The 55,140-nt window shown below is 69.8% G+C and carries 52 protein-coding genes (2 of these 52 only partly in view); 24 read left to right on the plus strand and 28 right to left on the minus strand.

The features are described from left to right. Nucleotides 1–309, minus strand: the 5' end (the start) of a protein-coding gene (locus CBM2586_RS02915; RefSeq protein ID WP_115686771.1) for a glycosyltransferase. Its footprint begins 963 nt before the window's first position; only the first 309 of its 1,272 coding nucleotides appear in the window; it begins with the start codon at nucleotides 307–309; its stop codon lies beyond the left edge, outside the window. Between the two features lie 389 nt (nucleotides 310–698). On the opposite strand from CBM2586_RS02915, the gene CBM2586_RS02920 reads away from it, so the two are divergent. The 8 genes from CBM2586_RS02920 to CBM2586_RS02955 all read left to right on the plus strand — a co-directional run bounded on the left by CBM2586_RS02920 (nucleotide 699) and on the right by CBM2586_RS02955 (nucleotide 8,816). Beyond that, nucleotides 699–1,211 carry a hypothetical protein gene (locus tag CBM2586_RS02920; RefSeq protein ID WP_115688606.1) on the plus strand — a complete coding sequence of 171 codons (513 nt, stop codon included), beginning with the start codon at nucleotides 699–701 and terminating at the stop codon, nucleotides 1,209–1,211. Nucleotides 1,212–1,415: 204 nt separating this feature from the next. Further along, entirely contained in the window at nucleotides 1,416–2,180 is a 765-nt protein-coding gene (locus tag CBM2586_RS02925) for an SDR family oxidoreductase (RefSeq protein ID WP_231942515.1), read from the plus strand. Next, the gene (locus CBM2586_RS02930; protein WP_115686772.1) at nucleotides 2,177–2,818 is read left to right on the plus strand and encodes a D-glycero-alpha-D-manno-heptose-1,7-bisphosphate 7-phosphatase; all 642 of its coding nucleotides are present in this window, start codon (nucleotides 2,177–2,179) and stop codon (nucleotides 2,816–2,818) included. The genes CBM2586_RS02925 and CBM2586_RS02930 overlap by 4 nt, the downstream gene beginning before the upstream one ends. After that, nucleotides 2,815–4,059 carry a glycosyltransferase family 9 protein gene (locus tag CBM2586_RS02935; RefSeq protein ID WP_115662908.1) on the plus strand — a complete coding sequence of 415 codons (1,245 nt, stop codon included), beginning with the start codon at nucleotides 2,815–2,817 and terminating at the stop codon, nucleotides 4,057–4,059. Before CBM2586_RS02930 ends, CBM2586_RS02935 begins: the two co-directional genes overlap by 4 nt. Continuing rightward, complete coding sequence (locus CBM2586_RS02940) at nucleotides 4,040–5,797, plus strand: carbamoyltransferase family protein (RefSeq protein WP_115686773.1); 1,758 nt, start codon at nucleotides 4,040–4,042, stop codon at nucleotides 5,795–5,797. Before CBM2586_RS02935 ends, CBM2586_RS02940 begins: the two co-directional genes overlap by 20 nt. After that, nucleotides 5,784–6,770 (plus strand): glycosyltransferase family 2 protein, encoded by a 987-nt coding sequence (locus CBM2586_RS02945; protein WP_115686774.1) that lies wholly within the window; start codon nucleotides 5,784–5,786, stop codon nucleotides 6,768–6,770. The genes CBM2586_RS02940 and CBM2586_RS02945 overlap by 14 nt, the downstream gene beginning before the upstream one ends. Continuing rightward, nucleotides 6,767–7,876 carry a glycosyltransferase family 9 protein gene (locus CBM2586_RS02950; protein ID WP_373424192.1) on the plus strand — a complete coding sequence of 370 codons (1,110 nt, stop codon included), beginning with the start codon at nucleotides 6,767–6,769 and terminating at the stop codon, nucleotides 7,874–7,876. Before CBM2586_RS02945 ends, CBM2586_RS02950 begins: the two co-directional genes overlap by 4 nt. Further along, on the plus strand, nucleotides 7,869–8,816 hold the full coding sequence (locus tag CBM2586_RS02955) for a glycosyltransferase family 4 protein (protein WP_115662905.1): 948 nt from the start codon (nucleotides 7,869–7,871) through the stop codon (nucleotides 8,814–8,816). The genes CBM2586_RS02950 and CBM2586_RS02955 overlap by 8 nt, the downstream gene beginning before the upstream one ends. A 16-nt stretch (nucleotides 8,817–8,832) precedes the next feature. Here CBM2586_RS02955 and CBM2586_RS02960 read toward each other — a convergent pair whose 3' ends face one another. Next, nucleotides 8,833–9,291, minus strand: coding sequence for a hypothetical protein (locus tag CBM2586_RS02960; RefSeq protein ID WP_231942514.1), 459 nt, complete (start codon nucleotides 9,289–9,291; stop codon nucleotides 8,833–8,835). A gap of 46 nt (nucleotides 9,292–9,337) precedes the next feature. After that, on the minus strand, nucleotides 9,338–9,985 hold the full coding sequence (locus tag CBM2586_RS02965; RefSeq protein ID WP_115662904.1) for a recombinase family protein: 648 nt from the start codon (nucleotides 9,983–9,985) through the stop codon (nucleotides 9,338–9,340). Nucleotides 9,986–10,346: 361 nt separating this feature from the next. Here CBM2586_RS02965 and CBM2586_RS02970 point away from each other — a divergent pair, with 361 nt between their 5' ends. Both CBM2586_RS02970 and fdxA read left to right on the plus strand, forming a co-directional pair. Further along, complete coding sequence (locus tag CBM2586_RS02970) at nucleotides 10,347–10,814, plus strand: hemerythrin domain-containing protein (protein ID WP_115662903.1); 468 nt, start codon at nucleotides 10,347–10,349, stop codon at nucleotides 10,812–10,814. 150 nt (nucleotides 10,815–10,964) lie between these two features. Next, nucleotides 10,965–11,294: a ferredoxin FdxA gene (gene fdxA / locus CBM2586_RS02975; RefSeq protein WP_115662902.1), complete on the plus strand. Its 330-nt coding sequence runs from the start codon at nucleotides 10,965–10,967 to the stop codon at nucleotides 11,292–11,294. Here fdxA and CBM2586_RS02980 read toward each other — a convergent pair. Next, the gene (locus tag CBM2586_RS02980) at nucleotides 11,291–12,403 is read right to left on the minus strand and encodes a substrate-binding domain-containing protein (protein ID WP_115686775.1); all 1,113 of its coding nucleotides are present in this window, start codon (nucleotides 12,401–12,403) and stop codon (nucleotides 11,291–11,293) included. The two genes, fdxA and CBM2586_RS02980, sit on opposite strands and share 4 nt — an antisense overlap. 160 nt (nucleotides 12,404–12,563) lie before the next feature. On the opposite strand from CBM2586_RS02980, the gene CBM2586_RS02985 reads away from it, so the two are divergent. The 5 genes from CBM2586_RS02985 to CBM2586_RS03005 are packed head-to-tail and all read left to right on the plus strand — an operon-like array spanning nucleotide 12,564 to nucleotide 18,701. After that, the gene (locus CBM2586_RS02985) at nucleotides 12,564–13,103 is read left to right on the plus strand and encodes a formate dehydrogenase subunit gamma (protein ID WP_115686776.1); all 540 of its coding nucleotides are present in this window, start codon (nucleotides 12,564–12,566) and stop codon (nucleotides 13,101–13,103) included. After that, a complete protein-coding gene (locus tag CBM2586_RS02990) occupies nucleotides 13,100–14,662 on the plus strand; it encodes a formate dehydrogenase beta subunit (protein ID WP_115662899.1) in 1,563 nt (520 codons plus the stop codon). The genes CBM2586_RS02985 and CBM2586_RS02990 overlap by 4 nt, the downstream gene beginning before the upstream one ends. A gap of 35 nt (nucleotides 14,663–14,697) precedes the next feature. Next, on the plus strand, nucleotides 14,698–17,586 hold the full coding sequence (gene fdhF, locus CBM2586_RS02995) for a formate dehydrogenase subunit alpha (RefSeq protein ID WP_115662898.1): 2,889 nt from the start codon (nucleotides 14,698–14,700) through the stop codon (nucleotides 17,584–17,586). Between the two features lie 15 nt (nucleotides 17,587–17,601). Next, nucleotides 17,602–18,480, plus strand: a complete 879-nt coding sequence (gene fdhD, locus CBM2586_RS03000) for a formate dehydrogenase accessory sulfurtransferase FdhD (RefSeq protein ID WP_115662897.1) — start codon at nucleotides 17,602–17,604, stop codon at nucleotides 18,478–18,480. Beyond that, nucleotides 18,477–18,701 (plus strand): formate dehydrogenase subunit delta, encoded by a 225-nt coding sequence (locus CBM2586_RS03005; protein WP_115662896.1) that lies wholly within the window; start codon nucleotides 18,477–18,479, stop codon nucleotides 18,699–18,701. The genes fdhD and CBM2586_RS03005 overlap by 4 nt, the downstream gene beginning before the upstream one ends. Nucleotides 18,702–18,740: 39 nt before the next feature. On the opposite strand, the gene CBM2586_RS03010 is transcribed toward CBM2586_RS03005, so the two are convergent. The 3 genes from CBM2586_RS03010 to CBM2586_RS03020 form a co-directional block, all read right to left on the minus strand. After that, on the minus strand, nucleotides 18,741–19,457 hold the full coding sequence (locus CBM2586_RS03010; protein WP_115662895.1) for a DUF899 family protein: 717 nt from the start codon (nucleotides 19,455–19,457) through the stop codon (nucleotides 18,741–18,743). 145 nt (nucleotides 19,458–19,602) lie between these two features. Further along, complete coding sequence (locus tag CBM2586_RS03015) at nucleotides 19,603–20,298, minus strand: transglycosylase domain-containing protein (protein ID WP_115662894.1); 696 nt, start codon at nucleotides 20,296–20,298, stop codon at nucleotides 19,603–19,605. A gap of 51 nt (nucleotides 20,299–20,349) precedes the next feature. Further along, on the minus strand, nucleotides 20,350–21,873 hold the full coding sequence (locus CBM2586_RS03020; protein WP_115662893.1) for a DASS family sodium-coupled anion symporter: 1,524 nt from the start codon (nucleotides 21,871–21,873) through the stop codon (nucleotides 20,350–20,352). A 264-nt stretch (nucleotides 21,874–22,137) separates the two neighbouring features. Here CBM2586_RS03020 and CBM2586_RS03025 point away from each other — a divergent pair, with 264 nt between their 5' ends. The 5 genes from CBM2586_RS03025 to CBM2586_RS03045 all read left to right on the plus strand — a co-directional run bounded on the left by CBM2586_RS03025 (nucleotide 22,138) and on the right by CBM2586_RS03045 (nucleotide 25,360). Continuing rightward, complete coding sequence (locus tag CBM2586_RS03025; protein WP_115663821.1) at nucleotides 22,138–22,383, plus strand: RNA-binding protein; 246 nt, start codon at nucleotides 22,138–22,140, stop codon at nucleotides 22,381–22,383. Between the two features lie 51 nt (nucleotides 22,384–22,434). Continuing rightward, the gene (locus tag CBM2586_RS03030; protein ID WP_115686777.1) at nucleotides 22,435–23,259 is read left to right on the plus strand and encodes a tyrosine-protein phosphatase; all 825 of its coding nucleotides are present in this window, start codon (nucleotides 22,435–22,437) and stop codon (nucleotides 23,257–23,259) included. 102 nt (nucleotides 23,260–23,361) lie between these two features. After that, complete coding sequence (locus CBM2586_RS03035; RefSeq protein ID WP_115686778.1) at nucleotides 23,362–24,156, plus strand: TOBE domain-containing protein; 795 nt, start codon at nucleotides 23,362–23,364, stop codon at nucleotides 24,154–24,156. 49 nt (nucleotides 24,157–24,205) lie between these two features. Next, the gene (locus CBM2586_RS03040; RefSeq protein WP_115686779.1) at nucleotides 24,206–24,805 is read left to right on the plus strand and encodes a LysE/ArgO family amino acid transporter; all 600 of its coding nucleotides are present in this window, start codon (nucleotides 24,206–24,208) and stop codon (nucleotides 24,803–24,805) included. A 15-nt stretch (nucleotides 24,806–24,820) separates the two neighbouring features. Then, entirely contained in the window at nucleotides 24,821–25,360 is a 540-nt protein-coding gene (locus CBM2586_RS03045; protein ID WP_115662889.1) for a class IV adenylate cyclase, read from the plus strand. Here the strand turns inward: CBM2586_RS03045 and CBM2586_RS03050 are convergent. The 5 genes from CBM2586_RS03050 to CBM2586_RS03070 all read right to left on the minus strand — a co-directional run bounded on the left by CBM2586_RS03050 (nucleotide 25,330) and on the right by CBM2586_RS03070 (nucleotide 29,004). After that, nucleotides 25,330–26,052, minus strand: a complete 723-nt coding sequence (locus tag CBM2586_RS03050; RefSeq protein ID WP_115662888.1) for an ATP-binding cassette domain-containing protein — start codon at nucleotides 26,050–26,052, stop codon at nucleotides 25,330–25,332. The two genes, CBM2586_RS03045 and CBM2586_RS03050, sit on opposite strands and share 31 nt — an antisense overlap. Nucleotides 26,053–26,074: 22 nt before the next feature. After that, entirely contained in the window at nucleotides 26,075–26,785 is a 711-nt protein-coding gene (modB, locus tag CBM2586_RS03055) for a molybdate ABC transporter permease subunit (RefSeq protein WP_115686780.1), read from the minus strand. An 18-nt stretch (nucleotides 26,786–26,803) separates the two neighbouring features. Beyond that, on the minus strand, nucleotides 26,804–27,574 hold the full coding sequence (gene modA / locus CBM2586_RS03060) for a molybdate ABC transporter substrate-binding protein (RefSeq protein ID WP_115662886.1): 771 nt from the start codon (nucleotides 27,572–27,574) through the stop codon (nucleotides 26,804–26,806). Between the two features lie 222 nt (nucleotides 27,575–27,796). Beyond that, nucleotides 27,797–27,991 (minus strand): DUF1059 domain-containing protein, encoded by a 195-nt coding sequence (locus tag CBM2586_RS03065; RefSeq protein ID WP_115686781.1) that lies wholly within the window; start codon nucleotides 27,989–27,991, stop codon nucleotides 27,797–27,799. Nucleotides 27,992–28,062: 71 nt separating this feature from the next. Beyond that, entirely contained in the window at nucleotides 28,063–29,004 is a 942-nt protein-coding gene (locus CBM2586_RS03070) for a 2-hydroxyacid dehydrogenase (protein ID WP_115686782.1), read from the minus strand. A gap of 186 nt (nucleotides 29,005–29,190) precedes the next feature. Between CBM2586_RS03070 and CBM2586_RS03075 the strand changes: the two genes are divergently transcribed. Beyond that, nucleotides 29,191–29,697 carry a nucleoside 2-deoxyribosyltransferase gene (locus CBM2586_RS03075; protein WP_115662883.1) on the plus strand — a complete coding sequence of 169 codons (507 nt, stop codon included), beginning with the start codon at nucleotides 29,191–29,193 and terminating at the stop codon, nucleotides 29,695–29,697. Here CBM2586_RS03075 and CBM2586_RS03080 read toward each other — a convergent pair. From CBM2586_RS03080 to CBM2586_RS03105, 6 genes are all read right to left on the minus strand, one after another. Then, complete coding sequence (locus tag CBM2586_RS03080; protein WP_115662882.1) at nucleotides 29,694–30,314, minus strand: PqiC family protein; 621 nt, start codon at nucleotides 30,312–30,314, stop codon at nucleotides 29,694–29,696. The genes CBM2586_RS03075 and CBM2586_RS03080 overlap by 4 nt on opposite strands. Continuing rightward, nucleotides 30,311–31,990: an intermembrane transport protein PqiB gene (locus tag CBM2586_RS03085; RefSeq protein WP_115686783.1), complete on the minus strand. Its 1,680-nt coding sequence runs from the start codon at nucleotides 31,988–31,990 to the stop codon at nucleotides 30,311–30,313. Before CBM2586_RS03085 ends, CBM2586_RS03080 begins: the two co-directional genes overlap by 4 nt. Further along, the gene (locus CBM2586_RS03090) at nucleotides 31,977–32,711 is read right to left on the minus strand and encodes a paraquat-inducible protein A (protein ID WP_115686784.1); all 735 of its coding nucleotides are present in this window, start codon (nucleotides 32,709–32,711) and stop codon (nucleotides 31,977–31,979) included. Before CBM2586_RS03090 ends, CBM2586_RS03085 begins: the two co-directional genes overlap by 14 nt. Continuing rightward, nucleotides 32,708–33,406, minus strand: a complete 699-nt coding sequence (locus tag CBM2586_RS03095) for a paraquat-inducible protein A (RefSeq protein WP_115662879.1) — start codon at nucleotides 33,404–33,406, stop codon at nucleotides 32,708–32,710. The genes CBM2586_RS03090 and CBM2586_RS03095 overlap by 4 nt, the downstream gene beginning before the upstream one ends. Then, nucleotides 33,406–34,578 (minus strand): AI-2E family transporter, encoded by a 1,173-nt coding sequence (locus CBM2586_RS03100; RefSeq protein ID WP_115686785.1) that lies wholly within the window; start codon nucleotides 34,576–34,578, stop codon nucleotides 33,406–33,408. The genes CBM2586_RS03095 and CBM2586_RS03100 overlap by 1 nt, the downstream gene beginning before the upstream one ends. A gap of 1,115 nt (nucleotides 34,579–35,693) precedes the next feature. Continuing rightward, nucleotides 35,694–36,830, minus strand: a complete 1,137-nt coding sequence (locus CBM2586_RS03105) for an HPP family protein (RefSeq protein ID WP_115662875.1) — start codon at nucleotides 36,828–36,830, stop codon at nucleotides 35,694–35,696. 138 nt (nucleotides 36,831–36,968) lie between these two features. Here CBM2586_RS03105 and CBM2586_RS03110 point away from each other — a divergent pair, with 138 nt between their 5' ends. Beyond that, entirely contained in the window at nucleotides 36,969–38,726 is a 1,758-nt protein-coding gene (locus tag CBM2586_RS03110; protein WP_115662874.1) for a chloride channel protein, read from the plus strand. 7 nt (nucleotides 38,727–38,733) lie between these two features. Here CBM2586_RS03110 and CBM2586_RS03115 read toward each other — a convergent pair whose 3' ends face one another. After that, the gene (locus tag CBM2586_RS03115) at nucleotides 38,734–39,153 is read right to left on the minus strand and encodes an Lrp/AsnC family transcriptional regulator (RefSeq protein WP_115662873.1); all 420 of its coding nucleotides are present in this window, start codon (nucleotides 39,151–39,153) and stop codon (nucleotides 38,734–38,736) included. Between the two features lie 180 nt (nucleotides 39,154–39,333). On the opposite strand from CBM2586_RS03115, the gene CBM2586_RS03120 reads away from it, so the two are divergent. Together CBM2586_RS03120 and CBM2586_RS03125 are read left to right on the plus strand one after the other, a co-directional pair. Then, nucleotides 39,334–40,212, plus strand: coding sequence for a dimethylarginine dimethylaminohydrolase family protein (locus CBM2586_RS03120; RefSeq protein WP_115686786.1), 879 nt, complete (start codon nucleotides 39,334–39,336; stop codon nucleotides 40,210–40,212). 30 nt (nucleotides 40,213–40,242) lie between these two features. Continuing rightward, nucleotides 40,243–41,328, plus strand: coding sequence for an ornithine cyclodeaminase (locus CBM2586_RS03125; RefSeq protein WP_115662871.1), 1,086 nt, complete (start codon nucleotides 40,243–40,245; stop codon nucleotides 41,326–41,328). 4 nt (nucleotides 41,329–41,332) lie between these two features. On the opposite strand, the gene CBM2586_RS03130 is transcribed toward CBM2586_RS03125, so the two are convergent. The 9 genes from CBM2586_RS03130 to CBM2586_RS03170 form a co-directional block, all read right to left on the minus strand. Further along, nucleotides 41,333–41,929, minus strand: a complete 597-nt coding sequence (locus CBM2586_RS03130) for a helix-turn-helix domain-containing protein (protein ID WP_115662870.1) — start codon at nucleotides 41,927–41,929, stop codon at nucleotides 41,333–41,335. Nucleotides 41,930–42,344: 415 nt separating this feature from the next. After that, nucleotides 42,345–43,664 (minus strand): sigma-54-dependent transcriptional regulator, encoded by a 1,320-nt coding sequence (locus CBM2586_RS03135; RefSeq protein WP_115662869.1) that lies wholly within the window; start codon nucleotides 43,662–43,664, stop codon nucleotides 42,345–42,347. Further along, a complete protein-coding gene (locus CBM2586_RS03140; protein ID WP_115662868.1) occupies nucleotides 43,654–45,645 on the minus strand; it encodes a sensor histidine kinase in 1,992 nt (663 codons plus the stop codon). Before CBM2586_RS03140 ends, CBM2586_RS03135 begins: the two co-directional genes overlap by 11 nt. Nucleotides 45,646–45,810: 165 nt before the next feature. Next, complete coding sequence (locus CBM2586_RS03145) at nucleotides 45,811–47,121, minus strand: dicarboxylate/amino acid:cation symporter (RefSeq protein WP_115662867.1); 1,311 nt, start codon at nucleotides 47,119–47,121, stop codon at nucleotides 45,811–45,813. Nucleotides 47,122–47,924: 803 nt separating this feature from the next. Continuing rightward, the gene (gene hutG / locus CBM2586_RS03150; protein WP_115686787.1) at nucleotides 47,925–48,884 is read right to left on the minus strand and encodes a formimidoylglutamase; all 960 of its coding nucleotides are present in this window, start codon (nucleotides 48,882–48,884) and stop codon (nucleotides 47,925–47,927) included. Further along, on the minus strand, nucleotides 48,881–50,200 hold the full coding sequence (locus CBM2586_RS03155; protein ID WP_115686788.1) for an MFS transporter: 1,320 nt from the start codon (nucleotides 50,198–50,200) through the stop codon (nucleotides 48,881–48,883). Before CBM2586_RS03155 ends, hutG begins: the two co-directional genes overlap by 4 nt. Nucleotides 50,201–50,384: 184 nt before the next feature. After that, nucleotides 50,385–52,070, minus strand: a complete 1,686-nt coding sequence (gene hutU / locus CBM2586_RS03160) for a urocanate hydratase (RefSeq protein WP_115662864.1) — start codon at nucleotides 52,068–52,070, stop codon at nucleotides 50,385–50,387. Between the two features lie 169 nt (nucleotides 52,071–52,239). Continuing rightward, a complete protein-coding gene (hutC, locus tag CBM2586_RS03165) occupies nucleotides 52,240–52,941 on the minus strand; it encodes a histidine utilization repressor (protein WP_172587084.1) in 702 nt (233 codons plus the stop codon). 101 nt (nucleotides 52,942–53,042) lie between these two features. Then, nucleotides 53,043–55,140, minus strand: the 3' portion of a protein-coding gene (locus tag CBM2586_RS03170) for a diguanylate cyclase (protein WP_115688609.1). Its footprint extends 1,286 nt past the window's final position; the window shows 2,098 of its 3,384 coding nt (coding positions 1,287–3,384); the start codon falls outside the window, past its right edge; the stop codon is at nucleotides 53,043–53,045.

Genomic DNA, 55,140 nt, shown 5'->3' on the forward strand with positions numbered 1-55,140 from the left:
GCCAGCGGCATCGCGGCGCAGGAACTCCGTCAGGAACGTGCCGAAGTCCTCCATATAGGGCAGCAACTGTTCCTTCGGGATCTGCACCGGCGGCCCGGCGGTGACGTGGATCACGCGCACGTTGGGCGCGAACGCCACCACCTCGGGCAACAGCGCCTTGTCGCGCCGGGTGAAGACATCGACCTGGTAGCCGCGGCTGCCAAGCTGCCTTGCAAGATGCGCCACATAGATGTTCTGGCCGCCACAGTCGGTGCTGCCGACACTGGCGAGTGGCGAGGCATGTTCGCTGATCAGCGCGATCTTGCGCATGGTGGGCTCCGGTGTTTGCAGCCGTGCCCGCGAACGCGGGCGTGGATGGGAGGTGGTGCCCCTTGCAGCTAGCGTGCCATCGGCGCCGGCAGAACACGGTTAAAAAAAACGCCGGGCGAGGGAACCGATGGAGAAGCGATATAGCGGTTCTCCGTGGGCTGCGGGGTACCGCATTGCGTAGAAGACGCACGGCCCGGCGCAAGACCCGGTTTGGTCATTCTTACGCCGCCCGTTTGTAATTTGCGCTTACCGATCTTTCGTTTGCCGACGCGCGGTGCGCAGCGTTGCAACCGGCCCGATGCTTGCTGCGTCGATGGCCCATGCAGGTCTCGCTGCACGCGCTGCCGCGACGGCCTGCCGTTCAACCATCGATGGAGTCGCCCATGCCCATGATCCCAGATGCGGGCCAGCCGTCCCGTGCTTCCCATGCCGGCGCCAGCCGCTTCAGCGATCCCGCCGCGGCGCGGCGCGCGATCGAGCTGGCGTTGCCGATGCTGCTGCACTCGCTGCGCGACAAGGCCGTCGGCGAGAGCGGCTGCATGCACGTGGTCGTGATGGATCCGACGCTGCAGCCGGGCGATTGCGCCTTCGAGGAAGCGATCCTCTATGAGCATTCGCTGCCATCGCGCGAGGCGTGGGATGCCGACTACAGCCGCTATGCGCGCGCCAAGGCCAGCCTCAGCTGGCGCACCGGCATGGCCAGCGCGCAGGTGGTCCACTGCAGCCCGCACCGGCTGCGCAGCGACGACAGCATGCTCGGCGGCGCCGTCGTGGTGGATGGCATCGTAGTCGCCGTCAGCGGTGCCAATGCATGGTACGACGAGGCCTTTGCCGGCTGCGTGGCGATGCTGCTGCGGGCCGTGGCGCAGGGGTCTTGCGTGCGCGCCCGGCCGGCCGGCTGACGGCGGCGCACGCGTGTTCGCCTGACTGTTGGCACACATTTCGCACCGGCAGCAAGCCTGCGCACCATGGGATGCCTGTCCGGGACGCAGCATGCCGATGCCGCCAGGGCACGGTAGTCGATGTCCGATTCGATGTCCGATTCGTTGTCGGTTAGTCGCCCGAATCGCCGTCCAACACCACCAGCCGACTGACAAGGAACCACCATGCAAACTTCGCCACGCGCAGCCGCGCACACCGAGACTGCCATGCCGCTGCAGGACCGCACCTACCTCGTCAGCGGCGCGGGCCGCGGGCTCGGCGCCGCCATCTGCCGCACGCTGGGCACGTCCGGCGCGGCCGTGATCGTCGCCGATATCGACGACCGGCTCGCGCGCGACAGCGCCGGCGCGCTGGCCGAGGCCGGCGCGCAGGCGTGGCCCCTGCACCTGGATGTCTCGGATCCGGCTTCCGTGCGCGCCGCCTTCGACTCGCTGCGCGCGCGTGGCGGGCGCCTCGACGGCATCGTCAACAACGCCGCCATCGACATCACGCTGCCGGTGGACGAGGTCGATGCCGAGACCTGGCGCAAGGTGCTGATGGTCAACCTGTACGGCCCCTACCTGATGGCGCATGCCGCGGTGCCGGTGCTGAAGGCGCAGGGCGGGGGGCATATCGTCAACATTGCCTCGACCGCGTCCAAGCGCGCGTGGCCCAATGCCTCGGCCTACCACGCCACCAAGTGGGGGCTGCTGGGCTTCTCGCACGCACTGCACGCGGAACTGCGGCCGCACGGGATCAAGGTGTCGGCAATCGTCGCGGGCGGCATGCGCACGCCGTTCCTGCTCGACCGCTTTCCCGACATCGACCAGGGCAACCTGCAGGATCCGGCCAATGTCGCCAACGCGGTGCGCTTCGTGCTGACACAGCCGGAAGAAACCGTGATCCCCGAGGTGATGGTGCTGCCCATGAAGGAGACCTCGTGGCCATGAGCCCCGCACCCCCGCTGCGCGCTGCCGTGCTGCTGGACAAGGACGGCACGGTCTTGCACGACGTGCCCTATAACGTCGACCCGGCGTGCATGCGGCTTGCGCCAGGCGCCGCCGCCGCGTTGCGGCTGCTGGGCGGCCTAGGCCTGCCGCTGGTGGTGGTGACCAACCAGGCCGGGGTGGCGCGTGGCCTGCACAGCGAGGCCGCGCTGGAGCCGGTGCGCGCACGGCTGGCGGCGCTGTTTGCCGAGCATGGCGCCACGCTGGCCGGCTTCTGGTATTGCCCGCATCATCCCGAAGGACAGGTCGCGCCCTACGCGCGCGCGTGCCTGTGCCGCAAGCCGATGCCGGGGCTGCTGCTGCAGGCGGCCGCGGCATTGCGGCTCGACCTGGCGCGGTCCTGGATGATCGGCGACATCCTCAATGACGTCGAGGCCGGCAACCGCGCGGGCTGCACCACCGTGCTGGTCGACTGCGGCAACGAGACCGAATGGCAGCTGTCGCCCGCGCGCCAGGCCGACTACGTGGTGCCCACGCTGGACGCCGCCGCGCGCCTGGTGGTTGCGCGCACCCGGGCCGCGCGGGAGGTCGCCGCTGCTGCATCGCCGGCCGCGTCACCATGCCATGCGGAGGCGCCATGAGCTGGCAATCCGCTCGCAGCGTGCTGTGCGTGCGCCTCGACAATATGGGCGACGTGCTGATGAGCACGCCGGCGCTGCAGGCGCTGGCCGATGCGCTGCCGGCCCGCCGGCTGACGCTGCTGACTTCGCACAGCGCGGCGGCACTGGCGCCGCACCTGCCGATGGTCAGCCGCGTGCTGGCCTGGGACGCGCCCTGGGCGAAGCACCCGGAGGCCCGGTCGGCGCCGGCGCCCGGACCGGAGATTGCCGCCTGCGCGCGCTGGCTGGCACGTTTCCGCTTCGACGCGGCGGTGATCTTTACCGTCTACAGCCAGAGTCCCTTGCCCGCCGCGGTGCTGTGCGCGCTGGCGGGCATTCCGCTGCGGCTGGCCTGCTGCCGCGAGAACCCCTACGCCTTGCTGAGCGACTGGGTCCCCGACGCCGAGCCGGGCACGCAGCCGGGCCAGCGTCCGCGCCACGAGGCGCAGCGCCAGCTCGACCTGGTGGCGCAGGTTGGGGCGATCCCGCGCGATACGCACCTGCGTTTTCGCGTGCTGGCGTCGGACCGCACCGCGGTCGCGGGGCGCCTGGCCGCCATTCGCGGCGGGCGCAGCGGGCCGGTGGTGGTGGTGCATCCCGGCGCCAGCGCGCCGTCGCGGCGCTGGCCGCCGGCGCGCTTTGCGCAGGTGGCGCACGCGCTGGCGGTGCAGGCGGGCGCGCACGTGCTGGTGACCGGCGATGCCGCCGAGCACGACATCGTGCGCGCGGTCTGCGCCGCGGCCGGCCACGCGCGCGTGGTGCCGCTCGCCGGCGCCTTGCGCCTGGGCGAAATGGGCGCATTGCTGGAAGCCGCCGACCTGCTGGTGTCGAACAACACCGGCCCGGTCCACCTGGCCGCTGCGCTGGGCACGCCGGTGGTGGACCTGTACGCGCTGACCAACCCGCAGCACACCCCCTGGCAGGTGCCGCACCGCACGCTGTTTGCCGATGTGCCGTGCCGCTATTGCTACAAGAGCATGTGCCCGCAGGGACATCATCGCTGCCTGGAAGACGTGCCGGCCGCGCACGCGGTGCAGGCCGCGCTGGCGCTGCTGGGCGGCCATCCCGACAGCATGCCCGCGGTCGAACTGCCGTGGCCCGGCGCGCTCGCCGGCGCGGCGGCACCGCCGGCCGGGTCCGACGCCTTGAAGTCCATGCCGGACGACAGTGCAACCCGCCATATCCCCCATGACGAGGCCGACCATGTACACCCTTGGCATTAACGCCGCCTACCATGATTCCGCCGCCTGCCTGGTGCGCGATGGCGAGGTCGTCGCCGCCGCGGAGGACGAGCGCTTCACGCATATCAAGCATGGCAAGCGCCCGGTGCCGTTCACGGCGTGGGAACTGCCGTTCCACGCCATCGACTATTGCCTGGGCGAGGCCGGCATCGCGCTGCGCGAGGTTGACCATGTTGCCTACGCGTTCGACCCCGCGCTGATGCTGGGCGCGCGCCGGCATGACGCCACCGTGACGCTGCCGCTGGAACCGTCGGCGCAGGGCGCGCCCGGCGGGCACGAGTCGCCGTGGGACCCGCTGTTCCTGTCGTACGTGGTCAATGCGCCGCGGCAACTGGCCGGCGGCGCACCGCACCACCTGGCCGCGCGCTTCGCCGGCGTGCGCCACGACGGGCCGTTTCGCTGGCATTTCGTCGAGCACCACATGGGGCACGAGGCCAGCGCCTTCCTGGCGGCGCCGTTCGCGCGCTGCGCGGTGCTGACCATGGACGGCCGCGGCGAACGCGCCACCACCAGCTACGGCGTGTTCGACGGCAAGGAGTACCGGCGCATCAAGCAGATCGACCTGCCGGACTCGCTCGGCCTGCTGTACGAACGCGTCACGCGCCACCTGGGCTTCCTGCATTCGTCGGACGAGTACAAGGTGATGGCGCTCGCCTCCTACGGCAAGCCCGCGCACCTTGGCGTGTTCCGCGACATGGTCCGGCGCGATGCCGAAGGTGGCTACCACGTGGCCCAGCCCGACCTGGAAACCTTGCTGGGACCGCCGCGCCAGCGCGGCGAGGCCTTCGGCGCCGCGCATTTCGACATCGCGCGCTCGCTGCAGGAGGTGCTGGAGGAAACCGTGGTCGGCATGACCACCTGGCTGGCCCAGGCCACCGGCGAACGGCAGCTGGCCATGGCCGGCGGCGTGGCGCTGAACTGCGTGATGAACGCGCGCGTGCGCGACCAGAGCCCGTTCGACGAGGTCTGGGTCCAGCCGGCCGCCGGGGACGCCGGCACCGCGCTGGGCGCGGCGCTGTGGATCGACTTCGTGCAACGCGGACGTCCGGCGCGGCAATGGTCGATGGAGCACGCCTACCTGGGGCCGGCGTATGGCGAGGACGAGATCGCGGCCTTCCTCGACTGGGCCAGGCTGTCCTACCGCCGGCTCGACGACCTCGCCGGGCAGACCGCCGAGCTGCTGGCGCAGAACAAGATCATCGGCTGGTTCCAGGGCCGCATGGAGTTTGGTCCGCGCGCGCTGGGGGCCCGCTCGATCCTGGCGTCGCCGATCGATCCCGGCATGCAGCAGCGGCTGAACCAGATCAAGGACCGCGAGGACTTCCGCCCGGTGGCGCCGGTGGTGATGCAGGAGCGCGCGCCGGACTGGTTCAGCGCGGCCAAGCCCGGGCGCGGCGAAGCGCCGTTCATGCTGTTTATCTACGACGTGCGCCCCGAGCAGGCGGCGCGCATTCCCGCGGTCTGCCACGTCGACGGCACCGCGCGCGTGCAGACCGTGCGGCGCGAGCAGAACCCGGCCTACTACGACCTGCTGGCCGCGTTCGAGCGCCGCACCGGCGTGCCGATCCTGGTCAACACCTCGTTCAACACGCGCGGCGAGCCCATCGTGTGCACGCCGCGCGATGCGGTAGAGTGTTTCTGGACCTCGCCGCTGGACGCGCTGGTGATCGGCCCGTTCCTGCTGGAAAAACCTGCCGGAGGCGCCCGTGGACAGGCCTGAGCCACGGGTCGCGGTGGTGGTGCCCACCTGGCGCCGCCCGGCGCTGCTGGCGCGCTGCCTGCAGGCGCTGTGTGCGCAGCGCCTGCCGCCGCAGGCGTACGAGATCATCGTTGCCGACGATGGCTGCGAGGCCCGCATCGAACGGCTGGTGGCGCTGATGGCCGCGCAGCATCCGCACCATGCGCTGCGCTATGTGCCGGTGCCGGGCACGCAGGGGCCGTCGGGCGCGCGCAATGCGGGCTGGCGCCGCGCGCGCGCGTCGGTGATCGCGTTTACCGACGACGACACCGTGCCGGAACCGGGCTGGCTCGAAGCGGGCTGCGCCGCGCTCGCGGACCAGCCGGAGTGCTGCGCGGTGGCCGGCACCGTGCACGTGCCGCTGCCGGCGCGGCCGACCGACCACGAGCGCGATACCGGCGGCCTTGCGCACGCCGAGTTCGTCACCGCCAATTGCTTCGTCCGTCGCGACGCGCTGCTGCGCATCGGCGGCTTCGACGAGCGCTTCACGCGCGCATGGCGCGAGGATTCGGACCTGCAGTTTCGCCTGATCGAGCAGGTCTGCCCGGTGGGGCGCGCGCCCGCGGCCGTGGTGGCGCATCCGGTGCGGCCGGCCGCATGGGGCAGCAGCGTGGCGGCGCAGGCCAAGGTGTACTTCGACGCGCTGCTGTACAAGAAGCATCCGCGCCTGTACCGGCAGCGCATCCGGCGCGTGCCGCCCTGGCACTACTACGTGACCGTGCTGGCGCTGCTGGCCGCGCCGATCGCGTGGCTGGCGGGCGCGCCTGCCGTGGCCGCGGCGTCGGGCCTGCTGTGGCTGGGATTGACCGCGGCATTCTGCGCGCGGCGCCTGCGCGGCGCGGCGCTGACGCCGGCCCATGTGGCCGAGATGGCGTTCACTTCCATGCTGATACCGCCGCTGTCGCTGTACTGGCGGCTGCGCGGTGCGCTGGCGTTCCGGGTGGTGTTCCTATGAGCGCATGCCTCGAGCCGGTCAAGGCCCCGTCCCGCGCACGGCGTCCGCAGCATCCGGCGCGGGTGCGGCGCATCGCGGTGTTCCGCGCGCTGCAGCTCGGCGACATGCTCTGCGCGGTGCCGGCGCTGCGTGCGCTGCGCGCGGGCGAGCCCGAGGCCCGCATCACGCTGATCGGCCTGCCGTGGGCGCAGGAGTTCGTGTCCCGCTTCAGTGCGCTGGTGGATGACCTGATGGTGTTTCCCGGCGCGGCGGGGATGCCGGAACAACCCTGCGCCGAGGCCGCTGCGGGCCCGTTCTACGCGGCCGCGCAGGCGGCGCGCTTCGACCTGGCGATCCAGCTGCACGGCAGCGGCGCGCTGACCAACGCCGTGGTCCGGCGCCTCGGCGCCCGGCGCATGGCCGGCTTCTGCCCGGATCCCGCCGCGGCGCGCTGCAGCCGCACCGGCGTGCTGGTGCCGTGGCCGCAGGGCAACGAGGTCCAGCGGCTGCTGGCGCTGATGCAGGCGCTGGGCTATCCGTGCGCGGACCGCAGCCTGGCGTTTCCGCTGCGCCCGCTCGACCATGCCAGCTGGCGGCTGCTGGCCGCCGAGCACGGGCTGGTTGCCGGTGAATACGTCTGCCTGCACGCGGGCGCGCGCATGCTGTCGCGGCGCTGGCCGGTGGAGCGCTTTGCCGAGGCAGGGCGCGCGCTGCGGCGCCACTGGAAGGTGGTGCTGACCGGCAGCCGCGACGAAGCCGGGCTGGTGGCGCAGCTGGCGCGGCGCCTGGGCAAGCCGGTGGTCAACCTGTGCGGACAGACCGCGCTGGGCACGCTCGCGGCGCTGATCCGCGACGCGCGCCTGCTGCTGTGCAATGACACCGGCGCCTCGCATATCGCCGCGGCGGTGGGCACACCCAGCGTGGTGGTGTCGTGCGGCAGCGACAGCGCGCGCTGGGCGCCGCTCGACACCACGCTGCACCGCGTGCTGGCCGACCAGCCGCCATGCCGTCCGTGCATGCACCAGTGCTGCCCGCTCGCCGGACACCCGTGCGCGTCGAATGTCAGCGTGGCAAGCGTGGTGGAGGCCGCGCTGGCGCTGGCGGCCCGGGAGCGCAAACATGGCTAGGCGGCTGCGCATCCTGACCTGGCACGTGCACGGGAACTACCTGTATTACCTGTCGCAGATCCCGCACGAGCTGTACCTGGTCACGCGCGATGACGGCACGCCCGGCTATGCCGGCGCCGGCGGCGCCTTGCCGTGGGGCGCCAACGTGCACGAGGTGCCGTACGACGCCGTCCCGGCCGGCCGCTTCGACTGCGTGCTGTACCAGCACCGGCATCATTACGAGCATGACCGCGTAGCGCTGCTCAGCGCCGCGCAGCGCGCGCTGCCGGCGCTCTACCTGGAACACGATCCGCCGCAGGAACACCCGACCAACACGCGCCACCCGGTGCAGGATCCGTCGATGCTGCTGGTGCATGTGACCCCGTTCAACGCGCTGATGTGGGACAGCGGCGTCACCCCGTGCCGGGTGATCGAGCACGGCGTGCTGGTCGACCAGGCGGTGCGCTACAGCGGTGAACTGGCGCGCGGCATCAGCGTGGTCAACCACCTGTCCCGGCGCGGCCGCCGGCTCGGCGCCGACCTGTTCGCACGCGTGCGCGAGCAGGTGCCGCTGGACCTGGTCGGCATGGCGGCGCAGGAGGCGGGCGGACTGGGCGAGGTCGCCAACCCGGACCTGGCGGCGTTGGTCGCGCGCTACCGCTTCTTCTTCAATCCGATCCGCTACACCAGCCTGGGGCTGGCGGTGGTGGAGGCGATGATGCTGGGGGTGCCGGTGGTCGGGCTGGCCACCACCGAGCTGGCCACGGTGATCCAGAGCGGCAACAACGGCTATGTCGATACCCGCGTCGAGGTGCTGGTCAGCGTGATGCGCGAACTGCTGGACGATCCGGAACTGGCGCGAGCCTGGGGCGAGCGCGGCTGCCGCCTGGCGCGCGAGCGCTTCGGCATCGGCCGCTTCGTGGCGGAGTGGGACGAGACCCTGCGTGCGCTGTGCGCGTGACCACCACACGCGCCTGCTAGCCGGGCCTGCCGCCGTTGCCGCCGATCCGGCCGCCGCCGTGGCCGCCATGGAGCCGCGCGCGGCTGCCCGACGATGCCGTGCAGCACACCAGGTAGTAGGCGCGCTTGAACTGCAGCGCCGCTTCCAGCCTGCGTCCGGCAGCCGCTTCGGCAAACGCCGCGTGCAGGCAGCGTTCGATGCTGTCGGCGGTGCCGTCCTGCTCGAACAGTCCCGGCGCGCGCTGCTCCCATAGCCGCATCAGCACGGCGCGGCGCTGCGCCAGCGTATGCGGGGGCCAGCCGTGGTCGCGGCTGAGCAATTCCAGCCGCGTCGCCAGCAGCGTTTCGAGCAGCAGGGTAGGCCTGGCAAAGCGCGCGGTCACGGGCGTGGCCTCGCGCGAGCCGGTGGCCTCGGCCAGTGCCACAGGCAGCTCGGTGGCGTCGGGCGGGCGGTCGATCATGGCAGCCAGCGACATGTGGCGGGGCGCGACACAGCCGCGCCGCGCGGGGTGGCGGCGGGTTTCATTCCGTCGCCGTTTCGGTGGCGGATTCCTCGGCGTCGGCCAGGGCGAGCGCCGCCGCGCGCTGGGCCAGCGGCTCGGCGGCGCGGATGCGCAGCACGGTCTGGCGCGACGTGCTGAAGCGCCGCGCGGTCTCGCTGACCGAATAGCCCGCGGCCAGCGCGCTCAGGATGGCGTGGCGCTGTTCGGGCGTGTGCTTGGGCGGACGGCCCACCTGGCGCCCCATGGCCTTGGCCGCGGCCAGGCTCTCGCGCACGCGCACGCTGCGGGTGGCGCCTTCGAGCGCGGCGACCGCGCGCAATACTTCGACCGCATCGGGCGACGTCGCGCTGGCCAGGTCATCGCGCGACAGCTGCACGCAGTACAGCGCCACACCAAGCAGGCGGAAGCGCCGGACCGTCGCCAGCACTTCGGGCACGCTCCAGCCCAGGCTGCACAGGCGCAGCGCCACCACCGCGTCGCCAGGCTGCACCTGGTGCTGCAGCGCGCGCAGGCGCGGGCGCTGCAACGCCGGCACCGAGGCGGGGGCGGCCTCCCAGAACACGTGTTGCGGATCGACGCCATAGCCGGCGGCGCTGGCGGCCTCCAGTTCGTCCTGGACCGCCGACGCTGCATCGGCGCAATTGGAGTAGAGGAAGGTGGTCGGCATGATGGTGTCGGACGGCGCGGGCGCCGCGCGCTGGTGAGGGCGGTCCGGACAGAGGATTCTGTTCGGCTGGTTGCGGGCTAACGCAACGATTGCCCTAGCTGCCGCAACTTTCATGCCGCGCTTCCCGCCGCCCGGCAACCTGGCGCAACGTTATAACCGGCGCGCAAAGGCGATGCGGGCACGCCATGCGCGGACCCACGCGCCGCCGCGGGCACAATTACAAGGCTTCGCGCAGGAATTGCAATGACATGCAGGTCGGCCCGCCATGCGCGCGCCATGGCGCCCGCTGCGGCGTGGGCACGGAACCTGCCTGCCTTGCGGGGCGAAGCCGGAGTGCCGGCTCCCCACTCAGGAGAGAATCGTGGACAAGTCGAAGATCCCCGCAGACCAGGCCGAGGCACTCGGTGCCTTGATGGACGACCACCGCGCAGTCAAGAAGCAGTTCAAGGCGTTCAAGGACACCGAGGACCGCGACGAGAAGGAATCGATCGCGCTCGACGTGTGCCATCAGCTCACGGTGCACGCCACCATCGAGGAAGAAATCTTCTATCCGGCATTGCGGGGCGTCAGCGAGGAAATCGATGACATGCTGGACGAGGCCCAGGTCGAGCACCAGGTCGCCAAGGACCTGATCGCCGCAATCGAGGAAGATCCCGCCGGCGACATGCTCGAGGCCAACTTCACGGTGCTGTCGGAATATGTCTCCCACCACGTCGAGGAAGAGGAAGGCGAGCTGTTCAAGAACGTGATCAAGGAAAAGGTCGAGCTGCGCGATGCGGCGCAGGCCATGGCCGCGCGCAAGGAAGAGCTGATGCGCGAGACCGCCTGAGGCGGCAGTGCCTGACGGGGCGCCGCCGGGCGTGCGCGGCGCCCCGCCGCTTCAGCGGATTTGAAGGACTCGCACAAGCCGGGGCCACCCACGCGCCCCGGCGGGCGGTTACCATCACGCACCGATTTCCTGCCGTGCCGCAACTGCCCCATGACCTTTGTCGTGACGGATGCCTGCATCCAGTGCCGCCATACCGATTGCGTCGACGTCTGCCCGATGTCGTGCTTCCACGAAGGGCCGAACTTCCTGGCCATCGATCCCGACCAATGCATCGACTGCTCGATGTGCGTGCCGTTATGCCCCGTGGGCGCGATCTATTCCGAGCATGACCTGCCCGCGGACCAGCGCCATTTCCTCGCGCTCAACGCCGAGCTGTCGCGGCGGCCGGACTGGCTGCCGCTGATGCAGGCGAAAGGACCGCTGCCGGACCACGCGCAGTGGGCCGGCCATCCCGACCGCCTGTCGTTGCTGCGGCGCTAGTGCCGCGGCGTGCCGCGGTCGTCGTCACGGTAGTCCGGGAAGGCTTCCGGCAAGGTCTGCACGGTGCCGGTCAGGGTGCCGTCATAGCCGGGCAGCGCATTGACGCGCAGGCGGAAGGCCTCGCTGGTCAGCGCCCCGACCGCGCCGGCCAGCGCCGCGCTGCGCAGCTTGGCGCGCTCGATCGCAAAGAAGTAGCGTTCCTTGAGCACCGGCACGAAAGCCAGCCCGAAGCGCCGCGCCGCGGTTTCGACGCCGAAGCCCACGTCAGCCATGCCGCTGCCGATGTAAGCGGCCACCGCGGCGTGGGTGAATTCCCCGTTGCTGTAGCCCTCGATGCGCGCGCCGTCGATGCCGCGCGCCGCCAGCATCAGGTCCAGCAGCAGCCGCGTGCCTGAGCCCACCTGGCGGTTGACGAAGCGCACGTCGCGCCGGGTCAGGTCCTCGAGCGTATGGATGCCAAGCGGGTTGCCCGGCCGCACGAACAGCCCCTGGCTGCGCACCGCCAGGTGCACCAGGCAGTGGGTCTCGGGCTTGAGCCAGGTGGTGAAGTGGCGCCACATGCCGTGCTCGAACTCGCCCACCGGCACATGGAAGCCGGCGATGTCGCAGGCGCCTTCGGCCAGCGCCGCCACGGCCTCGACGCTGCCGCAGTACTTCAGGTCGTGCCGCACCTGCTGCTCGTCGAGGAAGTCGCGCAGCGCCGCCACCGCGAAGCCGTGGCTGGCATGCAGCCGCGCCGTCGCCTCGGGCTGCGCCATCAGCTTCTTCAGCTCGATCTCCAGCTCGGACGCGAGGCTGTCCAGCGTCGGCGACAGCCGCGCGCCGATACGCTTGCTGGCCCACACCAGTTGCTGCGCCAGCGGCGTCAGCGCGCTGCCGCGTCCGCGCGTCTTGTCGATCAGCGGTCCGCCGAACAGCGCCTCGGCATCGCGCAGGATGCCCCAGGCATAGCGGTACGACAGCGACACCGCCTGGGCCGACTGGCTGATGCTGCCGGATTCGCCGATATCGCCGAGCAGGGCCACCAGCCGCGACACGTCCAGCGGCGCGCCACCCGGCAGGGCGTCGTCCCGGATTTGCAGGTGGGGTTGGATCGAGATGCGGATCATATGTAGAAAATAGCTTATTGAAGGGCCGCTGTCACTCCAATATAGTCCGCCTAACGGGCGAAACGGCGAACGGGTAGCCCGGAAATAGGAAAAAAATAGCATATAAGCGGGATCCGGCAGGCACTTCGGCCGGTCCTGGCGAGCCCTCACAGGAGACGCCATGCCAGACATCGCCACCCACGCACCCCGTGCTTCCGGTGCCCCGGCATCCCCCGATGCCGCGCACATCGCCGCCATTGTCGCGGCCCGCCAGCACATGCCGGGCGCCTTGCTGCCGATCCTGCACGAGATCCAGGCCACCCAGGGCTTTATTCCCGACACCGCCGTGCCGGTGATCGCGCGCGCGCTGAACCTGTCGCGCGCCGAGGTGCACGGCGTGATCACCTTCTACCATCACTTCCGCCAGCAGCCCGCCGGCCGCCATGTGGTGCAGGTGTGCCGCGCCGAAGCGTGCCAGGCCGTCGGCGCCGAGGCGCTGGCCGCGCACGCGCAGCGCGCGCTCGGCTGCGGCTTCCACGAAACCAGCGCGGACGGGCAGGTGACGCTGGAGCCGGTCTATTGCCTGGGCCAGTGCGCCTGCGGCCCGGCGGTGATGGTCGGCGAGCAGCTGCACGGCCATGTCGATGCCGCACGCTTCGACGCACTGGTGCGCGCGCTGCGCGCGCCGTCCACCCCGGCACAAGCGGAGGCCCAGGCATGAGCACCGTCACCACCCTGTTCGTGCCGCGCGACTCCACCGCGCTGGCGCTGGGCGCCGACGAGGTCGCGCGCACGATCGCCAGCGCAGCCGCTGCGCGCGGCGAGTCGGTGCGCATCGTGCGCAACGGTTCGCGCGGCATGTTCTGGCTCGAGCCGCTGGTGGAGGTGCAGACCCCCGCCGGCCGCGTGGCCTACGGCCCGGTCAGCGCGGCCGACGTGCCGGGCCTGTTCGATGCCGGCCTGCTGCGGGGCGGCGCGCACACGCTGGCGCAAGGCCTGACCGAAGAGATCCCGTTCCTGAAGCAGCAGGAGCGCCTGACCTTTGCCCGCATCGGCATCACCGACCCGCTGTCGCTGGACGACTACCGCGCGCACGAGGGCTTCGCCGGCCTGGAGCGGGCCCTGTCGATGGCGCCCGCCGAAATCGTTCAGGAAGTCACCGACTCCGGCCTGCGCGGCCGCGGCGGCGCCGCCTTCCCGACCGGCATCAAGTGGAAGACCGTGCTCGGCGCACAGTCCGCCGTCAAGTACATCGTCTGCAATGCCGACGAGGGCGACTCGGGCACCTTCTCCGACCGCATGGTGATGGAAGACGACCCCTTCATGCTGATCGAAGGCATGACCATCGCCGGCCTGGCAGTGGGCGCCGAACAGGGCTACATCTACTGCCGCTCCGAATACCCGCACGCGATCGCCGTGCTGGAAAGCGCGATCGGCATCGCCAGCGCCGCAGGCTGGCTCGGCGACGACATCCGCGGCAGCGGCAAGCGCTTCCGTCTCGAGGTGCGCAAGGGCGCCGGCGCCTATGTCTGCGGCGAGGAAACCGCGCTGCTGGAAAGCCTGGAAGGCCGGCGCGGCGTGGTGCGCGCCAAGCCGCCGCTGCCCGCGCTCAAGGGGCTGTTCGGCCAGCCCACGGTGATCAACAACGTGATCTCGCTGGCCACGGTGCCGGTGATCCTGGCGCGCGGCGCGCAGTTCTACCGCGATTTCGGCATGGGCCGCTCGCGCGGCACGCTGCCGTTCCAGCTGGCCGGCAACATCCGGCGCGGGGGGCTGGTGGAGAAGGCGTTCGGCGTCACGCTGCGCGAACTGCTGATCGATTACGGCGGCGGCACCCGCAGCGGCCGCGCCATCCGCGCGGTGCAGGTGGGCGGGCCGCTGGGCGCCTACCTGCCCGAATCGCGCTTCGACGTGCCGCTCGACTACGAAGCCTATGCCGCGTTCGGCGGCGTGGTTGGCCACGGCGGCATCGTGGTGTTCGACGAGACCGTCGACATGGCCAGGCAGGCGCGCTACGCGATGGAGTTCTGCGCGATCGAATCGTGCGGCAAATGCACCCCGTGCCGGATCGGCTCGACCCGCGGCGTCGAGGTGATGGACCGCATCATTGCCGGCGAGCAGCCGGTCAGGCACGTCAAGCTGGTGCGCGACCTGTGCGACACCATGCTCAACGGCTCGCTGTGCGCGATGGGCGGCATGACGCCTTACCCGGTGCTGTCCGCGCTGAACGAATTCCCCGAGGACTTCGGCCTCGCATCCAATCCGGCCAGGGCCGCCTGAGCCAGGTCCGCCAGAGACACGGGAGACAAACCGCCATGAACGCCCGCAACGAGATTGATTTCGGCACGCCCGCCAGCCCCTCGACCGACATGGTCACCCTGGAGGTCGACGGCGTCAGCGTCACCGTGCCGGCCGGCACCTCGGTGATGCGCGCCGCGATGGAGGCGCAGATCGCCGTGCCCAAGCTGTGCGCCACCGACAGCCTGGAAGCGTTCGGCTCATGCCGGCTGTGCCTGGTCGAGATCGAGGGACGGCGCGGCTATCCGGCCTCGTGCACCACGCCGGTGGAAGCCGGCATGAAGGTGAAGACCCAGAGCGACAAGCTCGCCGACCTGCGCCGCGGCGTGATGGAGCTGTATATCTCCGACCACCCGCTCGATTGCCTGACCTGCCCCACCAACGGCAACTGCGAGCTGCAGGACATGGCCGGCGTGGTCGGCCTGCGCGAAGTGCGCTACCACGACGGCGGCCCGCAAGCCGCCTCGAGCGTGCCGACCGCCACGCACACGCGGATGGAGAAGGACGAGTCCAATCCCTACTTCACCTACGACCCTTCCAAGTGCATCGTCTGCAACCGCTGCGTGCGCGCCTGCGAGGAAACCCAGGGCACCTTCGCGCTGACCATCAGCGGCCGCGGCTTCGAGTCGCGCGTATCGCCCGGCACCAGCCAGCCGTTCATGGAGTCGGACTGCGTCTCGTGCGGCGCCTGCGTGCAGGCCTGCCCGACCGCGACGCTGACCGAAACGTCCATCATCAAGCTGGGCCAGCCTTCGCACAGCACCGTGACCACCTGCGCCTATTGCGGCGTGGGCTGTTCGTTCAAGGCCGAGATGAAGGGCAATGAAGTGGTGCGCATGGTGCCGTACAAGGACGGCAAGGCCAACGAGGGCCACGCCTGCGTCAAGGGCCGCTTTGCCTGGGGCTACGCCACCCACAAGGACCGCATCCTCAAGCCGATGATCCGGGCGAAGATCACCGACCCGTGGCGCGAGGTGTCGTGGGAAGAGGCGATCGACTATGCCGCGTCGGAGTTCAAGCGCATCCAGGCACAGCACGGCAAGGACTCGATCGGCGGCATCGTCTCGTCGCGCTGCACCAACGAAGAGGGTTACCTGGTGCAGAAGCTGGTGCGCGCCGCGTTCGGCAACAACAACGTCGACACCTGCGCGCGCGTGTGTCATTCGCCGACCGGCTACGGGCTGAAGCAGACCCTGGGCGAATCGGCCGGCACGCAGACCTTCAAGTCGGTCGAGAAGGCCGACGTGATCATGGTGATCGGCGCCAACCCGACCGACGGCCACCCCGTGTTCGCCTCGCGCATGAAGAAGCGCCTGCGCGCCGGCGCAAAGCTGATCGTGGTCGACCCGCGCCGCATCGACCTGGTCGATTCGCCGCATATCCGCGCCGACTTCCACCTGCAGCTGCGCCCGGGCACCAACGTCGCCCTGGTGACCTCGCTGGCGCACGTGATCGTCACCGAAGGCCTGCTCAACGAAGCCTTTATCGCGGAGCGCTGCGAGGACCGCGCGTTCGGACAGTGGCGCGACTTTGTCGCGCTGCCGGAGAACTCGCCCGAGGCCATGGAGAGCGTCACCGGCATCCCCGCCGACCAGCTGCGCGGCGCGGCGCGCCTGTACGCCACCGGCGGCAACGCGGCGATCTACTACGGCCTGGGCGTGACCGAGCACGCGCAAGGCTCGACCACCGTGATGGGCATCGCCAACCTCGCCATGGCCACCGGCAATATCGGCCGGGAGGGCGTGGGCGTGAACCCGCTGCGCGGGCAGAACAACGTGCAGGGCTCGTGCGATATCGGCTCGTTCCCGCATGAGCTGCCGGGCTATCGCCATGTGTCGGACTCGACCGTGCGCGGCCTGTTCGAGGATGCCTGGAATGTCGAGATCAGCCCCGAGCCGGGCCTGCGCATCCCCAACATGTTCGAGGCGGCGCTGGCGGGCAGCTTCAAGGGCCTGTACTGCCAGGGCGAGGACATCGTGCAGTCGGACCCGAACACGCAGCACGTGTCCGAGGCGCTGTCGTCGATGGAATGCATCGTGGTGCAGGACATCTTCCTGAACGAGACCGCCAAGTACGCGCACGTGTTCCTGCCGGGCTCGTCGTTCCTGGAGAAGGACGGCACCTTCACCAACGCCGAGCGCCGCATCTCGCGCGTGCGCAAGGTGATGCCGCCCAAGGCGCGCTATGCCGACTGGGAGGCCACCATGCTGCTGGCCAACGCGCTCGGCTACCCGATGGACTACCAGCATCCGTCGGAGATCATGGACGAGATCGCGCGGCTGACGCCGACCTTCGCCGGCGTCAGCTACCAGCGCCTGGAACAGCTGGGCAGCATCCAGTGGCCGTGCAATGCCGACGCGCCGGAAGGCACGCCGACCATGCATATCGATGCCTTCGTGCGCGGCAAGGGCAAGTTCATCATCACCAGGTACGTGCCCACCACCGAGAAGATCACGCGCGCCTTCCCGCTGATCCTGACCACCGGGCGCATCCTGTCGCAGTACAACGTCGGCGCGCAGACGCGGCGCACCGATAACGTCCACTGGCATGCCGAGGACCGGCTCGAGATCCACCCGCACGATGCCGAAGAGCGCGGCATCAAGGACGGCGACTGGGTCGGGGTGCAGAGCCGCGCCGGCGACACCGTGCTGCGCGCCATCGTCAGCGAGCGCATGCAGCCGGGCGTGGTCTACACCACCTTCCACTTTCCCGAGTCCGGCGCCAACGTGATCACCACCGACAACTCCGACTGGGCCACCAATTGCCCGGAGTACAAGGTCACCGCGGTGCAGGTGCTGCCGGTGGCGCAGCCGTCGGCATGGCAGCGCCAGTACCAGGACTTCAACGCCACGCAGCTGCGGCTGCTGGAGGCGGCCAGCGCCGATCCGGCGCAGGCCGCGGGCTGAGCGGAGGGCCATGCGATGATGCGCTGCATGCAGTCGCCGGAGCGCGATCCGGCCGCGGCGGAGGACGCCGCAACCCCCACCCACAGCACCTTCGCGGTCAACCGCTGGCGCGGTGGCGAGCTGATGCTGGGACCCGACGAGGTGGCCGAGGAGGTGCCGGTGGCGCTGGAGTACAACGGCATCTCGCATGCGGTGATGCTGGCGACGCCGGCCGACCTGGAAGATTTCGCGCTCGGCTTCAGCCTCAGCGAGGGCATCGTCGGCGGCGCGCGCGAAGTCTACGATATCGAGACCGACACCCGCGCGCACGGCATCGCCGTGCGGCTGGAGATCGCCTCGGCCGCCTTCATGCGGCTCAAGGACCGGCGCCGCACGCTGGCCGGCCGCACCGGCTGCGGGCTATGCGGCACCGAATCGCTGGAACAGGTGATGCGGGCCCCCGCGCCGGTGCAGAGCACGGCGAGCTTCCACACCGACGTGATCCAGGCCGCCTTCGTCCAGTTGCAGCTGCGCCAGGCCCTGCAGCGCCATACCGGCGCGACCCACGCCGCCGCCTGGCTGCGCGCCGACGGCCATGTCTCGCTGGTGCGCGAGGACGTGGGCCGCCACAACGCGCTCGACAAGCTGGCCGGCGCGCTCGCGCGCAGCGGCGAGGACATCGCCACTGGCGCGGTGCTGGTCACCAGCCGGGCCAGCTACGAAATGGTGCTGAAGACCGCCGCCATCGGCGCCGGCGTGCTGGCGGCAGTGTCGGCGCCGACGGCGCTGGCGGTGCGGCTGGCCGGGCAAAGCAATGTCACGCTGGCCGGGTTCGTGCGCGCCGGCGCGCACGTGGTCTATGCCCATCCACAACGCCTGCAGCACGGCCTGCAGCACGAAGCGAGCCTCGCATGAACGTCGAGAACCTGATCACCATGGCCAACCAGATCGGCAGCTTCTTCGAGGCGATGCCCGATCGCGACGAGGCGGTCTCCGATATCGCCGGGCATATCAAGCGCTTCTGGGAGCCGCGCATGCGCAGGGCGTTGCTGGGGCATGTCGACAGCGAATCCGGCATCGGGCTGGATGCGATCGTGCAGGAGGCGCTGGCGCGGCACCGGAGCGTGCTGGAATAGCGAGGCCTGGCAGCGACCGACAACCGCCAGCGCCGGGCGTCAGCTGTTGCCGCTGCTGCCGTATTCCAGCTGCGGATACCAGTCGCCACCGCGGCCTTCCGGAGTGGTATCCAGCAGCGTCCAGAGCGGGTCGAGGTCCGGCGCGCCGCGCGGGTCCTGTCCGGGGTCCGACGTGAGGGCGTACATCTCGCCGCTCCAGAAGTGCCGGATCTTGCCGTCGCGGCGCGTGAAGACCGAGTAGCCGGGCACGTCGGCGTCTTCCGGGCTGACATAGTCGCGCGTGAAGGCGCCGTCGACGTCGGCATAGACCTTGAGCTTCGTCCAGCCGCGCTCTTGCTTCGCCTGCAGCAAGCGCTCGACCGGCGAGCGGGCGATCATCGCCAGCGCCACGCGCTGCTCGATATCCGGCACCTTGTGGTCCCACGATGCCATCACCGAGGTGCACATCGGGCAAGGCCGTTCGCGCTGCGGCCCGAACATGTAGCTGTAGACGACCAGGGTGTCCTTGTCGCCGAACAGGTCTTCCAGCGTCACGGGACCGTGTTCGCCCTGGAAGGTATAGCGCCTGGTGACTTCGCCGCCGGGCGGCAACTGGCGGCGTTGCGCGGCGACGCGTTCGATATGCCGCCGCAGTTCGATCTCTTCGGCCAGCAGCGCATTGCGGGCCTTGCGGTACTCGGCACTTTCGTTGGGGAAATGAACCGGATTGCGTTGCGCCAGTTCCGTAGCCGGGGTGAGTGTTGACGTGGCTTCCATGTCGGCCCTCCTTGTCAGGCTAGCTCTCGGAATCGCCATGCCAGGTGCGCTGCCCGCCACCAGGCGTGGCCCACGGATGGCATGGCCCGTCATGGTTGGTGCCCGCCCGGCAGGGAATCGTTCCCGCGCGCGAGGTCCCGGGGCGTCACTTCAGGCGCAAAGGCTCCAGCAGGGCGCCGTCATACTCGCCGCGCGAGATCCGCCCCAGCTCCAGCATGCGTTGCAGGATATACACCTGCCGCTGGCGCGCGCGCCGGGGATTGGCCACCGGGTTGTTCGCCGAGGGCGCCTTGGGCAGGCCCGCCAGCATCGCGCACTCGGCCAGCGTCAGCTGGTCCAGCCGCTTGCCGAAGTAAGTCTGGGCGGCATCGGCAAAGCCATAGGCGCCCTGTCCCAGGTAGATCTTGTTCAGGTACAGCTCGAGGATCTCGTCCTTGCCGAGGGCCTTTTCGATCCGATAGGACAGCAGCACCTCGTACAGCTTGCGCGTGTAGGTCTTCTCGCGCGACAGGTAGAAATTGCGCGCCACCTGCATGGTGATGGTCGACGCCCCCTGCGACAGCTCATCCGACAGGTTGGCGACGCCCGCGCGGATGACGCCGACGTAGTCGATGCCGTCATGCAGGTAGAAGCGTTCGTCCTCGATCGCCACCACCGCTTCGGTCAGCGGACGCGGCATCTTGCCGATGGGCACGTAGTCCGGCGTGTCGCGGAAGGCGGTAAGCGCGTCGAGCGACGGCAGCTGCCGGTTGGCGGCGAGGATGGCGATGGCGGCCAGCAGCGCGCCGCCGATCGCGGCGAGCAGCAGCAGCTTGAGCAGGGGGGAGCAGAGGCGTTTCATGGCGCGTATTGTGCCAGCCGCCGCGCCGCCGGCGCGAGCCTGCGGGTTTGCTTACACCCAGCCCAGCCAGCGCCAGTAGGTCGCGGCGAACAGCAGCATCATGGCGTAGCCGATGATCGTGACCGGGATGCCGATGCGCGCGAACTGGCGCCCGTTGAAGGTCTCGGTGCCCAGGCACACCATGTTCTGCGGCGCGTTGATCGGCAGGATAAAGCCGAAGCTGACGGTAAAGCCGAGCAGCATGGTGATGCCGACGCGGTTGATATCGCCGGGCAGGGTCTGCAGCACCGAGATCAGGATCGGCAGCAGCGCCGCGGTCAGCGCGGTGGCGCTGGCGAAGCCCAGGTGGATCAGGATCAGGAAGGCCGCCAGGATCGCGAACGCCAGCAGCGCGCCATGCGCCGCCAGGCCCGAATGCGCAACCACGAACTGGCCCAGCCACTGCCCGGCCTGGGTCGACAGCAGCGCGGTGCCCAGGCTGATGCCGACCCCGAACACGATCAGCGTGCCCCACGGCGTGCGCTGCTGCATGGTCTTCCAGTCCATCACGCCGATGCGCGGCAGCATCAGGATCACCAGCCCGACGAAGGTCACGGTGGCGGTGTCAAAGCTGTGCAGCTTGCCTTCGGTGGCCCAGCACAGCAGCAGGCCCAGCGACACCGCCGCCAGCCGCTTCTGCGGGCCGCTCATCGGGCCGAGCGCGGACAGTTCGCGCTGCACCGCCTCCTTGCCGCCGGGAACGGCCTCGGTCTCGGCCGGCAGCAGCCAGCGCACCAGGACATAGAGCACCACCGACATCGCCACTGCCCAGGGCGCGCCCGCGATCAGCCATTGCAGCCAGGTGATGCGCTCGCCCAGCAGCTTGTCCATGAAGCCGACCGTCAACAGGTTCTGCGCGGCGGCGGTCTGGATGCCGACGTTCCAGATGCTGGTGGCCTGCGCCACCGTGATCATGATGCCGGCGGCGATATTGGATTTCTTGTCGACCCCGAACGCGGCGATCACGCCCATCATGATCGGCACCACGCAGGCGCTGCGCGCGGTGGCGCTCGGCACCACCAGGCTCAGCGCGATGGTGACCGCGATGGTGCCAATCAGGATGCGGCGCGTGCTGGTGCCGATCGCCGACAGCGTCACCAGGGCGATGCGCCGGTCGAGCCCGGTGACGGTCATCGCCGCGGAAATGAACAGCGCCGCCGCGACCAGCGCCAGCGCGGTATTGGAGAATCCAGCCAGCGCCATGCCCAGCGCCTTCGAGGTGCCGTACTGCACCGAGGGGTCGTTCACGGTCGGGGCAAAGCCGATCAGCCCGGCCATCAGCGAGGTGATCATGATGGCGCTGGCTTCGTACGACACCGCCTCGGTGATCCACACCACGATGGCGAACGCCAGGATCGCCAGCATGCGCTGGCCGGCAATGGTGAGCCCGTCGGGCTGCGGCATCGCCAGCACCGCGATCAGCGCGGCGGCGGCCGCGAACAGGCCCCAGTGCAGGGTCAGCCTGGGTGCGGCCGCGGGTGTGGCCGCGGCCGGGGCGGCGGGGGCGGGCGGCTGGGAGGCGGGAAGTTCTGGCATTGCCGACATTCCTTGTAGTTCGACCTGCCTGAAATTTTCCGGCGCGCGGCGGGCGATGTCGAGGACCGGGCCGGGATAGTTACGCCCGTCATGCCCAAGATCAAGGCGAGGGCAGATCGCTGGATTCTCTGGCCACCGCATGCGTCATACCAGTGACAGGCTCGTGATACAAGGCGTGGGCGGCAGTTCGCATGATCCGACACCGCGCCGCGCCGGGGCGCGTGATGCACGAGCCGGAGTGATCTGAAATAATTGGAGCTGACCATGAAGGTTTTGGTACGCGGTCTCAAGGCCGGGCTGGACCCGGCGGCGCTGCGCAAGGCGCTGGCACGGTATGCGAAGATCCGTTCGGTGGAGCTGGTCGAGGCAGGCGACCCCAGGCATCCCTGGGCCTGGGTCGATATCGATGCCAGCCCGCTGGCGGTATGGAAGCTGGTGGCGCGGCTGGACCGGCGCTATATCGCCGGCTGCCACCTGCACTGGCATGTGCCGGCGTACCGCGCGCGCTGAAACGCCCGCACCGGTACCGGCGCGCCTGGCAACGACAATCTGGAACGAACAATGCTCAAGTGGCTTCAACGCGCGGCCTGTCCGCATGCCCTCGCGGCCATGCCGCCAACCCCGGCGGCGACCGGCGCCGCGCCGGACCTGCAAGACCTGGTGTTCGAGCGCATCAGCAACGCGCGCGACCTGGGCGGACTGGTGGGCGCGGAAGGGCGCCGCGTGCGCTGCGGCCGCCTCTACCGCAGCGGCAATCCGGCGCTGGCAAGCGCCGCCGACCTGCAGCGGCTGCAGGCGCTCGGCCTCGACATGGTGGTGGATTTCCGCTCGCCCGGCGAGAAGTCGCCGGGCGAAGCGGCCTTCGGCCAGCGCTTCCGCTGGCAGGCGGTGCCGGTGCTGGAAGGCAGCATGGCGATGGATGTGCTGATGCCGCGCCTGCGCGCCAGCACGCCGGCGCAGATGGATGCCTTCATGCTCGAGGTGTACCGCGATTTCCCGGTGCGCTACCGCGCCGCCTTCGGTGGCTTCATGCAGACCGTGCAGGGCGGCCAGACCCTGCTGTTCCACTGCACCGCGGGCAAGGACCGCACCGGCTTTGCCGCGCTGCTGTTGCTGGCCGCGCTGGGCGTCGGCCAGGACGACATCCTGGCCAACTACCTGGAATCGAACCAGCGCAACGCGCAGTTCAATGCGGCCGCGCTGGCGCAGATGGCCGGGCTTGGCATCGATGCCGCGGTGATGATGCCGCTGCTGGAAGTCCGCGCCAGCTATCTCGACGCGTCGATGCAGGCCATCGACGCGGGCTGGGGCAGCGTCGGCAACTACCTGCGCGATGCGCTGCAGGTCGATGTCGCGCAGCTGCGCGCGCACTACCTGGCCGGCTGAGCCGCGGACTCACAGGCGGTGGCGCGCGCGATCCCGCAATCGGATTACCATAACCCCGTTTCAGACCTTATTGAGGTGCCGGCCAGCGGCGCCCGACCGCCAATGCTTGAACTCCAGGGAGCCATCTGGTTCCGCTCCGGCTCGCAGGACTGGGGCGGCAAGGACCGCATCGCGCTGCTCGCCGCCATCGGCGAGCACGGCTCGATCACGGCCGCCGCGCGCGCCGTCGGCATCAGCTACAAGGCGGCGTGGGACGCCATCGATGCGATGAACAACAGTGCCGGCGAGGCGCTGGTGGTGCGCGCCGCCGGCGGCAAGGGCGGCGGCGGCACGCGCCTCACCGCGCGCGGCGAACAGCTGATCCGCACCTATCGCGCGCTCGAAGACGAGCACCGGCGCTTTGTCGCGCAGCTGTCGCGGCTGGGCGAGGGCGTGGCCGACGATATCCACCTGATGAGGCGAATGATGATCAAGACCAGTGCGCGCAACAAGCTGTTCGGACGAGTGGCCAGCGTCAAGGGCGGCGCGGTCAACGACGAGGTGGTGCTGGAGCTGGCCGGCGGGCAGCGCATCGTCGCCACCATCACGCACGAGAGTGTCGAGACGCTGGAACTGGCCGAGGGCGTGGAGGCGTTTGCGCTGATCAAGGCGTCGTCGGTGCTGGTGGGGCTGCCGGAACCGGGCATGCGGCTGTCGGCGCGCAACCAGCTGGCGGGCGTGGTGGCGCGCGTGATGCCCGGCGCGGTGAACGCCGAGGTGGTGATCGAACTCGACGGCGGCGGCACGGTGGCGGCCATCGTCACCAACGGCAGCGTCGAGGCGCTGGGGCTGCAGGCCGGCGTGGCCGCGGTGGCGGTGTTCAAGGCCTCGAGCGTGATCCTCGGCGTGGTGGGGTAGACCCTGCGTGCAATAATAGCCGCCCCAAAAGCATGTCGTTCCTCCCGCAATGCACGCCGCGCTGGCTGGCTTTTCCCTCGGTCTCTCCCTGATTCTTGCCATCGGTTCCCAGAATGCTTTCGTGCTGCGGCAAGGCCTGCGGCGGGAGCATGTGTTCTGGGTCTGCCTGGTGTGCGCGCTGTCGGACGCGCTGCTGATCCTGCTGGGCGTGTCCGGCTTCGCCGTGATGATCCGCACGCTGCCGTGGCTGGGCGCGGCGATGCGCTATGGCGGCGCGGCCTTCCTGGTCTGGTATGGCGCGCGCAGCTTCATCGTGGCGTGGCGCTCGAACGCGGTGCTGGACCCGAGCGATGCCGCATCGCGGCCGCTGGCGCAGACGCTGGCCGTATGCCTGGCCTTCACCTGGCTGAATCCGCATGTGTACCTCGACACGGTGATGCTGATCGGTTCGGTGTCGACCCAGTTCGCGGGCAACACGCGTGAATTCGCCGCGGGTGCCATGACCGCGTCGTTCCTGTTCTTTTTTGCGCTGGGCTATGGCGCGGCGCTGCTGCGGCCGGTGTTTGCGCGGCCGCGGGCGTGGCAGGTGCTGGAGGTGGTGATCGGCATCACCATGTGGGTGATTGCCGCGCGTTTGCTGATGGGTTGAACCGAAGGAGCACGGATGCCGAGGAACGTCGAGATCAAGGCCCGCATCGACAGCGTCGAGGCGCTGTTGCCGCGCGCCGCCGCGCTGGCCGACCACGGCCCGGAGTACATCCGCCAGGACGATACCTTCTTCCGCTGCGCCAACGGGCGGCTCAAGCTGCGCGAGTTCGCGCCGGACCACGGCGAACTGATCTTCTATGCGCGCGCCGACCAGGCCGGCCCGAAAGAGAGCTTCTACATCCTGTCGCCGACGCCGTCGCCCGGCACCCTGCGCGCCGCGCTGGCCGCCGCGCACGGCGAGGGCGGGCGGGTGCGCAAGCTGCGCACGCTGTACCTGGCCGGACGCACGCGCGTGCACCTGGACCGGGTCGAGGCGCTCGGCGATTTCCTCGAGCTGGAAGTGGTGCTGGCCGACGCGGAAAGCGTGGCGGACGGGGTCGCCGAGGCCCACGCCTTGCTGGCCCGCCTGGGCGTTCCCGCGTCGGCCCTGATCGAAGGCGCGTATGTCGACCTGCTGCGCGCGGCTCAGGCCACGCGCGCCGGCACCGGCGCGTAGACCGGCGGGTGGTGGCGGCTGGTGCCGCTGCCGAAGATGCGGCCTTCGCGGATTTCCAGCACGTGGTCGCCCAGCGCCTCGACATCGGCGGGATCGTGCGAGATCACCAGCATCGGCACGTCGAGGCTGGCCTGCAGGGTGCGCAGCTCCGCCCGCATGCGCGCGCGCAGCGCGGGGTCCAGCGCCGAAAACGGTTCATCGAGCAGGACGATGTCGGGCTGCGCCACCAGCGCGCGCGCCAGTGCCACGCGCTGCTTCTGGCCGCCGGAGATCTCGGCCGGATAGTTGCCGGTGATGTCGGCCAGGCCGAAGGCATCGATCCAGCGTTGCGCCTGCGCGGGCACCGCGCCGCGGCGCGGATTGCGCCAGCCGCGCGCAAGGCCGAAGGCGATGTTCTGGCCCACGGTCAGGTGCGGGAACAGCGCATATTCCTGGAACAGGTAGGCCACGCGGCGCTGCTGGGGACGCACGTCGATGCCGGCGTCGGCGTCGAACAGGGTGCGCCCGTTCAGCACGATGCGGCCGCTGTCCGGCGCCAGCAGCCCGGCGATGGCGCGCAGCGTCAGGCTCTTGCCGGCGCCCGAGGGGCCGAACAGCGCAATGCGCCGGCTGGCCGAGTCGAAGTCGATATCCAGCGCGAAGTGGCGGTCGGCCGAGACCATCTGCTTGCGGATGCTGACGTGCATGCTCATGGCGATAGACGGGGCCCGGGCGTTAGCGGACGCGCGGGCGCAAGCGCCGGCGTTCGTAGAGTTCGGCGGGATTGCGCGCGGCCGCCGGCACCAGGCGTGCGGCAATCACCAGCAGCAGCACGCAGGTGACGGAAGTCACCAGCACCAGCAGGTTGGCGGTGTTGTCGTCGCCGGCCTGGACTGCCTCGTAGATGGCCACCGACAGCGTCTGCGTGCGTCCGGGCAGGTTACCGGCGATCATCAGCGTGGCGCCGAATTCGCCCAGCGCGCGCGCAAACGCCAGCAGCACGCCGGCGATGATGCCGCGCGCCGCCAGCGGCAGCGTGACACGGAAAAAGATGCCGGCCTCGGGCACGCCCAGCACGCGCGCGGCATTTTCGAGCTGGTGGTCGACGCCTTCAAAGGCGGCGCGCGCGGACTTCAGCACCAGCGGGAAGGCGACGATGGTCGAGGCCAGCACTGCGCCCTGCCAGGTGAAGACCAGCTCGATGCCCAGGCGCGCCAGCCACTCGCCGAACACGCCGCGGCGTCCCACCAGCACCAGCAGGTAATAGCCCAGCACCGTGGGCGGTAGCACCAGCGGCAGCGTCAGCACCGCATCGACCACGTCGCGCAGCGGCGAGCGCCAGCGCGCCAGCGCCCAGGCCGCGCCGACGCCGAGCACGGCGTTCAGCGCGGTGGCCCAGCCAGCGACCTTCAGCGACAGCAGCAGCGGTACCCAGACGGCATCCATGGCGTGCGCGGCGCGGCCTCAGGGCTTGTGGAAGCCGAAGCGCGACAGGATCGCCTGGCCTTCCGGCGAGGCGACATGGTCGAGGAACTGCGCCGCTGCCTGCGGCTGGCGCGCCTGGCTGGTGATGGCGATGGGGTAGGTCACCGGCGTGCGGCTGGGCACGCGCAGCGCCACTTTGACCTTGTCCGGCATCACGGTGGCGTCGGTGGCAAAGACGAAGCCGGCCTCGACCTCGCCGCGCGCGACGTAGTCCAGGCTCTGGCGCACGTTCTGCGCCGGCACGCCCTTGGCGGCGACCGCGTCCCACAGCCCGGCGGCTTCCAGCGCGCCGCGGGTGTAGCGGCCCACCGGCACCGAGGCCGGGTTGCCGTAGGCGATGCGCCGGACTTCCGGGCGCGTCAGGTCCTGCAGCGAGGCGATCGGCAGCTTGCTGTCGGCCGGCACGATAAGCACCACCTGGTTGGCGGCGAAGTTGCGGCGCGAGGCCGGCGCGATCACCTTTTCGGCCTCGGCCTTGTTCATTGCCTCCTGGTCGGCCGAGGCGAACACATCGGCTGGCGCACCCTTGATGATCTGCTGCATCAGCACGTCGGAGGCGCCAAAGTTCAGTACCACGTGCGTGCCGGGGTGGGCGCGCTGGTAGGACTCGGCCAGCGCCTTGAAGGCGTTGGTCAGGCTGGCTGCGGCGGACACCACCAGGTCGGCGGCGAAGGCGGGCGCCGCGGCTAGCGCCAGCATCGCGGCGGCGGCCAGCAGCAACCCGCGGCGGCGGGCAGGGAAGGCGGGCATCGGCATCCTCGGGAAGCGGCCGCCGGCATGCAGGGCACGCGCGGCAAGGCCGGAGCGGGTGGACTGTCAGGCGCAATATACGTCTGTATATAGCGAGGCGTCAATGATGCGCCAGGACGCGCGTCAGGGGTATTCCAACCGGCATAAGTGCTGTATCAGGGGCCGCGAATGTGCCCCGGGGCGGGAACGGCTGGCGCCTGCGCGGCGCCAGCCCTGCCGGCTTCAGGCCGGCGGCGTGCCTTCCTTGAACATCGATTTCAACTGGCTGCGCAGCTCAGGCGTGTCCTGATGCTGATGCACCGCCACCGCGTGCTGGACCGCGGCCTCGAGCAGTTCGTCTTCGCTGTCGGCGCTCAATGCGACGGTGCAGTGGGTGTCGCTCGGGAACTCGCGGCAATCGATAAACTTGCGTGCCATGATGCCTCCTGACCCCGGCCCGCAGCATGGGCTGGAGCCGGTGCTTCCAGTATAGGCAGGCCGGCCGGCCGCTACAGCACCGGCGTCAGCACCTTGCCGCCGGCCAGGAACGCGTCCAGGTTCTGCAGCGTCAGCGCGGTCATGGCGGCGCGCGTTTCGTGCGTGCCGCTGGCCACGTGCGGCGCCAGCACGACATGGTCCATCGCCATCAGCGCCGGCGGCACGTTGGGCTCGTCCTGGAACACATCGAGGCCCGCGCCGCCCAGCCTGCCTTGCGCCAGCGCCTCGACCAGCGCCGCCTCGTCGACCACGCTGCCGCGCGAGACGTTGACCAGGATGCCGCGCGGGCCGAGCGCATCGAGGACCTCGCGCGAGACCAGCCCCGCGGTCGAGGGCCCGCCGACGGTGGCCACCACCAGGAAGTCCGCCCACGTTGCCAGCGCCTTCAGGTCTGCTTCGAAGCGCCACGGCGCGCCCTCGCGCTGGCGGCGGTTGTGGTAGGCGATCTCCATGTCGAAGCCCTGCGCGCGCCGCGCCACGATCTCGCCGATGCGACCCAGCCCGACGATGCCGAGCTTCTTGCCGCAGACGCGCGTGGTCAGCGGGAAGCCGCCCTGCGGCCAGCGCCCGGCGCGCACGAAGCGGTCGCCATGGGCGATGCCGCGTGCCGCGTCCAGCAGCAGCCCGAAGGCGAGGTCGGCGACGCAGTCGTTGAGCACGTCGGGGGTGTTGCTGACCTGGATGCCGCGCGCGCGGGCCGCGTCCAGCGCGATCGCGTCGTAGCCCACGCCGAAGCTGACGATCGCTTCCAGGCGCGGCAGCGCATCGATCAGCGCGGCACTGCAGCCGTGGCGCGCCGAGGTCACCACCACGCGCACCTGCTGCCCCTCGCCGCGCGCCCAGGCCAGCGCATCGGCCTGCTGCCACAGCGCCGCGGCGCCGTACTGTTGTTGCAGGGTGGCATTGGTCTGCGGCGCGAGCGGGCCGACCTGGAGGATCTGGGGAGCGGGCATGGGAATGAGGGGTCGAGGCGTGAGCGGCAATGTTAGCGCAAGGGCTGGCGCCGCGCCGGCACGCGGCCCGGCGCGTGCGCGCAAGCTGTGCGATGTTCGGGCAGCGGTCACGCACCACCGGCGCGGGCCGCGGGTTATGCTGCCATCCTCGCGGCCTGGCGCCGCGCCCCGCTGCTTCTACGCGCCATGACTACCATCTACCTCGCCGGCTTTGACGTGTTTCGCAAGGACGCGCGCGCCTGGGGCGAGCACCTCAAGGCGCTGTGCGCGGCGCATGGCTTCACCGGCCTGTATCCGCTCGACCAGTCCGCGCCCGCAGGCCGCTCCGGACCCGATACCGCGCGCTGGATCTATGACGCAAACCTCGCGCTGCTGCGCCGTGCCGACCTGGTGATGGCCAACCTGGATGACTTCCGCGGCCCCGGCGAAGCGGATTCCGGCACGGCGTTCGAAGTCGGCTTTGCGGTAGCGCTGGGCAAGCCGGTGTGGGCCTACAGCGCCGATGCCGGCACGCTGCGCGAGCGCGTCACGGCAGCCACCGATGCCGACGGCACGCCGCTGGATGCGCGCGGCTTCACCGTCGAGGACTTCGGGCTGGGCAAGAACCTGATGCTGGCGTGCTCGGTGCGGATGGTGCAGGGCGGGGCTGCCGAATGCCTGGCGGCAATGGCCGCCGCCCGGCGCGACGCCTAGCGCCGCAGCGACTGCACGCCGGCCGCGATATCGTTGGCGGTACTGGCGACGATCTCGCGATACGCCGCCACCACGCCGTCGATCGCGCCGGGCGCCGGCAGCTCGGCCTGGGTCCTGCCGCTGACAACCTTGCCGTCGGGCAGCCGCCGCACGGTCCAGTTGATGGTGGCGCCGGCACGCTGGCCCACGTCGGCGTCCAGGCGCAGCACTTCGGTGGTGATGCGGTACAGCGGCTGCACGTCGGACAGCCCCTGCTGGTAGGTGTCGACCGCCCCCAGCGTGGCCTGCAGGCGCTGCGACAGCGCATCGCGCAGCTCGTCCGGCAGCGGCGAGGACCAGCGCGACAGGTCCAGCAGGCGCACCCCGGCATCGCCGCCGCTACCGTCCTGGCCATCGCGCACCACCAGCTGCGGACGGTTGAGGCGCTCGGGCACGCGCACCGGCGCGACTTCTAGCCACAGCGGGTCGGCTGACGGCGCCGCTGCCGGCGCCGGCGCGGCAACCGCCGTCGGCCCCTGCGCCAGCGTGTAGTAGCGCGGCTCGGGCGAGGCGCAGCCTGCCAGCACCGCCGCGGCGGCACCGGCGCAGAGCAGGGTGAGCGGAAGGCGCTTCATCATTCTTTCTCCGGCTTGCCGCGCAACAGCGCTTCAGGGTGGCGTTCAAGGTAGTCGGTCAGCGTGCGCAGCGACGTGGCGGTGCGCTTCAGTTCCTGCAGCATGCGGCGCTTGTCCTGTTGCAGCGGCGCATCCGACGCCAGCGTGCCGTTGGCCGCGGTCAGGGTCTTGCGCGCGTCCTGCAGCGCGGCCAGCACCTGCGGCGCGACATCGCCGTTGAGCTGCTGCACCAGCTTGTCGGCGGTGGCCAGGGTCTTGTTCAGGCTGGCCACGGTGGTGCGCAGGTCCTGGCCGATCTGGTCGAACGGCACCTTGTCGATGCGGTTGACGATGTCGCCCACCTGCGCCTGCAACTGGTCGAACGCGCCCGGCGTGGTGGCGAACTCAGGAATCGGCGCGTCCAGGTCGACCTTGGCCGGCGCCGCCTTGGGGAAGAAGTCGAGCGCCACGTAGAGCTGGCCGGTGAGCAGGTTGCCGGTACGCAGCTGCGCGCGCATGCCACGCTGCAGCAGGCCCTGGATGATCTTGCGCGCGCGTTCGCGGTCCTCGATGTCGCGCTCGCGGAAGCCCATGCGCGACGGATACAGCTCGACCACCACCGGCATGCGGAAGGCGCGCTTCTCGCGCTGGAACTCGATGCCGATCGAACGCACCTGGCCCACCACTACGCCGCGGAAGTCCACCGGCGCGCCCGGCGACAGGCCACGCACGGACTGGTCGAAATTGAGCACCGCCAGCGTCGGCGCCAGCTCTTCGGGCTCCTTCATCGCCTCGGTCTGGTCGGCGGCGAGCAGGAACTGGGTGTTCTCGGCCGCGGCGTCGGTGGCGGTGGTGTGGTCGGGCGCCTGGAACGCGACGCCGCCCAGCAGCACCGTCACCAGTGATTGCGTCGACAGCTTGAGCCCGCCGGCATCGAGCTTCAGGTCGACCCCGCTGGCATGCCAGAAGCGCGTGTCGGCGGTGACCAGCTTGTCATAGGGCTTGTTGACGAACACCCGCAGCGTGATGTCGCGCCCGTTGGGGTCGAGCTGGTAGGCCACTACCTGGCCGACCAGCACGCGCCGGTAGTAGACCGGCGAGCCGATATCGAGCGAGCCCAGCTCGGACGCGCGCAGCACGAACTGCTTGCCGGACGCGTCGGTGGTGACCACCGGCGGCACTTCCAGGCCCTTGAAGTCGCGCGCGGATTCGTTCGACTTGCCCGCGTCGACGCCGATATAGGCGCCGGACAGCAGCGTCTCCAGCCCCGACACGCCGCTCGCGGCGAAGCGCGGGCGCACCACCCAGAAGCGGGTGTCGGCCACGGCGAAGTTCTCGGCGTCCTTGGTCAGGTCGATCGACGCCACCACGTGCGAGCGGTCGCGCGCCAGGCGCACCGACTTGACCAGGCCGATGTCGACGTCCTTGTAGCGCACCGCGGTCTTGCCGGGGATGAGGCCTTCGGCGGTGCGGAAGGTGACGTTGATCTCGGGCCCGCGCGACGCCAGCGTGTGCAGCAGCAGCGAGATCCCGACCACCGCGGCGACGATCGGGATCAGCCATACCAGCGAGGGCAGCCAGCGCGCGCGGCGGCGGCGTTCGGGCCGCGGCAGGCCGGACGGGGGCGGGGCTGGCGGGGACTGTGGGGACGGCGGCATGGCGCCCGCCGGCGCCGGGGCTTGGTGGTCAGTGTCGGGCATTGTCAGGTTCCAGCGAATCCCACAGCAGGCGCGGATCGAAGCTGAGCGAGGCCAGCATGGTCAGCACCACGACCGCGCCGAAGGCGAGCGCGCCGCCGCCGGGGATGATGGTGGCCAGCGCCCCCGCCCGCACCAGCGAGGCCAGCAGCGCCACCACGAAAATATCGAGCATCGACCAGCGGCCGATCACCTCCACCAGGCCGTACAGCCGGGTCTGCTGCCGGATCCGCCAGCTCGAGCGGAAATGCACCGACAGCAGCAGGAAGGTCAGGATCACCATCTTCAGCAGCGGCACCACAATGCTGGCGATCAGCACCAGCACGGCCAGCATGTGCGAACCGGACAGCCACAGGTAGATTACGCCCGACAGGATGGTGTCCTGCTGCGTGCCGAGGATGGACTGCGTCACCATCACCGGCAGCATGTTGGCAGGAATATAGAGGATGTAGGCGGCCAGCAGGAAGGCCCAGGTGCGCGCCAGGCTGTCGGGCTTGCGATGGTGCAGGGTGGCGCCGCAGCGCGGGCAGGGCGAGCCTTCCAGCGTGCGCGGGCTGACCAGGTCGCACGCGTGGCAAGACACCAGGCCCAGCCGGCCGGCGGTGGGCACCTGCGGCAGCGGGGTGTTCTCGTCGTCGTCGGTCAGTTCCGCCACCACCTCGCGCGCGAGCTGGCGCGGACGGGCCAGGCGGCCGGCGGGCGGCGGTCGCTGCGGTTGCGTCATCGGCGCTCCCCGTCCGCCGCCGCGGCCTTGTCATCGGGTGTTTCCAGGTGGCGCCACAGGTCGCGCGGATCGAACGACAGCATCGCCGCCAGCACGATCACCAGCGCCGCGAACGACCACAGCGCGATGCCCGGCAGCACGCGCGCCATGGTCGAGAGCTTCACCAGCGTCACCAGCACGCCGATCATGAAGACCTCGATCATGCCCCACGGCCGGGTCTGGCGGATGCCGCGCACGATGCGGTCGAAGCCGGCCGGCATGCGGTGCTGCGCCATCGGCACCAGCAGGTAAGCCATCATCAGCAGCTCGGACAGCGGGAACAGGATGGTGGTGGCGAACACCAGCGCCGCCACCAGCGCCATCTGGTCCCCATACAGCGCCTGCACCGCGCCCAGCAGCGTGGTCTGCGTGCGCACCCCTTTCAGGTCCATCTCGACGATGGGGTAGGCGTTGGAGATCAGGAACAGGATCAGCGCGGTGAGCACCAGCGGCAGCAGCCGGTGGTAGTGCCGCCGGCTCTCGCGGTACAACTGGCCGCCGCAGCGCAGGCACAGCGCGCGCTCGCCGGGCGCGATCGGCGTGCGCTCGTAGACGGCGTCGCAGTATTCGCAGGCTACCAGCCGGTGCAGCGTGGCCGGCGAGGTGTCGGGCAGCGTGGTGTCCGGCGGGGCCGGGGGAACGTCGTGTACCGCCATCAGCCGGGTCGCTTGCCGGAACCTGCCGGCGGCACATCGGGGTTGTCGACCACGGCCGGCGCCGGCGCCGGTGCCGATGCCGGTGCGGATGCCAGCGCCGCGCCTTGCTGCAGGTCGCGCTGCAGCTCGCCCTGCGAGCCGATGGTCCAGTCGCGCAACAGGGCATAGGCCACCGCCAGCAGCGTCGGGCCGATGAACACGCCCAGGAAGCCGAACGCCAGCGCGCCGCCGAGCACGCCCAGCATGATCCAGATCAGCGGCATGCCGGTGCCCTTGCTGATCAGCAGCGGCTTGACGATGTTGTCCGCCATGCTGACCACGCCCACGCCCCACACCACCAGGAAGATGGCCCAGCCGGTGGCGCCGGTGTGGTACAGCCACAGCGCGGCCGGCAGCCACACCAGCGGCGGCCCGACCGGCACCACCGACAGGAAGAAGGTTACGAAACCGAGGATGGCGGCGCCCGGCACGCCCGCGATCCACAGGCCGATGCCGGCCAGCACGGCCTGGATGAAGGCGGTGCCGAGCACGCCGTAGACCACGCCCTTGACGGTGCTGCCAGCGAGTTCCAGCAGGTGGTCGGCGCGCTCGCCGGCGATGCGGCGCATGCCGGCGCGCAGCCAGGCAATGGCGAACTCGCCGCCGGTGTAGAAGAAGAAGGCCAGGATGATCGACAGCGCCAGCTGCCCCAGGCCCGCCCCGATCGACAGCCCCGCACCCAGCAGCAGGTGCCCGACCGGCGCGATCAGCTTGCGCAGGTTGGCGACCATCTCGGAATCGGCATTGATGATGCTGTCCCAGGAGTTTTGCAGGTAGCTGCCGACAAAGGGCAGGCTGCTCAGCCACAGCGGCAACTGCGGCACCCCCTGCTCCATATAGCGGTCGACCAGCGCGGCGAGGTCATCCAGGTGCGCGGAGAAGCTGGCGCCGGCATAGACGAACGGACCCAGCACGATCACTGTCGCCAGCAGCACGCAGATGAGCGCGGCCAGGCCGCGCCGGTTGCCGAGCCAGCGCGACAGCACGGTGTAGGGGTGCCAGGAACTGAATGCCAGGATCGCCCCCCACAGCAGCGCCGTGGTGAACGGCGCCAGCACCAGCAGCGAGCCGCCGATCAGCACGATCAGCGCGAATACGGCGGCGATTTTTTCGATCAACTGACCGGAACTCATGGTTGGGGTCTCCGTTTGTCCCCTGGGGGTTGGGTGTGACGGGGACGGCGTAAATATAGCTTAAGGGGGAAGGTGGGTTGTGAAACGGGGATCTGGGGCGGATTTGTGGTGCTTGGCGGGCGCGGCTGTTTGGCTGGCGTGGGGGGCTTTCTTGATCGATGTTGGTTTTTTTGGGGGGCGTTTTTTGTGACATGTTTTTGCTTTTGAACCGCAGGGTTCCGCCCTGCTGGGCGGGTCACTTTTTGTCCGAGCGGCAAAAAGTAACCAAAAAGCGCGTTTACTGCCCTGCGGGCGGCATGTCTTATCGTAGTGGGCGCTGGGTTTTCGTACGGGGCTGGGCTTCCTCACATAGCGGGGCAGCCTGCCGCGGGGGTGCACCACGGTGGCAAGGGCGTTGAAGGGGTGTTTGAACGAGCCCAGAGCGCGGAGTGGCGGCCTGCTGCTGGCCTTACCGTAGGAACGCCTACGGCTGCGCTGCGCGCGGTCAGTATCGTAGATCTGGGGACGCAACACCGGAGGCATCGCTGCGCTCGCTTGGCCCCCGAACGCGCTCAGGGTCGCCGCCCGGTTTTCTCGCCTCTCCCGCCTGCGGGAGGGGGCTGGGGTGAGGGCGGGCGCCTCAACGAAGTCTGGCTTTCCACAGCAAAAATGCGGCGGCCCGGGCCGGGCCGGGACCTGTCAGCGCCAAGCGAGCGCAGCGACGCGTTCCGGGCCAGAGCCATTGCCCTACGATACTGCCTGCGCAGCAGCCGAAGGCGTTCCTGCGACAAGGCCAGCAGCAGGCGGCCACTCCGCGCTCTGGGCTCGTTCAACCACCATTCCAACGCCCCACCCACCGTAGTGCACCCCTGCGGCAGGCAGTCCCGCCATGCGAGGAAGCCCAGCCCCGTACGAAAACCCCCAGGCACACTACGATAAGACATGCCGCCCGCAGGGCAGTAAACGCGCTTTTTGGTTACTTTTTGTCGCTCGGACAAAAAGTGACCCGCCCAGGAGGGCGGAACCAGGCGGTTCAAAAGCCAACAGCATGTCACCAAAAGCAACGACCCACCCCAAAAAACCATCGAACAAGAAATCAAAACCCAAAACGCCAAAAACCCACCCCTACCCAATCCTCAATCTGGCACTGCCATTACCCCACTCTTCAGCAGCGCCGCCACCAGGTCCGATTGCGTCACCATCCCCACCACCCGCCGCTGATCATCGATCACCGGCGCATGATGCAGCCCGCCATCGGAAAACGCCTGCGCCAGCTCGACCATCGGCTGGTCGGGCCGCGCGGTCACGACGGCCCGCGTCATCAGGTTGCGCACCGTGCCGGCCAGCCGCCGCGCCCCGGTATCGCGCTGCGCCGCAAAGAAGTCGCTCTGCGTGATGATGCCCACCAGCTTGCGCGTTGCATCGACCACCGGCAGGGCCTTGATGCGATGCCGCGACAGCAGGTGCCCGGCCTCGTTCGCCGGCTGGTCGGGCGTCACCGTGATCACATCGCGCGACATGATCTCCCCGCACAGCACATTGCCGAAATGACGGCGGTAGGCGCGCAGTTGCGCCGCGACCAGGATCTGCTCGAGGTCGTCTTCCTCGATATCCAGGAATTCGCCGCGCACCTTCAGCGCGGCATCGAGGTCGGCGCGGGTCACGCCCACGCGCTGGGAAGGCGGGACGTCCCTGGTGCCGTGCTGGACCGCTGGCTCGGGCGGACGATGCGGGTAGCGCCGGCGCGACAGGTTGTTGAAGGCCAGCGCCATCATCAGCAGCAGCATCGAGTTGAACAGCACCGGCACCGCCACGAAGCCGAAGCCGAGCGCACTGACCGCCGGCCCGCCGAAGACCGCGGTGATCGCCACCGCGCCGCTGGGCGGATGCACGCAATGGAACTGGAACATCAGGGCGATGGCGACCGACACCGCGACCGCGGCGGCCAGCCCCGGGTCCGGGATCCAGCGCGCACAGGCCACGCCGATCACCGCGGCGATCAGGTTGCCGCCGATGATCGACCATGGCTGTGCCAGTGGCGAAGACGGCACCGCGAACAGCAGCACCGCCGAGGCGCCCATCGGCGCGACAAACCAGGGATTGAAGCCGCCCAGGGTCTGGTGGCTGATCCATTCGGTGCAGAGCAGTCCAAGCAGGGCGCCGAAGCAACTCTTGAGACGCTCCTTGCGGCTGGCCGGCACCGGCAGCGGCACGAATGTGCGCAGCCAGGCACGGGCGTTGTGCGCCAGGGCGGAGACGGGGGCGGTTGGCATTCTTGTGACGGGGGGCGCTTTGGAATGGTGCGCGTAATATATCACGGGGTGATATATTTGGCCGCCTTTGGTGCAGCGCATCCCGGTAATGGGGCGTGTCGCACCGCACAAGAGCATAGAACAGCAAGGAGCCCCAAGATGTCGTCTGCCATGCCGGTCGAAAAACGCGACTATGCCGTCAACCGCCGCCTGCTGCTGCTGTCGGTGATCGCGCTGGGGATCGGCGCGCTCAGCACCGTGGCGGCGGATGTGCTGGTGAACCTGATCCGGTTTTTCACCAACCTGTTTTTCTACCAGACGCTGTCGCTGGCGGAGCGCTCGCCGGCGCACCATGCGCTCGGCGCGTGGGTGATCGCGGTGCCGGTGGTGGGCGGCCTGGTGGTCGGCCTGATGGCCCGCTACGGCAGCGACAAGATCCGCGGCCACGGCATTCCCGAGGCGATCGAGGCGGTGCTGTTCGGCAAGAGCAGGATGTCGCCGCGGGTGGCGGTGCTCAAGCCGCTGTCGTCGGGCATCGTGATCGGCAGCGGCGGGCCGTTCGGCGCCGAAGGGCCGATCATCATGACCGGGGGCTCGCTGGCGTCGCTGCTGGCCCAGTACCTGCACCTGACCGCGGGCGAGCGCAAGGCGCTGCTGGTGGCGGGCGCGTGCGCCGGCATGACCGCGATCTTCGGCACCCCGGTGGCGGCGGTGCTGCTGGCGGTGGAGCTGCTGCTGTTCGAGCTGCGCCCGCGCAGCCTGCTGCCGGTGGCATTGGCATGCGCGGTGGCGGGCTTCCTGCGCCCGCTGCTGTTCGAGGCCGGACCGCTGTTTCCGCTGCAGACCGCGGCGGCGGGCACGCCGGCGCTGTTGTCGTGCATGCTGGCCGGGCTGCTGTGCGGCGTGCTGGGCGCGGGACTGACACTGGCGCTGTACCGCACCGAAGATGCGTTCGCGCGCCTGCCTCTGCACTGGATGTGGTGGCCGGCGCTGGGCGGGCTGGTGGTCGGCATCGGCGGGTATTTCGAGCCGCGCGTGCTGGGGGTGGGCTATGACGTGATCGGCGACCTGCTCAACAACCGCATCGCCATCGGGATCGCGCTCGCGCTGCTGGCGGTCAAGGCCGTGATCTGGATCGCGGCGCTGGGCTCGGGCACCTCGGGCGGCGTGCTGGCGCCATTGCTGATGCTGGGCGCGGGCCTGGGCGTGGTGCTGGCGCCATGGCTGCCGGGCGGTTCGCCGCAGCTGTGGGCGCTGGTATGCATGGCCGGGGTGCTGGGCAGCGTGCTGGGCGCGCCGCTGACCGCCGTCGTGTTCGCCTTCGGACTCACCCACGACACCCAGGCGCTGCTGCCGCTGCTGCTGACCACCGCGGTGGCATACGGCTTCTCGGTGCTGGCGATGAAGCGCTCGATCATGACCGAGAAAATCGCCCGGCGCGGCCTGCATATCTACCGCGAATACAGTGTCGATCCGCTCGAGCGCGCCCATGTGGACGAACTGATGACACGCGCGGTGGTGGCGATCGACGCCGACCTGCCGGTCGCGGATGCCATGGCGCGCTATTTCGGCGAACACGCCGCGCATCGCGCCTACCCGGTGGTGGCCGGCGGGCGCGTGCTGGGCATGCTGGAACGTGCCGCCATACGGGGCCTGGCCGCGGGCGAGGTGCCGCCCGCCATGCGTTGCCGCGACCTGCTCGGCGCGCCCGCGCACGTGCTGCTGCCGGGCCAGACCGCGCGCGCCGCCGCGGGCAGCATGGCGGCGCTGAGCGTGGCGCGCCTGCCGGTGGTGGAAAGCGTGGAAACCATGCGCCTGGCCGGCATCGTGTCGCTGCGCGACCTGCTGCGCCCCAGCGGCAGCGTGTTCCACGAAGAGTCGCGGCGCGAGCGCCTGCGCGGCCGCGCCGCGGCCTGAGCGCCGCCTACTTGTAGGTCGACAGCAGGATGCTGGTCTCGGTGGCGCTGATGCCGTCGATCAGCCGGATCCGGTCGAGCGCGCGGTCGAAGGCCTCGAGCGTCTCGGCGCGCAGCTCGGCGATGATGTCCCAGCGGCCGTTGGTGGTGTGCAGCGCCTGCACGCTGGGCTCGCCGCGCAGCGCCTGCAGCACGGCGCGGGTCTTGTTGCCGTCGACGGCGACCGTCATCCAGGCGCGGATGCGGTGCGCCTCGGCCTCGGGCCGCAGGCGCACGGTGTAGCCGACGATCACCCCTTCCTGTTCCAGTTTGTCGATGCGGTTCTGCACGGTCGCGCGCGACACGCGCAACGCCTGCGCCAGTGCCGTCACCGGCGTGCGCGCGTTGTCGCGCAGGAGGGCAATCAGCTGCTGGTCGGTGGCATCCATGGGGGCGGGCACGTCAAGGTTGGCAAAGCGCCAGCGGTACCTGGCGATTTGAATAATGGTAGGCGCAAACTGCGCAGTTTGCTGGCTTTTGGCTAACGCGCGCTTGCACCAGAATTCAATTGACCGATGGCATTCCCTGCCGGGATCGCCTCGCCCACCATGCCAACCAGGAGCCGCCCCGTGATCCAGACCCCGACCATCCTGCTAGTCGAGCCGACCTTCTACGACGTGTCGTACAGCATCAATCCGTGGATGGACCCGGCCGCGTGGGCACGCGATCCGCACGGCATGCACCGCAATGCGATGCAGTCGTTCCACGCGCTGCGCGACGCGCTCGGCCGCGCGGGCTTCGCGGTGGAGCTGGCGCCCGGCGCGCCGGGTCTGCCCGACATGGTGTTCCCGGCCAATGCCGCCGTGGTGCTTGACGGGCGCGCGTTGCTGGCCCGCTTCCGCTATCCGCAGCGCCGCGGCGAGGAAGGGCCGTTCGCCGACATCTTCGGCAAGCTGCGCGAGCGGGGCCTGCTCGACGAAGTCGCGCTGCTGCCGGAAGGCTGCTACCAGGAAGGCGCCGGCGATTGCATCTGGGACGCGGGGCGCGGGCACTTCTGGGCCGGCTTTGGCCCGCGTTCGTCGCACCAGGCGGCGCTGGCGGTGTCGGGCTATTTCGGCAAGGACGTGGTGGCCCTGGAGCTGGCCACCGAGCAGAGCTACCACCTCGACGTGTGCTTCTGCCCGCTGTCGGGCGGCGAGGTGCTGTACTACCCGCCGGCATTCAGCGCAGCGGCGCTGCGCGAGCTGCGCGCGCGCGTGCCGGCGCGGCTGCGCATCGAAGCCAGCGCCGACGACCTGCGCCACTTCAGCGTCAATGCCGTCAACCTGAACGACCAGGTGGTGATGACCCGCACCACGCCGCATCTGCGCACGGAACTGGGACGGCGCGGCTACCAGTTGCATGAGGTCGACCTGTCGCCGTTCATGCTGTCGGGCGGCGGCGCCTATTGCATGACCCTGCGGCTGGACCGCAGCAGCGGACGCGGCGTCGCCGCGGCGGCCGCCTGAGGCACGGCAGCAACCGCGAGGGAGAGGGTCATGAAGAACACCGTCCGATCATTGTTTCTCGACGCGGCCGAGGTCGCCCGGCTGGTGGCGGCGATCGGCCCGCAGGCCGCCATTGTCGATCTCGCCGCGCAGGTGCGCCAGGCCTTTGCGCGCTGGGCTGATTTCGACAAGTCCGCGCGGCTGGCCAGCCATTCGGCGCGCGGGGTGATCGAGCTGATGCCGGTCAGCGACGGTAGCCAGTACGCGTTCAAGTACGTCAACGGCCATCCGCGCAATGCCCAGCACGGCATGCCCACGGTGATGGCGTGCGGCCTGCTGGCCGAGGTGGAAACCGGCTTCCCGCTGATGCTGGCGGACCTGACGCTGGCCACCGCGCTGCGCACCGCGGCCACCTCTGCGCTGGCGGCGCGCGCCATGGCGCGGCCGGGCGCGGCCACCATGGCGCTGATCGGCAACGGCGCGCAGGCGGAATTCCAGGTGCTGGCCTTCCACGCCATGCTGGGCGTGCGCGAGATCGCCGCCTACGACATCGATCCCGCCGCCAGCGCGCGGCTGATGCGCAATCTTGCCGCCGTGCCCGGCCTGGCGATCCGGCGCGCCGATTCGGTCGAGGCCGCGCTGGCCGGCGCCGATATCGTCTCGACCGTCACCGCCGACAAGACCCGCGCCACCATCCTCACGCCGGAGCTGGTGCGGCCCGGCATGCACCTGAACGCGGTCGGCGGCGACTGCCCCGGCAAGACCGAGCTGCATGCCGATATCCTGCGCCGCGCGCGCATCGTGGTGGAGTACGAACCGCAGACCCGCATCGAGGGCGAGATCCAGCAGCTGCCTGCCGACGCGCCCGTGACCGAGCTGTGGCAAGTGCTGGCAGGCCAAGCGCCGGGCCGCGCCGCGGCGGACGAGGTGACCGTGTTCGATTCGGTGGGGTTTGCGCTGGAAGACTACGCCGCGCTGCGCTGGCTCTACGCCGCGGCGCAGGCGCATCGTGCCGGCACCGCGGTGGAACTGGTGGCGATGCCGCCCGATCCGCGCAACCTGTACGGCTGGATGCTGGCGCAGGCGGACGGCGGCGGTGCCGCGCGGTCATTGCCACGGCCTGCGGCCGTGGCCTGAAGCTTCAGGTGGCGCGGCCCATCATCAGCTGCGCGCGCAGGAAGCCCTTGACCTCTTCGAGCGAGGGTGTCTTCAGGAACACCATGATGCCCCAGTGCTGCAGGGCATCGGCCACGCCATCATAGGCCTGGCGGTTGGTGATGACGGCGAAGATCACGTGCTGGCTGGCAAAGAAGTTCTGCAGCTTCTCGACGGTGGCCGACTCGGCATCGTTGAGCTCATCGACGTAGTAGAGCACCACGCGCGGATGCTCGCTGACCGAGGTGATGACGGTGTCGAGCACATCGTCCACCACCACGCTCTTGAGCGGCAGGCCCCATTTGCCAAGCTGGCTGTGGATGCGCTGCGCTTCCTGGTGATTGGGGTGGAACACCACCAGGTCGAGCCCGTGCGGCGACGCCGACTCGGGCCCGATGCGCGTCGCCAGCAGGCGATGCACGGTTTCCTTGTGGATGCGCCGGTGGCCGCCGTTGGTCTTCCAGGCCCCCAGTTCGCCGCGCTCGACCATCTTCTGGACCGTACCCAGTGAGACGTTGAGCAGTTTTGCCGCTGTACGCGTGCTGTAGTAAGGCTTTTCAGCCAGTGCCGGATCAAGTTTCATCCCATCACCCGTAGTCCATAGGCAGTCGCGCCGTCCTGGCGCACGCGGCCCCTGGCACTGGCGCCGCGTGGTTGTCACTGCCAACAGTTGACTGACCCTGTGTGCCCGGCCCGCTCCCCCGCTGGCCAGGCTGCTTTTTGTGGTTGTTTTGATCTTTTACGCATTTCCAGCAGCGCAGCGCGATCCCAATGTATTGGATGTCTCGATGCTGGATTTGCTGGAAGCTAATAATATGCCGCAAACGACAAAGTATCTGTAGGAAAAAACATAAATCTGCGAGGCTTTTGTTTCTTAACGCACATTGAGTGCATTGTGATGACAACAAGGTCGTCAGTGCAGACCCGCCAGCGTCGTCATGGTTCCCATGACTGCAATGTCTGCAGCGGGTGCTGAATTCAGCGGATGCTTCACAGCTTCACAATCCGTACTTGCGCACCTTGTCGAACAGCGTGGTCTTGGCCACGCCCAGCGCTTCGCTGGCGCGGCTGAGGTTGCCGTCGTGGCGGCGCATGGCGTCGGCAATCAGCGCGCGCTCGAACTGCTCGACGGCCTGCGCGAGCGGCATGGCCTCGGGTGCGGCGGTGCCCTGGCCGGGATTGCAGCCAAGCCCCAGCACATGGCGCTCGGCCAGGTTGCGCAGTTCGCGCACATTGCCCGGCCACGGGTAGGCCACCAGCGCCGACAGTTCCGCCGGCGTCGCCGGCACCGCGTCGCGCCCGAAGCGCAACGCGGCCTGCGCGACGAAATGTTCAAACAATGCCGGCACGTCCTCGCGCCGCTCGCGCAGTGGCGGCAGCTCCAGCGTGATCACGTTGAGGCGGTAGTACAGGTCGGCGCGGAACTGGCCGGCATCGGACAGCGCGCGCAGGTCGGCCTTGGTGGCGGCCACCACGCGGGTGTTGACCGGCACCGGCTGGTTCGAGCCCAGGCGTTCCACCACGCGCTCCTGCAGCACCCGCAGCAGCTTGATCTGCAGCGGCATCGGCATGCTCTCGATCTCGTCGAGAAACAGCGTGCCGCCTTCGGCATGCTCGACCTTGCCGATGCGGCGGCGCGCGGCACCGGTGAAGGAGCCGGCCTCGTGGCCGAAGATCTCGCTCTCGAACAGCTGCTCGGGCAGGCCGCCGCAGTTGATCGCGACGAAGTTGCGCGCATGGCGCTGGCTGGCCTCGTGCAGGCAGCGCGCGACCAGTTCCTTGCCGGTGCCGGTTTCGCCGTGGATCAGCACATTGGCGTCGGTGCCGGCCAGGTCGGCGATCAGGCGCCGCAGTCGCTCTACCGCGGGCGAATGGCCGATCAGCCGGGTTTCGAGCTTGTCGCGGCCGGCCAGCCGTTCTCGCAGTTCTGATATTTCCAGCGCGAGCCGGCGCTGCTCCAGCGCGCGGCGCGTGGCATCGACCAGCTGCTCGGGCGAGAACGGCTTTTCCAGGAAGTCATAGGCGCCTTGCTTCATCGCCTGCACCGCCAGCCCGACGTCGCCGTGGCCGGTGATCATGAGCACCGGCAGGGCGGGGTCGCGCGCGCGCAATTGCGCCAGCAGCGCCATGCCGTCCTGGCCGGGCAGGCGGATGTCGCTGACCACCACGCCGGCATAGCCCGGGCCGGCCTCGCGCAGCGCGGCCTCGGCGCTGCCCACGCCGCGCGTGGCGATGCCCTCGAGGCGCAATGCCTGCTCGCAGCCCAGGCGCACGTCGGCATCGTCTTCGACGACCAGTACGGTCAGATCAGCCGGCATGTTCGGCATCCTGTGAATGGGATTCCAGCGCCAGCGGCAGCACCAGCGTGAAGCAGGCGCCGCCGTCCGGATGGTTGGTGGCGGACAGGCTGCCGCCGTTCTCGTTGAGGATGCCGGCCGACAGCGTCAGCCCCAGCCCCAGTCCCTGGCCCGCCGGCTTGGTCGTGAAGAACGGCTCGAACAGCCGCGCGAAGGCTTCCTCGGACAGGCCGGAGCCGTTGTCGCGCACGGTCAGGTGGACCATGCCGCCGGCCACGTGCGCGTGCAGCGCGATGCGCGGGCCGGGCTTGCCGGCCACCGCGTCGAGCGCGTTGCCGAGCAGGTTGACCAGCACCTGTTCCAGCCGGTTGGGGTCGCACACCACCGCCAGCGCCGGGTCGACATCGCGCTGCAGCGCCGGCTGCACCGCGTCGACGCGGGTCTGCAGCAGGAACAGCGCGTTGTCCACCGCCTCGGCCAGCCTGGCCTGGCGCCTGCCGTTGCCGGGCTTGCGCGCGAACGACTTGAGCGCGCCGGTGATGCGGCCCATGCGCTCGACCAGGCCGATGATGGTGTCGAGGTTGGCGCGCACCGTGGCGTAGTCGCCGCGCTCGAGGAACTTGCCGGTATTGCCCGAGATCGTGCGCAGGGCCGCCAGCGGCTGGTTCAGCTCGTGCGCGATGCCGGTCGACATCTGCCCGACCGCGGCCAGCTTGCCGGCCTGCAGCAGCCCGTCCTGGGCCCGGCGCAGCACGGTCTCGGCGCGGATGCGCTCGGTGACCTCGGCCTGCAGGCGCTGGTTCGAGGTGGACAGGTCGGCGGTGCGCTCCGCCACCTTGCGCTCGAGTTCGCTGTTGGCCGCCTCCAGCGCCGCGCGCGCCGCCAGGCGTTCGTTGATGATGCGCCGGCGCACGTTCCAGGCCGCGCCCAGCAGCAGCACGAAGGCGGCCAGCACGCCCGCCAGCGCGGCGGTGTTGAGCGCGGCCACGCGCGCCTGCGAGGTGTTGGTCAGCAGCGTCAGCTGCCAGTCGGTGCCGGGCAGCGCCGCATGCTGGGCCAGCATCGGCGGGCCGCGGCGCAGCCGCACCAGCTCGTCGCTGCTGGTGTTGCCGGCACTGCCGCTGCCGTTGCCATTGTCCAGCTTGCGCACCAGCGTCAGCGGCAACTGCGGCAGCGGCGCGCGGTTGTACTGCAGGCTGCGCGCCAGGCGCTCGCGCGCCTCGGCCGACAGCGGGCGCAGCGCGGCCAGTTTCCACGATGGATCCGAGGCCAGGATCACCACGCCGTTCTCGTCGCTCAGCAGCATCTGGCTGTCGGCGCCCTGCCAGCGGTTTTCCAGCGGTTCCAGGCCGATCTTGACCACCGCCACCCCGACCGGGTTGTCGCGCTCGCCCAGCGGCGCCGACAGGTAGTAGCCGGATTCGCTGCGCGTGGTGCCGACGCCGTAGAAACGGCCCAGCTGGCCCTCCATGGCCGAGCGGAAATACGGGCGGAAGCTCAGGTCTTCGCCGAGGTAGCTGTCCGGGCGCTGCCAGTTGCTGGTGGCCAGGACCTTGCCGTGCGCGTCCAGCACATAGATCACGCGCGTGCCGGCGCGGGTATTGAGCGCGCTCAGGTACTCGTTGGCGCGCGCGGTGCGGGCGGCGTCGTCCGGACGCAGCATCAGCGCGGCGATGCGCTCGTCCAGCGACAGCAGGCCGGGCACGTAGTCGTAGTGCGCCAGTTCGCTTTCCAGCGCCTGCGTGTACAGCCGCAGCTGGACCTGGCCGCGTTCGGCCTGGCGCGCCAGCGCGGTGTCGTAGGTGTAGCGGTAGCCGAGCGCGCCCGCCAGTCCGACCAGCGCGGCCAGCGCCAGCAGCGCCAGCAGCGGCGCGGCGCCGCGCAGGCCGTGGGGCAGGCGCGAGCCGTTGGCCGCGGCAGGGGCAGCAGAAGCCGCCGCAGCTGCGGGGCTGGCGGCGGTGGCGCTAGGGGTATCGCCGGGAGGGTGTAGCGGGCCGGTCATCAGGTGTTGGGCGAGGCAGGTGGCATAGCCGCCGCGCCGGCAATGGCTGCAGCCGGGCGCGGGAGCCTACTTTTACCACACCAACGGGGGGTACCGGCCGCCGCAATGCAAAAAGGCCCGGTTGCCTGATCGGCAACCGGGCCCTGGCACGCCTGGCGGACGGTGTTACTTGGCCGCCAGGACCTGGGCAGGTGCCAGGCCGGTGGTGGTATCCGCGGCGGGTTCATCCTCCTCGGACGTTACCGGCGCGCCGATGGCGCCTTCGCTTTTGGCGACGACGGCGGTGGCAATCGCATTGCCGAGCACATTGGTCACGGTGCGACCCATGTCGAGTACGTGGTCGATGCCCAGCACCAGCAGGATGCCGGCCTCCGGCAGGCCGAACATCGGCAGCACGGCGGCGACCACCACCAGCGAGGCGCGCGGCACGCCGGCGATGCCCTTGCTGGTGACAAGCAGGACCAGCAGCATGGTGATCTGCTGGCTCAGCGACAGCTGGATGCCGTACACCTGCGCCACGAACAGCGCGGCGAACGAGGTGTACATGATCGAGCCGTCCAGGTTGAACGAGTAGCCCAGCGGCAGCACGAAGTTGGTGATGCGCTCCTTGACGCCGAAGCGGGTCAGCTGGTCGATCACCTTCGGGTAGGCCGATTCGCTGCTGGCGGTGGCGAAACCGATCATCAGCGGCGCGCGCATGCCCTTGAGCAGGCGGAACACGTCACGGCCCAGGAAGAAGTAGCCGCCGGCGATCAGCGCCACCCACAGCAGCGCCAGCGCCAGGTAAAGGCTGCCCAGCAGCTTGGCGTAGACCACCAGCACGCCCAGGCCCTGCGCGGCGATCACCGCCGAGATCGCGCCAAACACGCCCACCGGCGCGAACGCCATCACGTAGTTGGTGACCTTCAGCATCACGTGGCCCAGGCCCTCGATGCCTTCCAGCACTGGCTTGCCCACGCCGTCCTTGACCGTGCCAAGCGCGAAGCCGAAGAACAGCGAGAACACCACGATTTGCAGGATCTCGTTGTGCGCCATCGCCTCGACAAAGCTCTTGGGGAACATGTGCGCGATGAAGTCGCGCAGGTTCAGCGCGCCGGTCTTCAGGTTCGAGGTGGCGTCCGCAGCCGGCAGCGCGAGGTTCATGCCGTGACCAGGCTGCAGCACGTTGGCCATCACCAGGCCAAGCAGCAGCGAGGTGATCGAGGCGCCAATGAACCACATCATCGCCTTCGTGCCGATGCGGCCAACGGCGCGGCCGTCGCCCATGCTGGCGATGCCGGCCACCAGCGTGGCGAACACGAGCGGGCCGATGATCATCTTGATCATCCGCAGGAACACGTCAGTCAGGATGGACAGGTGGTCGGCAATCGATTTCGCGGTGGCGGCGTCCGGTGCCATGTTGTGCACGGCGGTGCCGACCAGCACGCCTAGCAGCATCGCAATGAAGATCAGGGTGGGCAGTCGATTCAGTTTCATCGTGGATCAGGCCTGTGCGTCCGTTCCCCGCGGGCAGGGTTGGACGTCGGTATTGCGGGATGGCCAGAGGGCTTTGGAGAGCGCCGCACCGGCCATGCGGATTTTTTCAGCGCGGCAACAGGTGCCAGCGGGTCGCCCGGGCGGCGAGAGGGGGGATGGGCAAGGCGGGGTCAGTCATGTGTTTCCTCCTTTGTTTTTTGGCGGGGCCGGCGCGTTGGGAAACGTGCCGGCCGACCTGTCTGGGCGCTGTTAGCGGCGGCCTATATTGCACGCGGCGTGCCAGGCGACGAGGCTCGCTCTGGCTATGCAACGCGTTGAATTAACAGGAGAAAATTAAGTGATGTCGGCGCGCGGTTCGGAGATCCGGATGGACGGCTAGGAGTCGCGTTCGGGAATCCGAATGGTGGTGTAGGTGTAAACCCGAGGGCTTTGAGGGGGCTGGAGATGCTGGAGGGGGTAGATTGGCGCTGGTTTGCTCCCCTCTCCCGCGCGCGGGAGAGGGGCCGGGGGAGAGGGCCGGAGTGTCCACGGCTGACGCCCGTGGGTTAAAACCGATGGCCCCGCTTGATGTGGTGCCTAGCTAGCCCACCCCTCACCCCGACCCTCTCCCCATGAGGGGAGAGGGAGAACACCTTGCTGAAGCTAGTTCGGGCGGTTTGGGTGCACCTTGCTGAGGCTAGTTCGGGCGGTTTGGGTACACCTTGCTCAGGCTAGTTCGGGCGGTTTGGGTGCACCTTGCTTAGGCTAGTTCGGGCGGCTTGGGTGCACCTTGCTTTGGCCACTCCGTGCGTTTGGTGCTGCCGTTACCCGCCCAGCAGCCGGTAACACAACCTTGCCGCCACCCGCGCGCCAAACCCATCGCGGTCATACAGCGGATTGAATTCCGCGATATCCGCCACGCGCAGCTTGCCGCTGTCGCGCAGCCGCGTGGCGATGGCCTCCACCACCGGCAACGGCACGCCGTAGGCCGCCGGTGCCGAGACGCCGGGCATCACTGCGGCGGGCAGCACGTCGAGGTCGATCGTCAGGTAGACATGGTCGGCTTCCGCAACCCACTCATCCAGCGCCGCCAGCCGTGCGTCGAGCTGGCGCTCCTGCAGGTCTACATCGTCGACATAGCGCACCCCCAGCGTACTGGCACGCGCGAACAGCGCAGCCGTATTGCCGAGCCGGCTTACGCCCAGGCAGGCGTAGTCGAAGCGCAGGCCGCGCCGCTGGCAGTCGATGGCGATCTGGTCGAAGGGCGTGCCCGAGCTGGCGGGCCGGCTGCCGCGCAGGTCGAAGTGCGCGTCAAGGTTGACCACCAGCACGCGGCCGCGGTCGCCATGGGCGTCCAGGTGCGTGCGCAGGCCCTGCCACGTGCCCCAGGCCACCTCGTGGCCGCCGCCAAGCACCAGTGGCCAGGCGCCCACCGCCAGCTCGGCTGCGACGGCTTGGCCTAGCCGCTGCTGCGCGTCTTCCAGCGCATCGCCTTCGCAATGGATGTCGCCGCCGTCGACCAGGCGGCCGATGCCGTGCGCCGGCACGCCCGCCAGCGCGCGGCGGATCTCGCGCGGGCCGCCCGCGGCGCCGGGGCGGCCCTGGTTGCGCAGCACGCCGGCATCGCAGCAGAAACCCAGCAGCACCGGCACGCCGGGTGTGCGCGGCGTGGCCGGGCCGCCGACGATGTCGAACAGGCGGCGGGTATCGCCGGCCTCGCCGGCATCGCGCCGGCCGCGCCAGACCGTGTCCCCGGCCTGCGCGAGTTCAGCCAGGTCGCTCATTTCAGCCGGCGTCCCAGGGTTTCCGGCACCATCGCCAGGCCGATCAGCGAGACCAGGCCGCAGCCGATCACGTACAGCGCCGGCGCGTTGGCGTCGCCGGTGATCTGGATCAGCCGGGTCGAGAAGTACTGCGCAAAGCCGCCGAAGATGGCGATGGCCACGCAGTAGGCGATCGACAGGCCGGTGGCGCGCAGGCGCTTGGGCAGCACCTCGCTGACCAGCACCATCGATGCCGGCGCGGTCATCGACATCGGCACCGACAGGCACGCCACCACCACCAGCAGCCGCGCCAGCGAGGGTTCGGCATTGATCAGCACGAACGCCGGGTAGACCATCGCCAGCAGCGCCACGCGCGACCACAGCACCACGGGCTTGCGGCCGACGCGGTCGGCCAGCCAGCCGGCGAACGGCGACAGCGCCACCTGTACCGCCGCGGCGACGCAGCCGGCCCAGATCCCCAGCGACAGCGGCATCTTCAGCACGCTGACGGCGTAGTTGCTGAGGTAGTAGACGACGATGTAGGTGGAAGAGGCCAGGCCGATCATCAGCAGGATGCTGGCAAAGACCTCGCGCGCATGCCGGCGCAGCAGCGGCCATTGCTCGGCGTGCTCGCCGTGGTGCGCGGGCGTGGCGGTCTCTTCCAGGCGGCGGCGGATCAGCAGGCCGACCGGGATCACCAGGATGCCGATCAGGAAGGCCAGGCGCCAGCCCCACGACTCCAGCTCTGCGGGCGCCAGCAGGTTGCTCAGCACCAGCCCGGTGACGGCACCCAGCAGCGCTGCCAGGCCCTGGCTGAACGGCTGCCAGGCGGTATAGAAGCCGCGCGTGCGGTCGTCGGCGTATTCCAGCAGCAGCGCGGTGGAGGCGCCCATCTCGCCGCCGATGGCGAAGCCCTGCACCAGCCGCGCGATCACCACCATGACCGGCGCGAGGATGCCGATCTGCGCGTACGGCGGCGTGACCACGAAGATCAGCGAGCTCAGGCCCATCAGCCACAGCGTCAGCGCCACCGCCGGCTTGCGGCCGGCGCGGTCGGCATACATGCCGATCAGCAGGCCGCCGAGCGGACGCATCAGGAAGCCGACGCCAAAGGTGGCGAACGACATCAGCAGCTGGCCGGTAGGATTGTCGACGGGAAAGTAGAGGCGGCCGATCAGCGTGGCAAAGAAGCTGTAGACCACGAAATCGTAGAACTCGAGGCCGTTGCCGATGGTGATGGCGGCAATGGCGCGCGTGCGCGACAGGGCCGGGGTGTGGGCGCCGGCCTGGGCGCCGACGACACCATCGTAGGCGGGCGCAGTGGTATCGGATGGCATGCGGTTGTCTCCTGTAGGAATGCGTTGGTTTGCGCCCCTCTCCCACGCCAGTGGGAGGGGGGCCGGGGGAGAGGGCCGGCGTCTCCGAGAGGAGGGCGTGTCGTCATTGCGAACGCCCGCCCTCTCCCCCGCCCCTCTCCCGCAAGCGGGAGAGGGGAGCAAACACTGGGTGCTTGAACGCTGGTCAGTCGCGCAGCATCGGCAGGTCCAGGCCCTGCTCGCGCGCGCAGTCGACGGCGATCTGGTATCCGGCGTCGGCATGGCGCATCACGCCGGTGGCGGGGTCGTTGTGCAGCACGCGGGCGATGCGCGCGGCCGCTTCATCGGTGCCGTCGCACACGATCACCACGCCGGAATGCTGCGAGAAGCCCATGCCCACGCCGCCGCCGTGGTGCAGCGAGACCCAGGTCGCGCCGCTGGCAGTGTTCAGCAGCGCGTTCAGCAGCGGCCAGTCGGACACGGCGTCCGAGCCGTCCTGCATGGCTTCGGTCTCGCGGTTGGGGCTGGCGACCGAGCCCGAGTCCAGGTGGTCGCGCCCGATCACCACCGGTGCCGACAGCTCGCCGCTGCGGACCATCTCGTTGAACGCCAGGCCCAGCCTGGCGCGCAGGCCCAGGCCGACCCAGCAGATCCGCGCCGGCAGGCCCTGGAAGCTGATGCGCTCGCGCGCCATGTCGAGCCAGCGGTGCAGGTGCTCGTCATCGGGGATCAGTTCCTTGACCTTGGCGTCGGTCTTGTAAATGTCCTGCGGATCGCCCGACAGCGCGGCCCAGCGGAACGGGCCGATGCCGCGGCAGAACAGCGGGCGGATATAGGCCGGCACGAAGCCGGGGAAGTCAAAGGCGTTTGCGACGCCTTCTTCCTTGGCCATCTGGCGGATGTTGTTGCCGTAGTCGAAGGTCGGCACGCCCAGCTTCTGGAAGTCCAGCATGGCTTGCACGTGCGCGGCCATCGAGGCCTTGGCGGCCTTCACCACCACGGCGGGTTCGCGCTGCGCGCGCTCGCGGTACTCGTCCCAGCTCCAGCCTGCCGGCAGGTAGCCGTTGAGCGGGTCATGCGCGCTGGTCTGGTCGGTGACCATGTCGGGCCGCACGCCGCGGCGCACCAGTTCGGGCAGTACTTCGGCGGCGTTGGCGCACAGCGCGATCGAGATCGTCTTGCCCTGCGCGGTGTAGCGGTCGATGCGGGCCAGCGCATCGTCCAGGTCGGTGGCCTGCTCGTCGACATAGCGGGTCTTCAGGCGGAAATCGATGCGGCTCTGCTGGCATTCGATGTTGAGCGAGCAGGCGCCGGCCAGCGTCGCGGCCAGCGGCTGCGCGCCGCCCATGCCGCCCAGGCCCGCGGTCAGCACCCAGCGGCCCTTCAGGTCGCCGTTGTAGTGCTGGCGGCCGGCTTCGACGAAGGTTTCATACGTGCCCTGCACGATGCCCTGGCTGCCGATGTAGATCCAGCTGCCGGCGGTCATCTGGCCGTACATGGCCAGTCCCCTGGCGTCGAGTTCGTTGAAGTGTTCCCAGTTGGCCCAGTGCGGCACCAGGTTCGAGTTGGCGATCAGCACGCGCGGGGCGTCGCGGTGGGTGCGGAACACGCCGACCGGCTTGCCGGACTGGACCAGCAGGGTCTGGTCGTCCTCCAGGCGGGTCAGGGCTTCGACGATACGGTCATAGCATTCCCAGTTGCGCGCGGCACGGCCGATGCCGCCGTAGACCACCAGTTCCTTCGGGTTCTCCGCGACCTCGGGGTCGAGGTTGTTCATCAGCATGCGCAGCGGCGCCTCGGTCAGCCAGCTCTTGGCGGTCAGCGTGGTGCCGCGCGGGGCGCGGATCTCGGTGTCGCGGAAACGCGTGGGTTGGGCGGGGGTCTGGGTCACGGGAAACTCCTTCGGTCTGGCGGGTCGGGAACGCGCGCTTTGATCAACGCATAGGCATGTATATTCCTGTATATACAAGTACGTATGAATCGGGGTAATCCCGTAGTGTAGAACGCGCGATGCGCCGCTTCGCTACAAATTGCGAGAAGGTTTCGCTTGCCGCACCCGGCTAGGACGTGAACCGGCCTTCCAGCCGATGCAGCGAACCGGGATGCACCAGCCGCACCGAGGTCACCACGCGCCCGGCGGACCAGGTGCGGCGGCGGATCAGCAGGCACGGTTCGCCGCGTTCGATGGCGAGCAGCTGGCACTCTTCCGGCAGCGCCAGCACCGCCTCGACCACGTGCTCGCCCTCGGTCAGCGGGGCGATGCGCGACAGGTACTGGTAAGGGGTTTCGCTGCTGAAGTCCTGCGCCAGGTAGTCGGGGGCGACCCCCGCATTGACATAGCGGTCTTCCAGCTGGATCGCCACGTCGTCCTCATAGTGGACGATCACCGAATGGAACACGCGCGCTTCCGCCGCGACCTCCAGCGCCGCGGCCTGCGCCGGACCGGCGCGCTCGGCCGCCAGGCTGACCACCCGGGCGCGATGGCGGTGCCCGCGCGAGGCGATGTCGTCAGCGATATTGTTGACCGCGTACAGCGCGGTGCGCCGCTTGGGTTCGGCAACGAAGGTGCCGACGCCCTGCAGCCGCACCAGCATGCCTTCGGCGGTCAGCTCGCGCAGCGCGCGGTGCACGGTCATGCGGCTGACGCCGAGCGCCTCGACCAGCTCGGTCTCGGACGGCACGCGGTGATGGGGCGGCCAGCTGCCGTCAGCAATCCGGCTGCTGATGTGCTGCTTGACGCGCGCATACAGCGGCGCCGGCATCGGGTCGGACACGAGCGACAACGGGTTCCCCTTGGATGCGGCCAGGCGGCCTTGCGACAGGCGCCGAATGTATCACGGTCGCTGCGTGGACAGGCGGCGGGCTATGAGGCGTGCGCGTTGCGCTGCGCGTATCCGGCCAGGAACACGTCCAGCGCCACCGGCCGCCCGATCGCATAGCCCTGCGCGTAATCGACGCCGATCGCGCGCAGCGCATCGAGGGTGCGTTCGTCCTCGACCCACTCCGCCACCGTGCGCACGCCCAGGCGGTGGCCGATGTCGTTGATCGAGCTGACGATCTCGCGGTCCACCGCGTTGTCGGCCAGCTGCCGGATAAAGCTGCCGTCGATCTTGAGGAAGTCCACCGGGAACTGCTTCAGGTAAGCAAACGACGACAGGCCCGAGCCGAAATCGTCCAGCGACACGGTGCAGCCGGCGCGCCGCATTTCCGCCACCAGGCGATTGGCCGCGGCCATGTTGTTGATCAGCGCGGTTTCGGTGATCTCCAGCCGGATGCGGCTGGCGGGCAGGGCGCTGGCTTCCAGTTCGGCGTGCAGGAACGGCAGCAGGAAGGGCTCGCCCAGCGAGTTGGCCGACAGGTTGATCGACACCGACAGCCCCGGCACCGCGCGCAGCCGTTCGCCGTAGCCGCGCAGCACGTTGCGGATGACCCAGCGGTCGACATGGCCCATCAGGTCGTAGCGCTCCGCGGCGGGAATGAAGGCGCCGGGCAGGATCAGCTCGCCGTGCTCGTCGACCATGCGCACCAGGATCTCGATATGGCGATGGCCGCTGCCGTCAGGTTCGGGTTCCGGCTGCAGCGCGCGGATCTCCTGCGCGAACAGGCGGAAGCGGTTGGCCTCCAGCGCCGAGTGGATGCCGGCGGCCACTTCCAGCTCGCGGTGGTGGCGGCGCGCGTCGCTTTCGTCGCGGCGGTAGACCGCGACCCGGCTGCGGCCCGCGGCCTTGGCCGCGTAGCAGGCCACGTCGGCACGGCTCATCAGCTCGCTGACCGGCGGCACGTCGAGGTCGATGGCGGCGATGCCGATGCTGGCGCCGATGTCGTACACGCGCCCTTCCCACGGGAAGCGGCGCCCGCGGATGGCATCGATCACGCCCTGGCACACCTGCTCGGCCTGGTCGACGGTGCAATCCTTGAGCAGCAGCGCGAACTCGTCGCCGCCCAGGCGCGCCAGCACGTCGTCCGGGCGCACATGGTTGCGGATCAGGTAGCCAAGCTCGCGCAGCAGCACGTCGCCGGCGCCATGGCCGGCGGTGTCGTTGACGATCTTGAAGCGGTCCAGGTCGATAAAGCACAGCGCCGCGCGATGGCCGTGCAGCCGCGCCGCGTCGCACGACTCGCGCAGGCGCTTTTCGAACCAGGTGCGGTTGGGCAGGCCGGTCAGCGCATCGTGCATGGCCGAGCGCGCCAGCTCGCGCTGCAGCGCGCGCGCGGCGGTGATGTCCTGGAACACCAGCACCGCGCCCAGCACCTCGCCGCGCGCGGTCAGCACCGGCGCGGCCGAGTCCTGCACGTCGTGGCGCTCGCCGGTCAGGCTCTGCAGCACCGCGCCTTCCTGCAGGTAGGCCGGCGTCAGCGTGCACAGGCAGGCCTCGACCGGGCTCGGGATGGGCTCGCCGGTGCTTTCGTCGACGATGCGGAAGACCCGCTCCAGCGGCAGCCCGGTGGCGGCCGCCATGGTCCAGCCGGTCAGCTGTTCCGCGATCGGGTTCATGAAGGTCACGTGCATGGTGGCGTCGGTACAGATCACCGCATCGCCGATCGAGCGCAGCGTGATATGCAGGCGCTCTTTCTCTTCGAACAGCGCCTCGGTCAGGCGGCGCTGTTCGGTGGTGTCCCAGTTGGTGCCCACCAGCGCGTGGGCGGTGCCGTCGGCGCCGCGGGCCACCATCGCCATGGCGCGCACGTGGCGCACCTCGCCGCCCGGGCGCACGATGCGGTATTCGGTGTCGAACGCGGCTTCGCCGCGGATGGCCCGGCGCATCTCGCCGCGCACGCGGCTGGCATCGTCGGCATGCAGCAGCGCGATCCATTGCTCCGACAACGGCGCGCCGCCGGCGGGGTCGGTGCCGTGCAGCGCATGCATGCGCGCATCCCAGGTGATGCCGGCGCTGGCGAGGTCCCATTCCCAGATGCCCACGCCGCCGGCTTCGACGGCCAGCTGGATGCGCCGCGACAGC

Source organism: Cupriavidus taiwanensis, assembly GCF_900250115.1.
GTDB lineage: Bacteria > Pseudomonadota > Gammaproteobacteria > Burkholderiales > Burkholderiaceae > Cupriavidus > Cupriavidus taiwanensis_B.

Excerpts from the sequence above, each read along its gene's own strand:
- CBM2586_RS03020 (WP_115662893.1), bottom strand. The coding sequence starts at position 21,873 with ATGCCAGAACTTCCCGCCTCCCAGCCGCCCGCCCCCGCCGCCCCGGCC.
- CBM2586_RS03115 (WP_115662873.1), bottom strand. The coding sequence starts at position 39,153 with ATGGATGCCACCGACCAGCAGCTGATTGCCCTCCTGCGCGACAACGCG.
- CBM2586_RS03100 (WP_115686785.1), bottom strand. The coding sequence starts at position 34,578 with ATGAGTTCCGGTCAGTTGATCGAAAAAATCGCCGCCGTATTCGCGCTG.
- CBM2586_RS03145 (WP_115662867.1), bottom strand. The coding sequence starts at position 47,121 with ATGAAACTGAATCGACTGCCCACCCTGATCTTCATTGCGATGCTGCTA.
- CBM2586_RS03085 (WP_115686783.1), bottom strand. The coding sequence starts at position 31,990 with ATGCCCGACACTGACCACCAAGCCCCGGCGCCGGCGGGCGCCATGCCG.
- CBM2586_RS03075 (WP_115662883.1), top strand. The coding sequence starts at position 29,191 with ATGACTACCATCTACCTCGCCGGCTTTGACGTGTTTCGCAAGGACGCG.
- CBM2586_RS03155 (WP_115686788.1), bottom strand. The coding sequence starts at position 50,200 with ATGCCATCCGATACCACTGCGCCCGCCTACGATGGTGTCGTCGGCGCC.
- CBM2586_RS02955 (WP_115662905.1), top strand. The coding sequence starts at position 7,869 with ATGGCTAGGCGGCTGCGCATCCTGACCTGGCACGTGCACGGGAACTAC.
- CBM2586_RS03005 (WP_115662896.1), top strand. The coding sequence starts at position 18,477 with ATGAACGTCGAGAACCTGATCACCATGGCCAACCAGATCGGCAGCTTC.
- CBM2586_RS02985 (WP_115686776.1), top strand. The coding sequence starts at position 12,564 with ATGCCAGACATCGCCACCCACGCACCCCGTGCTTCCGGTGCCCCGGCA.
- CBM2586_RS03080 (WP_115662882.1), bottom strand. The coding sequence starts at position 30,314 with ATGATGAAGCGCCTTCCGCTCACCCTGCTCTGCGCCGGTGCCGCCGCG.
- CBM2586_RS03010 (WP_115662895.1), bottom strand. The coding sequence starts at position 19,457 with ATGGAAGCCACGTCAACACTCACCCCGGCTACGGAACTGGCGCAACGC.
- CBM2586_RS03025 (WP_115663821.1), top strand. The coding sequence starts at position 22,138 with ATGAAGGTTTTGGTACGCGGTCTCAAGGCCGGGCTGGACCCGGCGGCG.
- CBM2586_RS03140 (WP_115662868.1), bottom strand. The coding sequence starts at position 45,645 with ATGACCGGCCCGCTACACCCTCCCGGCGATACCCCTAGCGCCACCGCC.
- CBM2586_RS02990 (WP_115662899.1), top strand. The coding sequence starts at position 13,100 with ATGAGCACCGTCACCACCCTGTTCGTGCCGCGCGACTCCACCGCGCTG.
- CBM2586_RS03095 (WP_115662879.1), bottom strand. The coding sequence starts at position 33,406 with ATGGCGGTACACGACGTTCCCCCGGCCCCGCCGGACACCACGCTGCCC.
- CBM2586_RS02980 (WP_115686775.1), bottom strand. The coding sequence starts at position 12,403 with ATGATCCGCATCTCGATCCAACCCCACCTGCAAATCCGGGACGACGCC.
- CBM2586_RS03105 (WP_115662875.1), bottom strand. The coding sequence starts at position 36,830 with ATGCCAACCGCCCCCGTCTCCGCCCTGGCGCACAACGCCCGTGCCTGG.
- CBM2586_RS02940 (WP_115686773.1), top strand. The coding sequence starts at position 4,040 with ATGTACACCCTTGGCATTAACGCCGCCTACCATGATTCCGCCGCCTGC.
- CBM2586_RS03125 (WP_115662871.1), top strand. The coding sequence starts at position 40,243 with ATGAAGAACACCGTCCGATCATTGTTTCTCGACGCGGCCGAGGTCGCC.
- CBM2586_RS03035 (WP_115686778.1), top strand. The coding sequence starts at position 23,362 with ATGCTTGAACTCCAGGGAGCCATCTGGTTCCGCTCCGGCTCGCAGGAC.
- CBM2586_RS03040 (WP_115686779.1), top strand. The coding sequence starts at position 24,206 with ATGCACGCCGCGCTGGCTGGCTTTTCCCTCGGTCTCTCCCTGATTCTT.
- CBM2586_RS03050 (WP_115662888.1), bottom strand. The coding sequence starts at position 26,052 with ATGAGCATGCACGTCAGCATCCGCAAGCAGATGGTCTCGGCCGACCGC.
- CBM2586_RS02965 (WP_115662904.1), bottom strand. The coding sequence starts at position 9,985 with ATGCCGACCACCTTCCTCTACTCCAATTGCGCCGATGCAGCGTCGGCG.
- CBM2586_RS02925 (WP_231942515.1), top strand. The coding sequence starts at position 1,416 with ATGCAAACTTCGCCACGCGCAGCCGCGCACACCGAGACTGCCATGCCG.
- CBM2586_RS03015 (WP_115662894.1), bottom strand. The coding sequence starts at position 20,298 with ATGAAACGCCTCTGCTCCCCCCTGCTCAAGCTGCTGCTGCTCGCCGCG.
- CBM2586_RS02935 (WP_115662908.1), top strand. The coding sequence starts at position 2,815 with ATGAGCTGGCAATCCGCTCGCAGCGTGCTGTGCGTGCGCCTCGACAAT.
- CBM2586_RS03045 (WP_115662889.1), top strand. The coding sequence starts at position 24,821 with ATGCCGAGGAACGTCGAGATCAAGGCCCGCATCGACAGCGTCGAGGCG.
- CBM2586_RS02920 (WP_115688606.1), top strand. The coding sequence starts at position 699 with ATGATCCCAGATGCGGGCCAGCCGTCCCGTGCTTCCCATGCCGGCGCC.
- fdhF (WP_115662898.1), top strand. The coding sequence starts at position 14,698 with ATGAACGCCCGCAACGAGATTGATTTCGGCACGCCCGCCAGCCCCTCG.
- CBM2586_RS03110 (WP_115662874.1), top strand. The coding sequence starts at position 36,969 with ATGTCGTCTGCCATGCCGGTCGAAAAACGCGACTATGCCGTCAACCGC.
- CBM2586_RS02950 (WP_373424192.1), top strand. The coding sequence starts at position 6,767 with ATGAGCGCATGCCTCGAGCCGGTCAAGGCCCCGTCCCGCGCACGGCGT.
- modA (WP_115662886.1), bottom strand. The coding sequence starts at position 27,574 with ATGCCCGCCTTCCCTGCCCGCCGCCGCGGGTTGCTGCTGGCCGCCGCC.
- CBM2586_RS03065 (WP_115686781.1), bottom strand. The coding sequence starts at position 27,991 with ATGGCACGCAAGTTTATCGATTGCCGCGAGTTCCCGAGCGACACCCAC.
- CBM2586_RS03090 (WP_115686784.1), bottom strand. The coding sequence starts at position 32,711 with ATGACGCAACCGCAGCGACCGCCGCCCGCCGGCCGCCTGGCCCGTCCG.
- hutC (WP_172587084.1), bottom strand. The coding sequence starts at position 52,941 with ATGCCGGCGCCGCTGTATGCGCGCGTCAAGCAGCACATCAGCAGCCGG.
- CBM2586_RS03070 (WP_115686782.1), bottom strand. The coding sequence starts at position 29,004 with ATGCCCGCTCCCCAGATCCTCCAGGTCGGCCCGCTCGCGCCGCAGACC.
- CBM2586_RS03030 (WP_115686777.1), top strand. The coding sequence starts at position 22,435 with ATGCTCAAGTGGCTTCAACGCGCGGCCTGTCCGCATGCCCTCGCGGCC.
- CBM2586_RS02960 (WP_231942514.1), bottom strand. The coding sequence starts at position 9,291 with ATGTCGCTGGCTGCCATGATCGACCGCCCGCCCGACGCCACCGAGCTG.
- fdhD (WP_115662897.1), top strand. The coding sequence starts at position 17,602 with ATGATGCGCTGCATGCAGTCGCCGGAGCGCGATCCGGCCGCGGCGGAG.
- fdxA (WP_115662902.1), top strand. The coding sequence starts at position 10,965 with ATGACCTTTGTCGTGACGGATGCCTGCATCCAGTGCCGCCATACCGAT.
- CBM2586_RS03130 (WP_115662870.1), bottom strand. The coding sequence starts at position 41,929 with ATGAAACTTGATCCGGCACTGGCTGAAAAGCCTTACTACAGCACGCGT.
- CBM2586_RS03135 (WP_115662869.1), bottom strand. The coding sequence starts at position 43,664 with ATGCCGGCTGATCTGACCGTACTGGTCGTCGAAGACGATGCCGACGTG.
- CBM2586_RS02930 (WP_115686772.1), top strand. The coding sequence starts at position 2,177 with ATGAGCCCCGCACCCCCGCTGCGCGCTGCCGTGCTGCTGGACAAGGAC.
- hutG (WP_115686787.1), bottom strand. The coding sequence starts at position 48,884 with ATGAGCGACCTGGCTGAACTCGCGCAGGCCGGGGACACGGTCTGGCGC.
- modB (WP_115686780.1), bottom strand. The coding sequence starts at position 26,785 with ATGGATGCCGTCTGGGTACCGCTGCTGCTGTCGCTGAAGGTCGCTGGC.